We start from the raw sequence: 48131 nt of genomic DNA on the forward strand, positions 1-48131 counted from the left end.
TGTACGCCAGGAAATGACGTGGAGTGTACTACTGCAATGGTTGGTTCTGGTGCAAATATGGTGTTGTTTACAACAGGTTTAGGTACTCCAACAGGAAATCCAATTGCACCGGTTGTAAAAATCTCATCAAACACACAGTTGGCTACTAAAATGTCTGATATTATCGATATCGATACTGGTGGAATTATTACAGGAGAAAAATCAATTAATGAAATGGCTGATGAAATGTTGGAATTTATTATTGATGTTGCAAGTGGAACAATCAAAACAAAAGCAGCGATCTTAAATCAAAACGATTTTATTCCTTGGAAAAGAGGAGTATCACTTTAATATTTTACCATATAAGTGATATAATTTCATTTTAGTTTAAACAATATAGTTAATAAAAAGGCAGTTCTTAAAAGGGCTGCCTTTTTGGTTTCATATCTCTCCGTAACATTTAACGTTGATCTCTAAAATCGAACTTATATAGCTTAGAAGGTATTGATTTAATAGAAAAAGGCAGTTCTTTTTAAGAACTGCCTTTTAGTTAAATGTATTATGAACGTAGAGCTAAATTGAACTTATATCACTTATATGGTGAAAAAAAAAATTAAATGGCAGCTCTCGACGAAGATTTACGAATGTGTAATTCTGGAGCAAGAACGACCTTTTTTTCAATTTTAATAGTATCAGTTTTGTCTACTTGTTCTAAGAAAACACGAGCAGACATTTTACCCATTTCAAGTGGAGATTGGTCTACGGAGGTTATAGATAATTCCATGAATTTCGTAAAAGGTTCGTTACTAAAACCTGCAACACAAAAATCATTTGGAATACTAATTTTTCTTTCTTTTAATTCTTGAATTGCGCCTAATGCGGCAAAATCACTTGACGAAAATATTGCATCTGGTGGCGTTTCTAGCTGTAATAAAGTATCTACGGCGTTTTTTCCTGCCTCAACCATACTTTTTACCGGAATAACATACTCTTCTTTAAATGTGATTCCACTATCTAGTAAAGCTTGTTTGTATCCTAGAAACCTGTTTTTGAATATTTCTAGCGATTGATCTCCAGATAAATGAGCGATATATTTGCAGCCTTCATTGATTAGGTGTTTTGTTGTTAAATATCCGCCTCTGAAGTCATTAATGGTTACTGAGCTTACACCATCAATATGTTTACTTCTATCAAAAAAGATAAGAGGGACATTTTTTTGTAATACATTCTGGAAAGCACCATCATTTTCGCCTGTAACATCTGTAACCGACATTATGATACCGTCTACTTGTGCATCTATAAGGGTATATAGATTTTCATTCTCTCTTTTGGTACTTTCGTGTGTTTGGCAAATAATTACCTGATAACCATGAGGATGTAATTCTTCTTCAATTCCTCTAATTACAGACGCAAAAAAGTTGCTATCTATACGAGGAACAATTACACCTATATTATTACTTCGACCACTTTTTAATGCCAAAGCAAGTTTATTTTGCTTGTAATTCATTGCAGCAGCGGTTTTGATAACCAACTCACGTGTGCTTTCTTTGATCTTCGGATTGTTGTTTAACGCCCTCGAAACAGTAGCAGCGGTGATATTCAATTTCTCAGCAATATCGTAAATGGTTATTTTTTCGCTCATTAATAATGATTTATTAAATTAAATTATAGACAAAAATACATTTTTTTTTATAATGCAACACAAAATGTTATCGATTACCATAATTTATAAATAAAACGTTTTCGATTCAACAATGATAATAAATTATATGTTTTTTTACATTAAGTGTAATTATAATTCCTAATAAAAATTAAATATATAATAAATTTCTAAATAAATTTGGTGTATTGGAACTTATTTTCTACTTTCGTGTAATCGATTACATAATTACATTGTTGTGAATATCAAACAATAAAATACCATCTTACATGATTTCAAATAAAGTTATAGTATTTAAGTCAGTTTCAATTGTTAGTGTAATAGCTTTAATGTTGCTTTCATGCGCGAAAAAAGTTTCGGTTGTTTCTGAATCTGATCCATGGAAACAAAAAGAATTGATAGTTAAAGGTATTTCAAAAACAAACTTCTCAAATAAAATTTATAACATTAACGATTTTGGTGCTGTAGCAGATGGAAAAACGTTAAACACGAACGCATTCGAAAAAGCAATTAAATCCTGTGCTGAAAATGGCGGAGGTCAGGTTTTGGTTCCTAACGGAAAATACTTGACAGGAGCTATCCATTTAGAAAGCAATGTTAATCTGCACTTGGCTGATAATGCCGAAGTTCTTTTTAGTATCAATCCTAAAGATTATCCAATAGTTCATACTTCGTTTGAAGGAACAGAATTGATGAATTATTCTCCTCTTATTTATGCTAAAAACAAAACTAATGTTGCGATAACAGGAAAAGGAATTCTTAATGGTCAGGCTGATCGCACGAATTGGTGGATTTGGTCTGGAGGTAAAGATTATGGATGGAAAAAAGGAGTTCCGTCGCAAAATGATCCTAAAAATCGTGAAGTTTTAGTCGATATGGCCGAAAAAAACATTCCAGTTGCTGAAAGAGTTTTTGGAGATGGACGTTATTTACGACCTAATTTTATTGAATTTTTTGAATGTAATACGGTTCTAATAAAAGATATCACTGTAATTAATGCGCCATTTTGGATTTTACATCCTTTAAAATCTAACAACATAATTATTGATGGAGTTACAGTAAATAGTCATGGCCCGAACAATGACGGTTGTGATCCTGAATATTCTCAAAATATACTCATTAAAAACTGCACTTTTAATACGGGCGACGATTGTATCGCTATTAAATCTGGTCGCGATGCCGATGGTAGAAGAGTAGCAATTCCAAGTAAAAATATTATTGTTCAAAATTGTAAAATGATTGACGGACATGGCGGAGTCGTTATTGGAAGCGAAATATCAGCCGGTGTAAATAATGTTTTTGTTGAAGATTGTGTAATGGATAGTCCAAACCTGGATCGTGCAATTCGTATTAAAACAAATTCGAAAAGAGGCGGAATTATCGAGAATGTTTATGTTAGAAACCTCGAAGTTGGAACTGTTAAGGAATGTGTTTTAAAGTTGAACATGTTTTATAATGTTTATGGATCACAAACTGGAAACTTTATCCCAACAATTAGAAACGTTAGTCTTGAAAATGTGAAAGTAAAAAATGGAGGAAAATATAGTGTTTGGGCAGAAGGCTATAAAGAATCTCCGGTTGAAAATATTACACTTAAAAATGTAACCATACAAAAAGTAGATTCGATCTATTTATTAAAGAATGTAAAGAATATAAAATTTATTAATACCTATATCAATGAGAAAAAAGTAGAATCAATTAAAAACTAAAACAACTATCATTTAACCAAACCACTTAAACCAAACTATGAACATCAAACAACCATTAAAGAAAAAAATACAATACAACGTTGTGTTTTTATTCTTCCTAAACTTTTTGTTGAGCAATACAATGTTTGCTCAGTCAAATGTTATAGAGGGGAAGATCACAGATGCCGCTGGATTATCACTACCAGGTGTAAATATTCAGGAAAAAGGAACTAAAAACGGAACCTCGACAGATTTTGAGGGAAGTTTTAAAATTAATGTATCAAGCAGCAAGGCTGTTTTAGTTATTAGCTATTTAGGTTTTCAAACACAAGAAGTAAGTGTTGCCGGAAAAGCTAAAGTAAATGTTAGTCTTGTAGAACAATCAAACTCACTTAACGAAGTTGTGGTTGTAGGATATGGATCTGTGAAGAAAACAGATCTTACAGGTTCTGTAAGTACAATTAGTGCTGCAACAATTACCGAAAGAAATACAACAAGTGCCTTAGAGGCAATTCAGGGAAGCACACCGGGAGTTCAGATCTCTTCTAGTTCTGGACGTGTTGGTGACGGATTTAAAGTAGTAATTAGAGGTAATAACTCATTATTGGCCGATTCTAGTAATCCAAATGTTTTAGGATCAACTCCATTGTACGTTGTTGATGGTGTACCAATGGATGGAATCGACTTTTTGAACCCGCAGGATATCGCAAGAATGGATGTTCTTAAGGATGCTTCTTCGGCTGCAATTTATGGTTCAAGAGGATCTAATGGGGTTATCATTGTTACGACTAAAAGCGGAATAAATGCAAAATCTGGTATCAATGTATCTTTTGACACTTCTTATGGTACAAAAACAGCTGCAAGATTACCAGAAATGATGTCGGGTGCAGAATGGTGGAAATTTCACCAAGTAGCATATATGAGCGCTACGCCTGCTACACAAACACCGGCGCAATTAGCTGCTTTAGCTGGAAATCAAAGCCCTCTTTTGGTATCAAGAGCAAATGCAGGATATAGTTTTGATTGGTATGATGCGGTATTAAAACCGGGTATGACTCAAAATAACTATTTAAATATTTCTGGACGTGGAGATTCTGGTTTAAGTTATAACTTAGGATTTGGTATACAAAGCGATGAAGGTTTGATTGACAATGACGGAACAGATAAATACTCATTCAAATTAGGTTTAAATCACAAGATAAACGACAAATTTTCTACAGGAGCAAATATTACTATTGCACATGTTGATACTCAATTAGGAAGTGACTTAGCAATGCAAGACGCTTTTAGATTAAGCCCATTAATGTCACCTTATGCAGTTGATGCTGCAGGAAACGAAAAAATTGGAACCTTATTCTTTTTACCTGGAAAATTAACGTATCCTGATGGATCATGGGCAATTAATAAAACCAGTGCTGTAAATCCTTTAATGGAGATTGCTAATTCATCTCAGACCGAAAAAACATGGCAAACAGTTGGTAACGTTTATATGCAATACCAGCCTTTAAAATGGTTAACATTCAAAACAACATTTTCTGCAGGAGTTCAAGATACAAGTACGAACAGTGCTTATACTGCTCAAACAAATAATGGTGTAACATTAAACGGTAAAAACTCAGCATCAATTAAAACGTATAACAATTTTAATTATACATGGGATAACCAAGTTGATTTAAAACATACTTTTAACGAAGTACACGACTTTAGTTTATTATTATTGCAGAGTTCATACTCTAATACAGATGAAAATTCATATATGTATTCTAACAATCAACCTTTTGATGTTGGAACAAATAATATGGGTTCGGGAGTTCAAACAAGTTATAATGTAACATCTGGATATGCAAAAAACACATTAAGTTCTTACGCTGTTCGTTTGAACTATACTTATAAAGACAAATATTTATTGACTGCATCTAATAGATGGGATGGTTCATCTGTATTATCAGCAGATAATAAATGGCAAAATTTTCCATCTGTAGCATTAGGTTGGAAAATTAGCAAAGAATCATTTTTAGCAAACAGTTCTGTCGTTTCAGATTTAAAACTTAGAGCGAGTTTAGGATATACAGGAAATGATAATGTGGCGCCATATACTTCGCAAGCATTATTAAACCAACAAACTTTTTATGCAAACGGAGCAAATGTAGTATCTGGATGGCAGTCTGAAAATTTAGCCAATCAAAACCTGACTTGGGAAAAAACAAGAGAGGTAAATCTAGGTGTTGACTTTGGATTCTTGAGAAATAGAATTACAGGTAGCGTGGATGTTTATGACAGATTATCAGACGATTTGATTTACAAACAACAATTACCATTAGAAACAGGTTGGAAAAATACCTTTGCTAATGTTGGTTCTGTAAGTAATAAAGGAATCGAGGTTTTATTGACGACTAAAAATATAAAATCTAAAAATGTAAATTGGGAAACTACTTTCACTTTTACTAAAAACGTAAACAAGTTAGAGTCTATCTACAATCAGGATAAAGTAAGTGATATTGGAAACAAACTAATTTTAGGTTCAGAAATAAATCCAAACTACAATTATGTTTACGATGGTGTTTGGCAAGAAAGTGAAGCGGCTAAGGCAGCAACTTTTGGTATGGCTCCTGGTCAGGCAAGACCAAAAGATTTAAACGGTGATGGTAAATTTAATGCCGATGACAGACAAGTAATTGGTAATGCAAATCCAGAGTGGCAAGGAAGTTTTTATTCTAAATTAACAGTAGGTCAGTTTGATTTTAATTTCTCAGTAATTACAAGTCAAGGGCAAACCGTTTTAAGTACTTTCCACCAAAATTTCGCTGACGTAAGTGATAGAGGTCGTCAAAAAATTAAAATGGATTATTTTATTCCAACAAACGGAACAGGGATTGCTGCAAACGCAGACAATACTAACCCAAGACCTGGACCTATTGCAACAGGAGCTGGTGCTTATTGGACTTCTTTGTTTGGTTATTATAGAGATGCATCTTATGTTAAAATTAAAAATATCTCTTTAGGATACACTTTCAATTCAGAATTGCTTAAGAAAATTAAAATGAGCAATTTAAGAATTTATGTAAATGTTTTAGACCCATTTGTATTTACAAATTTTGACGGATATGATCCGGAATGGGCAGGTTCAAACTTTGGTTTAAACCGTCCAGCATCTGTAACAACTCAATTGGGACTAAGTGTTAAATTTTAATAAGATATAAAATGAAAAAAATAATATTAATATTAGGAATTATCGCTACTGCTTTTAGTTCATGTAGTGACTATATTGAAGAAGAAAGTCTTTCTAACGTTCCAGCAGATGCAACTTACAAAACAGCATCAGGATTTCAGTTATTAGTAAATTCCAACTATGCAAGATTAAAAGGAATTTATGGCGGTAACCCGTGGTTGTTTGAATCTGGTACAGATATGTATGCCGAAGGAAGAACTCCAGAACCAGCCGGTATAAGTCAGTATACATTGTTAATTCCATCTGCTGCAAATGTTGATGATTTGTATACGTCTTGTTATCAGCAAATACAGTCAGTAAATAATACAGTGTATTATTCGACTGTAACAGAGCAAACTCCAAATTTAAATACACTTGTAGGTGAAGCAAAATATTTAAGAGCCAATGCTTATTTTTTATTAGTTCAGACCTATGGAGGAGTGCCAATTGTTTTAAATAATATTACAGAACCAGTTTTATCATTTAAAAGAAATACTGCCGAAGAAGTATATACACAAATTATTGCAGATCTTGATGCAGCATTAGCGAGCGTTGGTACAACGGCGTATGCAACAGGAGGAAAAGTAAATAAAAGAGCGGTGAACGATTTATTGGCAAAAGTATATTTAACAAGAGGATATGAAACTTTTGGAACTCCATCAGATTTTACAAAAGCAGCTGCTTATGCTGATGCTGCAATCGCTGGACAAGCCTTAAATTTAGCTTTTGACCAATTGTTTAAACCAGGAAATGATCTAAATGCAGAAACTATTTTCTCCGTTCAATACGATAAAGCATCAACAAGTACAGACCCAACTAAATTAGGAAATAACCAGTTTTATTATTTCAGTTCCTATTTAGGAGGAGCAGAAACTGGAGCACCATTAAGAAGCTACAATTTATGTCCAACAGATTATGCCTTAGGTTTATATGAAAAAGGAGATAAAAGATGGGATGCAACTTTTATGACAGAAATTCTTGAAGGTCCTGAAACAACAAATGGAGTAACAAAAACAATCTTGTACTATCCATATTACAGAAGCACAACTCCGGCAACATTAAAAGTAAGACACTTTTATGAGCCAAAATGGTTTACACCAGCAGATAGATTGGCTTGGAACACAGCAAACGCGTCAAGAAAATCTGCAACATTTGTATACCATCCTTGGGGAGAATATTCGGCAGCACACACTTTAATTCAAAACTTGGATTGTTACACAATTCCAGTTAAGAAATTTGATGACCCGGATCCTACAACGCCATCAAGTACAGGGCCTGTAAGTACAAGAGATATCATTGTATCAAGACTTGGAGAAACGTACTTAATAGCAGCAGAAGCTTATTTAAAAGCAGGAAACGCTTCAACTGGTCTAGATCGTTTAAACGAAGTTAGAAGAAGAGCAGGTGTAGCAAATGCAACTGCGGCACAATTTAACATCGATTATATCCTTGACGAAAGAGGAAGAGAACTAGTAGGAGAGTACAAACGTTGGTTCGATTTAAAACGTACAGGAACATTAGTTGCAAGAGCTTCGGCATATAATTACAAAATTAAAGCAGCAAATTTTGTTGGAGTAGATGGAAAACTTAAAATCTTAAGACCAATACCACAATCGGCGCTAGACTTAAATCAAAATAAGGATTTTCCTCAGAATCCTGGTTATTAGTAATTTATTATTTTATTGAGGGTAAGTTTTTTTGAAGAAGTTAAAAAGGAGTTCGATCCCTGAATCGGGCTCCTTTCTTAACTAAAAAAAGAAAGTAATTTTAATGCGAAAAGTAGTATTCATTTTAGTATTTATTACCTGTACCGTTTCGGCGCAGCAAACTTATAGTGTAGATACATCTTACACCGTAAAAAGTACTTACAATAAACTGATTAAAAAATATCCGTTTATAAAAATTGCGAAAGCAAACAAAAGAGAAACAGATACTCAGATTGAGAATATAATCTATTATAAAAATAAAGACAGAGCATTACATTTAGATGCTTATTTTAATAAAAACGAAAAAAGAAATCCAGGAGTTATTATGATTCATGGAGGAGGATGGAGATCAGGAAATAAAAATCAAATGCAGGTTTTGGCACAAGAAGTAACCTCAAAAGGATATTCCTGTTTTGCAATAGAATACAGATTATCTCTTGAAGCAAAATATCCGCAGGGGATTTATGATGTAAAAAATGCGATTAAATTTATAAAAGATAATGCAAAAAGATTCCATGTAGATCCAAACAAAATTGCCGTTTTAGGATGCTCTTCAGGAGGTCAAATGGCAGCTTTGATTGGTACAACAAATGAGGATTTTGGTTTTGAAGATGTAAATTACAAAAGTAAATCTACTTCAAAAGTTCAGGCAATTATCGATGTAGATGGAATTTTGGCATTTAAACATCCGGAATCTGAAGAAGGAGAAATGGCAGCATTTTGGTTAAACGGAACTTATGAACAGAATCCTGAAATTTGGAAAAAGGCATCGGCTCTAAATCACACTGATAAAAATACGCCGCCAACATTGTTTATAAACAGCAGTTTTGATCGGTTTCATGCAGGAAGAGATGATATGATCGCAATTTTAAATCAAAATAAGATTTATAGCGAAGTAAAAACAATTCAGAATTCACCTCATTCTTTTTGGTTTTTTCAGCCTTGGTTTGATGAAACAGTGGTGTACACCACAAAATTTTTAGACAGAATATTTAAATAATTATAGTAAAAATGAAAACAAAAATCACATTAGCGACCTTACTTTTAGTTGGTATTACTGCAGTTAATGCTCAAAAGAAATACGATATAAAAACGGCTAAAACCTATGCCGAAATATCTGCAAAAACAGATGGAAAATGGCAAGGACGTAAATACATTGGCGGTACTGTTTTTAAAAATGTTGACAGATTAAAATTGGCTCCCGAGCATACAGATCATTCATTTGATATACGTTACGAAGGTCCGGGATGGGAAAGCAATAGAATAGGATATCGTTTGTACTTAGATTGGAGAAATGCAATTGATATTTTTGGAAAGAAAACTCCAGAGATGATTTTGCCAAGAGTAGGACAGGATAATTTTGATTCTTATCACGAAATGAGCGATTGGGGAGCTGATATTTTGAAAGCAGGAAAAGCGATTGGAATTGGGTCTATCGATCGTTATTTAAACAATGAAAAATTACACTTTCGTGAAGTTGATTCGACTATTGCAACCGTTGCAAATAAAACTACAGAATCAGTTGTAAAAGTGCAGTATTACGGATGGAAAACAGCATCTGATAAAATTGATTTTACATCAGAGTTAACGATTAAACCAGACGAACTTTATACACAACATAAAATTCAGGCTTCAAAAGAAATTAAAGGAATTTGTACCGGAATTGCAAAACAAAAAAACACTGAGTTTTTAAAGAAAGACAGTAAAAATAAAAAGTGGGCATATATCGCAACTTATGGCGTACAATCGCTAGTTCCGGACAAATTAGGAATGGCAATTTTTTACGAAGTTAAAACTATTGAAAATGCTCCAGAAACTGATTTAGATTATCTTTTAGTATTTAAACCAACTACAAAAGCGACTTCTTTTTACCTTTTAGGCGCTTGGGAACAGGAACCAAATGGAATAAAATCGAAAGAAGAATTTGTGAAGTATTTAGACCAAAAATTAGAAATTTTGAATAAAAAAGGTAAAATGTAATTTTTGTTTAAAAGTATTACCACAGATTTAATGATTTAAAAGATTGGGAGTGAAAATCTGCCAAATCTGCTGGAAAAAACAAGCTAAAAAGATTAAATGTAATATATGTTTAAATCGAATATTATAATGACAAATTTCACCAAACATGCAATCGTTTTGCTATTGATTTTCAGTAGTAAAACAATTGCGCAAACTAGTGAAAATGCTGTTCTTCCTGACAATTTAAAATGGTCAGAAAGAACAGCACTTACTATTTTAAATAAATATCCTAATGCTTGGCAGATCGACGGAACTGAGAAACCAAAATGGGATTATAAAATGGGTTTAGTTTTATCTGCTTTTGAAAAATTGTATCAAAAAACAAATGAAAAAGTATATCTCAATTACATAAAAGGATATGCTGATGAAATGATTGATGCAGATGGTAATATCAAAAAATATGATATAAAAGAATACAATATTGATTGTGCAAATCCTGCGAAACTGTTGTTTAATTTATATGATGTAACAAAAGATAAACGTTATTTAAAAGTATTACAGCAAATAAGAACTCAGTTGGAAAGTCAGCCAAGAACTGCAAGCGGAGGATTTTGGCACAAACAAATTTATCCAAATCAAATGTGGGTTGATGGTTTGTACATGGCTGAACCTTTTTATACAGAATACACCGTTAAATATGAAAACGGAAAAGCTTTAGACGATGTTGCAAAACAATTTGAATTGGTACAAAATCATCATGTAGACAAAAAAACAGGATTAGTTTATCATGCGTGGGATGAAAGCAAAGAAATTGGCTGGGCAAATACTGAAATAGGAACATCGCCAACCATTTGGGGACGTGGAATTGGTTGGTACATGATGGCTTTGGTAGAAACACTAGATTATTATCCTAAAACAAATAAAAATTATAAAACACTGGTAGGATATTTGAATCAAATTGCAAAAAGTGTTGATAAAAATAAAAGTGCTTCAGGATTATGGTATCAAGTTGCTGATAAACCTGAAATGACAGGAAATTATTTAGAGTCTTCATCATCAGGAATGATTATTTATGCTTTGGCAAAAGGGGCAGACAAAGGATATTTAGCTTCAGGTTATAAAAAGATGGCACTAAAATCGTTCGATGCTTATGTAAAAGAGTTTGTAAAGAAAGACGACAAAGGACAAGTGATTATTTCGAATGTTTCATCGAATGTAGGTTTAGGAGGAAAGCCTTTTCGCGATGGTACAAATCAGTATTATATCAACAGTAAAACAAAAGACAATAGTTCGCCAGCTTTAGCTGCATTTTTGTTAAGCGCAATCGAATTGAATAAATAACCGTAAAGCATTTTAAAGATGATAAATAATAGAAAGAAAAATTATGCTGTTTCAATCGTGCTAACTTGCCTGGTTGTATCTTCATTTTGTAAAGTGACGGCTCAGGAATCTTCAAAGAAAGAAATTACAATTTCTAAAGATTTAAAATGGTCAGAACGAATGGCGCTTTCTATTATGAAACGTGATCCAAAAGCTTGGCAAATCGATAATAACGAAAAACCAAAATGGGATTACAAATTAGGTTTGGTAACCATGTCTTTTCAGGAACTTTATAAAAAAACAAAGAATCCTGTTTATGAAAATTATGTAAAAGAGTACGGCGAAACGGTTATCAATAGTTCAGGAGAAATAATGAACTATAAACTGGAAGATTATAATATTGATTATGTAAACGCCGGAAAAATTCTTTTTGATCTTTACAAAACAACAAAAGACACGCGTTATTTAACTGCAATGCAAACTTTAAGAAAGCAGTTAGAAACACATCCAAGAACAAATTCTGGTGGTTTTTGGCATAAAAAAATCTATCCTTATCAAATGTGGCTTGACGGATTGTATATGGGAACACCTTTTTATGCTCGTTACACAGTAGAATTTGAAAAAGGAAAGAATCTGGATGATGTAGCAAAACAATTTGAACAAATACATTTACATACTATCGACAAAAAAACTGGTTTGCTTTTTCATGCTTGGGATGAGAGTAAGCAAATGCCATGGGCAAATAAAGAGACAGGAACTTCGCCAAATTTTTGGTCGCGTTCTATAGGTTGGTACATGATGGCTTTGGTCGATGTTCTGGATTATATGCCAAAAGATCATCCAAAACGTAAAGAATTGATTCAATATTTAAATGAAATTTCCGCTGCAGTTGCCAAATATCAAGATCCGTCAGGATTGTGGTTTCAGGTTACAGATGCGGGAACAAAAGAAGGAAATTATCTTGAAGCATCAGGATCAGAAATGTTTGTTTATGCTTTTGCAAAAGGCGTAAAAAAAGGATATTTACCATCGAGTTATAAAAAGCTTGCTGAAAAAGGTTTTGATGGAATAGTTAACAAATTAATTACCGTTGATGCCGATGGAGAAATTCATATTACACAAGTTTGTGCCAGCGCAGGTTTAGGAGGAAATCCGTATCGCGATGGATCTTACGAATATTACATCAAAGAAAAAATAAAAATTGATAACTCACATGGGTTAGGGCCGTTTATTTTGGCCGCACTTGAATTAGAAAAATAGTAGAATTTAAATATATTTTAAAATGAAAAATAATAGAAGACAAGGATATTTTACATCGATTGCTTTAGTTTGTTTAATGGCTTTCACGAGTTGCAAAGTGACTTCGCAAGAACCTGCAAAAAAAGAAATAGTAATTTCTAAAAATTTAAAATGGTCTGATAAAATGGCGTTAACGTTAATGAAACGTCATCCTGAAGCTTATATGATCGACGATTCTAAAAAGCCAAAATGGGATTATGTGCATGCTTTGGTTTTACATTCGATAGAAGAATTGTATAAAAAAAATCCAGATGCTCGTTACAAAGCTTATATAAGAGGTTATGTAGATGAATTGGTGCAAGCTGACGGAACTATTAAAACCTATGAGTTTGATAAATACAATATCGATTTGGTGGTACCAGGACGTTTACTTTTTGATATTTATGCAACTTCAAAAGAAGATAAATATTTAAAAGCAATGCAATTAGTACGCAAACAATTGGCAGAACAGCCACGTACAGCAAGCGGAGGATTCTGGCACAAACAAATTTATCCAAATCAAATGTGGTTAGATGGTTTGTATATGGGAGAACCATTTTATGCACAATACACACTTACGTTTGAAAACGGAAAAAGCTTTGATGATATCGCAAAACAATTCGAATTAATTCAGTCGCACGCAACAGATCCAAAAACAGGATTATTGTACCATGCTTGGGATGAAAGTAAACAAATGCCATGGGCAAATAAAGAAACAGGAAATTCTCCAAATTTCTGGTCAAGAGCATTAGGTTGGTACGTAATGGCACTTGTTGATGTTTTAGATTATATGCCAAAAGATCATCCAAAACAAAAAGAATTAGTAAAGTATTTAAATAACGCTTGTGCAGCTTTGGCTAAATATCAAGAACCTAAATCTGGTTTATGGTATCAGGTAACGGACAAAGGTGCTGCCGAAGGAAATTATCTTGAAGCATCAGGTTCGTCTATGTTTGCTTATGCTTTTGCAAAAGGAGTTAACAAAGGATATTTACCTGCAAAATATAAAAAATTGGCTAATAAAGCTTTTGATGGTTTAACAACTAAATTAATTACAAAAATAGATGCCGATGGTGGAATTACACTAACACAAGCTTGTCAGGTAGCTGGTTTAGGCGGAACACCTTATCGTGACGGTTCTTACAGTTATTATGTAAATGAAAGAAAAAAAGACAATGATCCTAAAGCAACTGGGCCTTTTATCTTGGCTGCTATAGAATTGAATAGATAATAATCGTAACGAAACCCGACAGGTTTTTATCCCGAGACTTCGGGACTGTCGGGTTTAATAAGTTAATAACCACAAATGAAAATTCTAAAAATCTTCCTTTTTCTCTCAATATTCTCGTTGCAGAAGAATTTTGCTCAAGTCTGGGTACCCGATAATGGAGATGGAACTTATACAAATCCTATAATCCATGCCGATTATTCAGATCCTGATGTTGTGCGTGTAGGAGATGATTTTTATATGACCGCATCGTCATTTAATTGTATTCCGGGATTGCCTATTTTGCATTCGAAAGATCTTGTAAATTGGAAAATTATAAGTTATGCACTTGCAAAACAACCACCATTTGAAACGTACGATAAAGTACAACATGGCAATGGAGTTTGGGCGCCAAGCATTACTTTTCATAATAATGAATTTTACATTTATTATCCTGATCCCGATTTTGGAATTTATATGATAAAAGCCAAAAGTGCGCAAGGAACTTGGTCTGAACCACTTTTAGTAAAAAAAGGAATCGGACTTATAGATCCCAGTCCGTTATGGGATGATGATGGTAAAGTTTATCTAGTTCATGCTTTTGCAGGAAGTCGTGCTCAAATTAAAAGTTTAATAGTGGTTTGCAGCATGAATGCTGAAGGTACAGTTGCCAATAACGACGAAGTAATGGTAATTGACGGACATGAAGGCGAAGAAACCATTGAAGGCCCAAAATTCTACAAAAGAAATAATTACTACTATATTTTTGCACCGGCCGGAGGAGTAGCAACAGGTTGGCAAACGGTATTAAGATCTAAAAATGTTTATGGTCCCTATGAAAAGAAAAAAGTTCTTGAACAGGGAAAAACAACTATAAATGGACCACATCAGGGTGCTTGGGTGCAAACGCAAACGGGCGAAGATTGGTTTATTCATTTTCAGGACAAAGGTGCATATGGTAGAATTGTACATCTTCAGCCTATGAAATGGGAAAAAGACTGGCCAGTTATGGGACAGGATTTTGATAAGAATGGAATTGGTGAACCGGTTACGACATTCAAAAAACCAAATGTAGGAAAGAAATATCCAATTGAAACTCCAGCTGAGTCAGATGAGTTTAATGAGCCAAAATTAGGTTTACAGTGGCAATGGCAAGCAAATTCTCAGATTAACTGGGGATTTCCAACAAGTTTAGGATATTTAAATTTATTCTGTCAAACTACCTTAAAAGACAATCAGAAAATATTTGAAGCACCAAATTTGCTGTTGCAAAAATTCCCTGCCGAAGAATTTACAGCAACAACAAAAATGACTTTTACTACCAGATTAAACGAAGAATCAACTGGACTTTTGGTTATGGGATTAGATTATAGTTATTTGTGTTTTAAAAATAATAACGGAAAATTATATTTGAGTCAAAAGACAGGGAACTTCGATAAAACAATTTTAGAGAATGAAACTAAACCAATTCTAATTACTAAGAATACAATCTATTTGAGAGTTAAAATTAAAAAAGGTGGTGTTTGTAGTTTCTTCTACAGTTTAGATGATAAAAAATATGAATCGATTGGAACTGATTTTATTGCTAAGGAAGGAAAATGGATTGGCGCGAAATTAGGTCTTTTTGCATTAAGTCAAAAAGTAACAAATGATTCGGGCAATGTGGCGGTAGATTGGTTTAGAATTTCGAAATAAAAACGGCTAATTCGAAATTTTCGCTTTGATTTCATAAAAAACGACTTAAATAATTGGTTTGTATTGAAAGAAATAAAAAAATCGGTACTAATTTACATTAGAGTATAAATTAGTGCTTTAAAATTATTTAAATGCTTTTTCTTACAAATAAATTATTTTTTAATCTTTTTTAGTGTTAAAATAAGAATTGAAAAGTATTGAGGTTTCAAAGCTTAAAATATTGTCTTTTAAAAAAAAATAATAACAACGGTAAAATGATTCAATTAAAAAAAATAGTTCTCCTTTTTGCGTTAGGATTAAGTATTACGCTAAATGCGCAAAATACGTATAAAAAGTGGCCGGATATTATTCGCAAAAATGATGCTTCTTGGTTTGGAACAGACGAGGCTAAAAAGATTGCTGAAAACGTTTTGCTTTATCAAAGAGATATTGGCGGATGGCCAAAAAATATCCAAATGCAGCAAGAATTAACGCCGCAACAAAAAAAGGATTTACTGGCACTGAAAAGTGATTTGCATGAAATAACGACAGACAACGGAGCAACATCTCAGGAAATGCTTTTTATGTCGAAAATGTATGCACAAGTAAAAGATGAACGCTACAAAGAATCATTTTTAAAAGGACTTAATTATTTGTTTGAAGCTCAGTATAAAAATGGTGGTTGGCCTCAGTTTTATCCTCTAAAAAAAGGATATTATACACATATCACTTATAATGATGATTCGATGGTGAATATATTGAATATCATGAAACAAGTTGGAGAGCAAACGGATTATTACAGTATAAAACCATCAGCAGAAATTGTTGAAAAAGCCAAGAAATCTTTTGATAAAGGGGTTGATTGTATCCTGAAAACACAATACAAACAAAATGGTGTTTTAACAGCTTGGTGCGCCCAACACGATGAAATTACTTTTGCACCAGCCAATGCAAGAGCTTTTGAATTGGCATCTCTTAGCGGTTATGAATCTACAAAAATTGTATTGCTTTTAATGTCAATTGAAAAGCCTTCAGCAGAAATAGTTACAGCAGTAAAAAGTGCTAAGGCTTGGTTCGAAAAAACTAAAATCACCAATCTGGAGGAGAAACGCGTTTTGAACGATGCCGGAAAAGTTATTGATAAGAAAATGATTGTAACGCAAAATGCAGAACCAATTTGGGCAAGGTTTATGGATCTTGATACGAACGAACCTTTCTTTTGCGATCGTGACGGAATCAAGAGAAAATCTTTGGACGAAATTGGTTCTGAAAGACGTAATGGATATTCTTGGTATACTGAGGCGCCAACCGAGGTCCTGAAAAAGTATGATGCATGGGCAGTTAAAAATGGAACAAAAGTTTCGGCTTTAGAAAAAAAAAATATTAGTTTAATTACCGTTGCGCAAGACGGAACGGGGGATTTTACAAAAATTCAAGATGCTGTTTATGCTTGTCCGGCATTTCCATATGATAAAGTTACGATCTATGTAAAAAACGGAATCTACAATGAAAAAGTTAGAATTCCAGAATGGAATACCAATGTAGTTTTACAAGGTGAAAGTAAAGAAAAAACCATTATTACTTTTGATGATAATTTTTCGAAAATCAGTTTAGGAAGAAATAGTACTTTTTATACTTATACACTTTTGGTGGAAGGCGATGATTTTTTGGCATCAAATTTAACCATTAAAAATGCTTCGGGAGATCGCGGACAAGGTATTGCATTATCTGTAGTGGCAAATCGTGCTAAAATTGCAAATTGTATTCTTTTAGGAAATCAGGATACTTTGTACTTGTCAGGAAAAGATGCAAAACAATATTTTAAAGACTGTTATATTGAAGGTACAACAGATTTTATTTTTGGCGGAGCAACAGCTTTATTCGAAAATTGTGAAATTCACAGTATTAAAAGTTCTTATATAACAGCTGCTTCTACACCACAAAATACTGCTTTTGGATTTGTGTTTAAAGATTGCAAATTAACGGCAGAACCCGCAGCAACAGATGTTTATTTAGGAAGACCTTGGCGCTTTTATGCAAAAACAGTTTACATCAATTGTGATATGGGAAAACAGATTAAACCTGAAGGTTGGGAAAATTGGTCTAAGCCTGAAGCAGAAAAGAATGCTTTTTATGCTGAATACAATTGCAAAGGCGAAGGCTTTCAGCCAACCAAAAGAGTCAAATGGTCGAAACAGCTTACAAAGAAAGAGGCGGAAAAATATACCATCGAAAACATTTTAAAAGATTCGAAGCCAAATTGGTATTCGAGTTCCACAACTGTCAAATAAGCACCAATTAAGTTGACAAGAGAATTAAGTATTCAACATAAAAACTAGATGCTTAAGGACTTAGTAACTTTGAACCTTAATAAAAAAATATATGAATTTCAAGTACTTCATTTTTCTATTCATTTCATGGATTTCTTTTGGTCAGAATAATGAATTTCCAACGGCCAAAGTAGATTCAATCGTCAAGAGAATTCAGCTTCCCGTGATTCCATCTTATCAAATTAATGTTTTGAAATTGGGAGCAAAAGGAGACTCCATTACCAATAACAAAGTGGTATTTGATAAAGCAATGGCATTGTGTAAAAAGAACAATGGCGGAACTATAATTGTTCCTAGAGGAATTTATAAAATTAATGGACCAATTCATTTTGTAAGCAATGTAAATCTTAAAATAGAGAAAGGGGCAAAAATTAAATTTAGTGACAAACCAGAAGATTACTTGCCAATGGTTTTAACGAGTTGGGAAGGAACAATGCTTTATAATTATAGTCCTTTAATCTATGCATACGAATGCTCTAATATTGCAATAACTGGCGAAGGTACAATTGATGGAGAAGGAGGGAAAACGTGGAGAAGTTTTAAAGCAAAGGAAGGAAAAGGAAAAGATTTGAGCCGTGAAATGAATCATAATAATGTTCCTTTAAGCGAGAGAAAATTAGGAGACGGTTATTTTTTACGTCCGCAAATGATACAGTTTTTTAAGTGTAAAAATATTTTAGTTGAAAATGTTCGTATTGAAAATTCGCCATTTTGGTGTTTACATCTTTTAAAATCCGAGAGTATTACTGTTCGAGGAATTAGCTACAAATCATTGAATTATAATAACGACGGTATTGATCCAGAATATGCAAAAGATGTTTTAATCGAAAATGTAACGTTTGATAACGGCGACGATAATGTTGCTATAAAAGCGGGTAGAGATCATGAAGGAAGAGCCAATTTTGCGACCCCAAGTGAAAACATTGTCATTAGAAATTGCAATTTTAAAGGACTGCATGGAGTTGTAATTGGAAGCGAAATGTCGGCAGGAGTTCAAAATGTATTTGTAGAAAATTGCAAAACTGTAGGGTATTTAAAAAGAGGAATTTATCTAAAAACCAATGCAGATAGAGGAGGCTTTATAAAGAATGTTTTTGTTCGAAATATTGAATTAAATGAAGTAGAAGATTGTCTATACATTACGGCCAATTATCACGGAGAAGGAAATGGTTATCAATCGGAAATTTCAAACATTTACTTTTCAAACATTACATGTAATAAAGCAACAGAATCTGGAATTGTAATTCAAGGATTTCCTGATAAAAAAATTAGAAATATATCGCTTAGAAATATTGAAATTAAAGAAGCTAAAAATGCGATTTCAAATGAAAATGCAGAAAACGTTTTAATGACAGATGTTTTTATTGGTAAAAGAGCTAGTGTTCCTACATCTGCAAAATAGTTTTTTTTTTGAGGTTTAGAGGTTCTGAGTTGCAAATGTTCTTATTTGTAAAGGTTCTTATTTGTAAAGGTTCAAAGGTTCAAAGCTTCAGAGATTCAAAGGTTCAGAGGTACTGAAATACTAGTTTCTGCGCATTTTTGTCATTCCGAGGAACGAGGAATCTTCGCAAGAAACTAACATAAAGCATATCAAAATTGGAGTACTATTATTTGAGATTACTCGTTCTTAGGAATAGCAAAGTATGAGTAATCTAAAATCTAAAAAGTTAAAAATCATAAAATAAAAAAAATGAAAAAATATATTTTATTCACATTGCTAATATCGTCAGTTTGTTTTGCTCAAAAGACAACATTATATACTATTGGGGACTCTACAATGGCAAACAAAAAAGATCCTGATCGTAATCCTGAACATGGATGGGCACAAGTACTTCAACCTTTTTTTAAGGATAATATTGTTGTAGAGAATAAGGCAGTAAATGGTAGAAGTACAAAAAGTTTTATCAATGAAAAACGCTGGGATTCTGTTTATAAAAAACTTAAAAAGGGAGATTATGTTTTTATAGAATTTGGACATAATGACGAAAAAATAGAGGATTCGACACGCTATACAAACCCGCATACGGCTTATAGATATAATTTAATTAAGTTTGTACAAGAGAGTAGAGAAAAAGGGGCAATTCCCGTTCTATTGACTTCGATTTCTAGACGTAATTTTAATGAGAAAGGAGTATTACTTCCTACTCATGGAGATTATCCGTTAGAAACAAGATTGGTCGCGCAAGAATATAAAGTACTTTTTATCGATTTGGAATATTTTACTGAATTATTGGAGCAATCTTACGGACCTGAAAAATCAAAACAACTTCACTTGCATTATAAAGCTGGAGAAAATGCTTATTACGATAAGGATAAGGCCGATGATACTCATTTGTCTTTATTAGGGGCAACAAAGATTGCTCAAATCGTAATAGATCAAATTAAAATTTCTGAGAGCCAATCTCTTCAAAAACTAAAAAGTGCAGTTAGGTAAGATTGTTGAATTTCGGTTTCATTAATAATTTCAAAAGAAACATTATTTATCGTTATTAATATACAAATAACCAGTGGTTTGAATTGATTCGTTATTCTTATTGTACCTTAAAATATAAAAATATGTTCCGGCGGGTAGACCTGCGCTTTTTTTAACAGTATCGTGACCGTCTGAATATCCTCAGAACATAACGTCATTTTCATTATATGAAAGTGCATCGTATACCTTAACGCCCCATCTATTATAGATTTCGACTCTATTATCAGGGTATTTATCAATTCCTTTTATATGAAAACTGTCATTTTTGCCATTATTGTTTGGTGAAATTGCATTGTAAATAATTAGATCAGTTGGTGGTGCCGGATTGTCTTTTTCTGCTAAAGCAATAGTGAAAATTCCGTATCCGCTTACCTGTGTAGTGATTATTTTTGTATAATCTGCACCAGTTAGTAAATCTGTAATTTCTCCTTTTTCTTTAATCCATTTTGATGTGGTATCGTCCCATCTCACTATGGCAAGTTGAGAAGTAGCTGAATCCTCAAAAAATAGTTCTGGGGTTGTATTCTTATCAAGAGTAAGACTAATTACTTTTTTTTCAGTTCCTTGGTTTTGAACAATATTCCAGTATTCCTTTTGGTCAATAGAGAGAACTTCTGGATCTTTACTTGTATATGGGTGCAGGGTTCCTGTATTTTAAAAAAAAACTGAGTTGTGTAGATATTTTTATCATCGCCAGCTTTATTATTTATCGATGGTCTGAAATAGATTTCATCGCCAATTGGAAATTCAAATTGTAAATTGCCTAAATTTTCTACCTTTCCATCAACAAAACTCAAATTGCTGGCGTTGGAATGAAAAGCATTCTCATCAAAAATCATTTTTCCATTGTAAGTATCGGCATCAATAATTCCATTTTTAAATGATGCATTTTTACCAATATTAATATTAGAAGCCAAGTGAAAAGGTGCAGTTGATGTAATATTATCAAAAACAATATTTTGAAAATAAGATGTTTCAGATCCTTCAATTATTTGAGTTTGGTTTCCTGAAAAAAAAGTGGTTCCATTTTGAGCCACATTATATCGCACCAAACCTTCGTTTTTAAAATTGGCATTTACATAAAGACTTCCATCCTGTAAAAGATCGCCAGTAGCGGTATTTTGAAAATTAAAGAAAGTCTTAACTGGAGTATTTTGCATAAGATACATATCACCATAATTAACGACTTGTGATGTTAGTTTGCAAATGAAAAAAAAAGCTAGTAAAGTCGATTTTATAATTTTCTGAACCATTTCTCTTTGATTTAAACTGTAAATAATGTTTTGAATCTACATGAGTTTTTTAGATTGTAAAATAAATGGCACATAGTTATATAAAAAGCTATATCAATGATTAAAAGAGAGGATTTTTTTAATCAGGTGTATGATATATTGATGTAAATGTAGTGAAGTTAAAACCCTGTTAATTATGTTTTTGTGTTTTTTTTTAAGGCTTTTATTGTAATTTGTTATCGATGATTTTTTGCTAAATAATTATATAATTTTAAAATATATATTTTTTTAATAGATTTTTAATTTGTTTTCAGTTCAATCCTATAGCTATAGATAGTTATTGGTATATAAAATTATACTTTAATTATAAGCAGGTTTTTCTTTTTAGTACTTCTTTGTGTAACACTGATAAGATTTAGGTGCATTTTTGTTATTCTTTAGATTTAAATTATGAATAAAGGAATTTAGCAAGCTGGAAAGGAGATCTCATTCGGTGATATTTTATAAAATTTAATTCTTTTAAATTTTAGGTATGAAGAGATTATTATTTAAGATGATATGGATGTAAATGAGAAATTATTTGCTTCAATAATAGTTTTTTTTAAAAATAACATGTTGATTTTGTTGCTGTTATGTGTGAAATATGTACATTTGAGTATAATAAATTTTAATTATATATAAATTTTAGATGCTAATTATAAGTTTAGAGCATAGAGATTTTTTTATTTAACTTGTCTTTACGATCTCTTATATAGGTTTCAAATCTGTACGACCAACCGCCGTGATATAATATATTTATTTTTTTTATATCTTATAATCAGGCACTTTTCTTTCTAATTAAATTTACTATAAGCCTTTAAATTTTAATTAATCTGATTTCTAGAATCTGACATTTGCTGCACATGTCTTATTTTACCTGCTTTAATTACTTATTATTTTAACTGTTAAATCGCATCACAGTTTTAGAATGTTCTAAACTGTAAGTTTAAAAGCTTTTTGTGGTTATACAAAAAGGTTTTTACCTAGATCTTATATTTTAAGACTTGTATAGTCTTAAATTATTAAAGAATGATAAAATGAAATGCGTGAATTAAATGAAACGTATTTTCATTTGAAAGTTCTACGATATTACTCAATCATTTAATAACTTATTAAAGATTAAATCGTATGAAGAATAAATTACTCCCTTTTTTCATTGTTTTAGGGGCTTATTCTGCTTATTCTCTGGTTTTAGTAGGGAAAATAGTGCCTACTTCAAATTCTGCTCAACTAGAAGTTTTTGCTGAAAATAAAGGAATTTTGATACCGCAGATTAAATTAAAAAGTAGTACAGATAAGGCTCCAATTGGATCGGAGATTATAAATAGTCTTCTTATTTTTAATAAAGAAACTGTTGCTGATGTTACACCAGGTTACTACTATTGGTATATTAATAAGTGGAGTAGAATTTTGACTGCCGGCGAAGTTTCTAATGGTGATGGAAATGTAACGTTTAACCCTGTTACGAATCAGTTTACTTATATTGATACATCTGGAAATATACAGCCTATTGATATTAATGGTATAGTAAAAGAAAACGAAACAATTACTACTCTTACTAATAACGGTGCGGGATTTTATTCTTATAAAAACGAGGCAGGAACTACTAGTAATATTAATGTTGTCAAGGATGTTATCGATAATTCTTGAACAATTTTTAATAATATTACAGTTAAAACCGAGATTACTAATTTGGTTGAAAGTGAGCAAACTGTAAAGACACAATCTCAAAATTTAGAAACGGGGACAATAACATATAAGCGAAAAGTATCAAAATGCAGTAAGTTTCATAAAACAAAATTATTGGGAAGGGGTTAATTTTGAAGATGAGATGTTAATTAATACTCCTTATTTAATTGGGAAAACCAATTATTATGTGAATCTGTTTAATCAAAAAGATACTCTAAACATAATTAAAACAACTAATGATCTATTGGAAAGAGCTGTTGTAAAGTCAAAAGTATATCACATTATTGAAGAAGCGCTGCTTAATCTTTATTTACAAAAAAGCAGTGGGTTTTTTAATGAAGAAATGGGTATCTATATTCTTAAAAATGAGCAGGAACAAATTTTTACTCCAGATTGGAGAAAAGATGATATTGGTTCAAGAGTTTCGTTTATTTTAAAAAATAAAGTTGATACTGTTGCTGCCCAACTTGACTTAGAAGATCAAAACGGTAAAAAGATATCGTTACTAAATAGTAAATCAAAATATACGATTCTCTATTTTTTTGATCCTGATTGTTCACGATGTGTTGGAGTATCTCCCATTGTAAAAGACTGGCTTATTAATGCAGCACCAAAAAACATTTCATTTTTGGCAGTTTATGTAGATAATAATAGTGCAGAATGGCATAAATATTTAAAGGAGAATAAATTTCCAAATAATTGGGCAAATCTTTGGGGAAACATGGATTTTGCAACAATTAGAACTCAATATTGGATCGAGAGTATTCCTTCTATTTATCTTTTAGATGAAAATAAAAAAGTAATACTAAAAGACGTCAGTTATAAGCAATTAATGTACTATTTAAATAAAACATAATGTTTTATTTATAAAATTATGTTTTGGAGTAAAATAGGTTTATAAAGAAAATTTAATGCGCGATCGCAAAAGTGAAAATATGGTTTATGTATCAAGTCTAACATTTTTAAATGTGTTTTTTTTAAGCATAAACTAATGATATTTAGTTTAAATAAGGTCTTAAGTTATTGTAATAGCTAGTTTCTTTGTTTTATATATTATTAAATAAAGAAAAAAGAGATGTTTGATGAAAATCAAGTTTTATTTAGTGATTTAATAAATACCTTAATTTATAAGTTTAAAAACTTTTACGGGTAAAAATAAATCTATTTTCAGAAGAACTTTGCACTTTCAAATCTAGCTATTTGAAATTTAATGAGTTACAGAAAATTAAACGCATAATAATTAATGTTATGAAAAATAGATTACTCCCCTTGTTCGTTGCTTTAGGATCCTATTCGGCTTATTCTCAGGTTGGTGTTGGAACGGATAAACCAGATTCGTCGGTTCACTTCGGGCATATTTAGATCTGTGATCAAAAGATCAATTATATTGTATTTTAAAACATTAATAGCTTCGTTTACAGATGAAGCTTTGTAGGTATGATACTTAAAAACTTTTAGATGGCGTTGAAGTAAGTTTAGCATATCATCATTATCATCGACAATTAATATGCTCTCTTTTTTTTGATTCATTTTGTATTAAATTTGAGGTAATCGTATTGTGAAAATTGCTCCTTTTGGAAAGTTGTCTTTTACTGTGATTTCTCCGTTATGGTTTTGGATTATTCCTTGTACTACGCTTAGTCCCAAGCCTAAGCCTTTCTTTTTGGATTTAGTGGTAAAAAAGGGCTCAAAAATTTTGGATTTAATGTCGTCTGATACTCCTGTGCCTTGGTCTTCAATTTTTATAATGATATTTTGATAATCATTGTCAATTTTTATTTTTATTAAACTATTATTTGGTGAACTATAAATTGCATTTAGGAGTAAGTTAAAAAGAACCTGTGTAATTTGTACCGAGTCAATTTTTGCGATAATATTTTCATCTCTAAAGAAGACTTCGTTTTTTATTTCTTTTTTTTGAAAATTTTGTTTTAAAAAAGACACAGCGAATGTTACTATTGGCTTAAGCTCTGTTGGTTTTAATTGTTGAGGCATTTCGCGTGAAAAAAACATTAGTTTCTTAATAATCTCGCGTGAGTATATGACTGAATTTATTATAATAGAAATGTCTGAGGTAATTTCGGGATCTGTATTGTTTTGCTTAATAAGTTCTGCAAAGCCCAAAACATTGGCCAGAGGAGTATTTAGTTCGTGTGCTATTCCTGCTGTTATTTCGCCAAGTATAGACAAACGATCCATTCTTTCTAAAGTTTTTCTTAGTGAAGCCTTTTTTTTCAGATTTTGAAATTTTTCGATATAATTTCCTACCTCAATAGCTATCGTATTGAGTAATTTTTGTTCCTCTTCAAGAAAGTCTTCATAAGTGTATTTTGCGTCAGGATAATGTACTGTTATGTAGCCCGAAGAAGTGCCGGAAATTGGTATCTGGCTAACTTGAGTAATAGTTTTATTTAGAATTTGTGATGTTGATAAATTAAAAGTTAAAATATTTATTTCTACTATTGCTTCTTTGTGAAAGCACCAAGCTTTTCTGGTGCATGAAATTATCTTTTTTAGAACTTCTTTTTTTATTGAATTTGTTTCTGATATTATTTGTGAAATCTCATAAAGACAAGTGAGCTCCTTTGTTCTTTCCTTAAGTTTTTTGTCTAATGTGGGAAATTTCATTTTTGTAGGAAATTATTTATAATCGATTTAAATTAGATTCAAAAATAAGTAAATATTTGAGTGAATAAAAAAAAAACATAAATTTATTAACTATTTGAAAACAAACTAAATACCGTTGTTTATTTGACCTTATTCTGATATTTTTTTGACTTATCAAGGCTTGGTTGTAATGAAAAATACCCGATAGATTTTTGTAAGAAAAAGATTTGGATTAAAACTATTTTATAAAATCATTTCTTTTTTGTTTTAGAGTTGTATTCAAAATCCGTTTTATGAATAAGAATCGAAAAAAAAGTCTTATTCTGATATTTTAAAAACCTGATGAGGGAATTCATTTTATGTCCCCGATCTAAATTTGCATTCTGTCTTACCACAAGTTTTTAACCAAAACAAACAATTAATCTCAATCAAATGAATGCTGCAAATTTTTCTTTGGAATTCAGATTAGATATGAATGAAATACGAAAGTTGAATAAAATGTATTTTAAAGATCTGTACAAGAAAAGGGTAATGCTCTTCTTGGCTTTTATGTTATTTGTAGTTGTATTTTTTGATTTCTTTAATCTTAGAAATGACAACGATTTTATTCAATGGATAGTTGGGAGTTTATTTCTTGTAATTCTTTTTTTGCTATTCTATTATTCAATAGTAGATGCAATTTGTAATATGACATTTAGTTTAATAAAGAGATTATTAAAATTCGAAAGATTTGTAAAAAAATACCAATTTAGTTTTACAAATTCCTTTATATGTGTTCGTTCCCCAATAGGAGTATTTACGCATGAATGGAGTTGTATTGAAAAAGCTATTATCACCAAAGATTTTTTGTTTTTGTATGTAAAAGATAAAAATGGGTATATCATTTCGATTTCAAATAATTATAATGATACTAGACAGATGAATGAATTAATTTCATTCGTAAATAAGAATGTAACTCCAATCACAAAAATTTAATCATAATACACTTATTATATAGCTTATTCTATTGGTTTTATGACGTCTTGTGTTACGTTGGAAGAATTAAATCAATTTACCTTTGCTTGGCAATTTTTAGATATTGAGATCTGAATATAGCAAAGAGTTGTATTTGGAAAAAAAACTGAAATAAAATTTTAAATGTCTTTTAAAGAAATTAGAAAAATGAAAAAGGATAAAGTTTTAGTATGCGATAATAAAAAAATCTTTTTAAAAATGTTTAAAAGGAAGTTTGAGAATGAATTCGATTTTACTGACGGTCATTTCTTAAATGAAAACAAAACCGATTCAAATGATTTTGATCGTTTTATATATGTGATTCATGATAAAACTGAATTACTTCAATTTTTAAAGCTGAATAAAAAAGAGAATAATGTTTTAGTTTGTTTATTTGACAAGCAATTATACAATAGTATGTCTTTTTTAGAAGAAATAAATAGTTTAATTTTATTAGACAGTTCCAAAACTAGAACTGAAATTGTAAAAGAACTAAAAAAATATTTTAGTAAACCTGATCCTGCGTTACAGATAACAGAATCAAAATTTTTAACTTCAAATCATCTTCAAACACAGTTTAATGGCTTTTATAAAGCACTATTTTTTATGATGTAGTTTTAAATATTTGTATGGTTAGTTAATTACAGTTAGATTTTTTTTGTTAAAGGATATAAAGTCATACTTATATCCTTTTTTTTATTATAATAATTAGTCAATAAAGAAATGCTTTTCCTTAAAAATAAATATGGCTTGTAAGGCAATAAAAATTCGTTATAAAGAACTTTTTTATTTGCACTAAATGGTCTAAATTGTTTAAAAATATAAAGGAAAAAAAGTAATGAAAAAAGCAATCAAAATTAGCCCAATAAGTGCCGTTTTGCTGATGGTTTTTATGAATTGTAATGCACAGAAAAAAACATTCGTAGAGAAAGTTGTTTTGAAAAATACGACAGAATTACAACTGACAGAAATGGCAATTTCAATAAAAAGAAGTCAGTTTTCATTAAAGGAAAAAATAAATCAATATCCTGTTTTGATTTATAAAGCAGACACAATTCCAGCACAGGTAAATGATCTAAATGGAGACGGAAAATGGGATGAGCTTTTTTTTGTTGCAGATTTTTCTCCTAACGAAAAGAAAACTTTAGAATTAAAGTGGTCTCCAACCGATCCTAAGTATCCAATAAAAACAAGTGTAAGATTTGGAAAAAGAGAAGGGAAAAATCTGCCTGTACATCCAGCAACTGAAGAGGTTTTAATGGCGAATCAAGTACACAAAAAACTGGGATATCAAAAATATCAAACCGATGGGCCAACGTGGGAAAACGATAAAGTAGGTTTTAGACATTACCTGGACGGACGAAATTCTAAAGATGTTTTCGGAAAAAGAATTCCGGCAATTACCCCTGAAGATGTTGGTATTAATAGTAAAGGAGCTGTAGAAGACAATTATCATGTAATGTACGATTGGGGAAGAGATATTTTTCCGGTTGGAAACTCTGTTGGTTTAGGAGGTTATGCTTTGCTAATTAACAATGAAATAAATAGACTTGGAATTATTGCAAGTGACACTGTAAATAACATCGAAAAAACGACTTTTAAAATTGCGGCAGAGGGGCCAGTCAATTCTGTTTTAAATTATAATTATTTTAATTGGAGGGCTTGTGGAAATGAATATCAAGTACAAGAAACTACTTCGATCTGGCCTGGAATGTATGGTTTTAAGAACACCGTTGTAATAAACGGCATAAAAGGGAAAGAAACATTTTTGGTTGCACTTTCTAACTTAAACAACAAAAATCCACTAAAAGTAATTGAATCTGGCGATTGGGTTTGTCTAATTCAGCACGATTATTTAACCTATGAACGTCAATGGATTTTGGGAACTGCGATTTTAGTACCAAAGAATATTTATGAAGGTTATATCGAAGCTCCAAAGACCGGACAATTAACAGATTCTTATTTGGCAAAACTCTCAATAAAAAACAACAAAGAGATTTCTTATTATGCAATAGCAGGTTGGGAATTGAGTGCAGATAAAAACTTTAAAGACTCAGCATATTTTACCAATTATGTTACAGCTTTGGCAAAACAACTATCAGCAAAAATTAAAGTTGAAGTTGTAAAGTAGCTATTTAGATATAAAAATAAAAGAATTTTGAGAGGCAACACGGGTTTATGTGGGTAAATATTCCTCAATAAAACATGATTCTAAGGATGTAGTACTGAGAAAACTTAAGTTTTTTAAATATTTTTAAGAGAAAATCGTATTCTAGCGAAAAAAAGTTTTGATAGCTATAAAAATTACTTTTTCAGATATGTTTAAATTAAGTATTTGATTACTAGTTTGTTGTTTTGTTTTATTCAATTAAAAAAAATGCGAGTAAACTTAATGTAAAGGTGACGGCCAAAAAGCAGGGATAAATTTAACAGCAAATTAGTTGTAACTACCAAGCAAACTTTTATTTTTGCGCCTTAATTTAATACTTATAAGCATGAAAGATCTATTAGGAAAAATCCACGCCGAAATTGACACATTTAAAGCAGAGGCTGAATCATTAACTGAAAAAGGTGTTAAAGCTGCAGGAGCGAGAGCACGTAAATCTACTTTAGAAATTGAAAAACTTTTAAAAGAGTTTAGAAAAGTTTCTATCGAAGAATCAAAAAAATAATACTTTTATTTACAAAAAAAAGACCTCGTTTAATGAATTTTAAACGAGGTTTTTTTATAGATTTCTTTGTTTATTTTTTGTGTAACGAGAAATCAAAATAGTTTACAGAAAACATTTGTCCCTTAGATAGAATTTCGATCAATAAAATTAAACGGAACTTTTACTTGTCCTTTTTCTTTATTCAAAATCATTCTGGCAGCGGTTTCTCCCATCACATTAAAATCTGTAGACATAACTGTGATTCCTAATAATTCTTTAAGAGGGGTATCATTATAAGAGATCACACCAATATCTTTTCCTAAAACATATTCTTCATCACGAATTTGCTTCATTAAATTAACCAAGTCAGACTCTTCAATTGTAATAAACAAATCTCCTTTTTTAAGAATCATATCGTCATAAACCTCACTTAGAATTTCAAAATTAATTTCATGTTCCACACAAAACTTTCTAAATCCGTGCAGAATTCTTCTAGGATAAGGATAAACAGCTTTTTCAGGATAAACCAGAATTAATTTTTTGTATTTTGATATCTTGGCAATTCCTTCTTTTAAAGCATTGTAAATATCGTTTTCAAAATCCTGGTAAATTTTAATGATTTCACCGTCCATTCCCAGTTTGATATTATCCATTAGGACAAGTTTATCTTCGGGAATTTTTTGGATTGCTTTAGCTACTTCATCCGTAAAACTTAAATGTTTTAATTCATCAGTTTTAAAATGAGTTGTAATTACATAGTAATCGTATGCGCCTTCAAATTTGTCAAGTAAATTCAAAAAGAGTGTTTCGTCGCAATGATAAATATGAAGATCGGTATGTGCATTGGCGCCGAGTGTATTAATAAAAGAGCTGTATGTTTTCATTTTGTACGCACTCACCTTATTAATTAAAAATAAAATATTTACTTTCGATTCAAGCTTAGTTCTGGTAATATAATACCCTTTTCCTCTAATAGACGAAATGATTTTTCTTTCCTTTAATATATTGTAAGCTTTCTCTACCGTATCTCGGGACATATAAAATTCCTCGCTAAAGCTGTTAATTGATGGAATTTTTTGATTTATTTTTAAATTTCCATTAGCAATATTCTGTAAGATCGAGTCTACAATTTGTTTGTATTTAGGTACTCTAGAATCTTCGTCTATTTTGATAAGTTTAATCATGATTGTTTTTTGCAAATTATATCTGTTTAAATCTAATAGAGATATAATTCTAAATTACATTAAAAAAGATCGCTTAAAATCATACAAATATTCCAGTCAGGGTGGTATTCTTACAAAAACTTGCGAAATAGATAACGTAGGGTTCTTATTTTGTAAGATTTGTTAATTAGCTCCTAATTGCGGATATAATAATTGCGAAATCGATTGCTAAAATAGAAATTTTAAATTTATATTTCCAATATTATTGTGTTGTTCTTTGTAATAATATTCAGTTTTAACATAATTGCCAAATCCATAAAGGATAGTACAGGACAGTTTTGTTTTTTACATTCTATTATTTTACAAAACCAAACTAACTTACCAAACTAACCAAAAAACAAAAAGAATAAATGGAGTCATTATTAGGAATTATTTTTCATTCTATCGGAGGTTTTTCTTCAGGTAGTTTTTATATGCCTTTTAAAAAAGTTAAAGATTGGGCTTGGGAAAGCTATTGGATTGTTGGAGGTTTTTTCTCATGGTTAATAGTTCCGCCAATTGCTGCTTATTTAACGATTCCAAATTTTATTGAAATAATAGCTACAGCATCTCCAACTATAAAAGCTTTCACGTTTACAATGGGATTGATTTGGGGAGTAGGAGGACTAACATATGGTTTAGGAGTTCGTTATTTAGGAATGTCTTTAGGAAATTCTATTACCCTAGGTTTTTGCTCAGCTTTTGGAGCCTTAGTTCCTTCTGTTTATTACGATTTATATCCAACTGATGGAAAAATTTCATTTAGCGATATGCTCACCAGTTCAGGCGGACGTTTAGTTTTACTGGGTGTAGCCGTTTGTCTTGTTGGTATTGCCATATCTGGAAAAGCAGGAATGCTTAAAGAAAAAGATTTTGCAGTAGGTCATGAAGATAAAGACAAAGATTTTAATCTGGTAAAAGGTTTAATAATAGCGGTAATATCAGGTATTTTAAGTTCGTTTTTTAATTACGGAATCGAAGCTGGAAAACCAATGGCAGAAACGGCTGTAAACTACGGTTGTAATCCATTATTTCAAAACAACGTTACTTATATTGTTTTGATGTGGGGAGGTTTAACCACCAATTTTATCTGGTGTATGTACTTAAATTTTAAAAACAAAACATTCTCAGATTATACCAATAAAAAATCACCAATTGCTAAAAATATACTCTTTTCTGGTATTGCAGGAACCATGTGGTTTTTACAATTTTTCTTTTACGGAATGGGAGAAAGTAAATTAGGAAACGGAGCAAGTTCATGGATTTTGCACATGGCAACGATTATTCTAACAGCAAATTTATGGGGATTTTATTTGAAAGAGTGGTCAGGAGTTTCTAAAAAAACAATAACAACTTTTGGAGTTGGTATTGGATTAATTATGCTTTCGATAGTTTTAGTGGGAATAGGGAATTCATTATAAAATACAGGAAATAAATATTTAATAAGCATGTCGAATACAACAACAATGTCGAATATAAACACAAAAAATATGAATTTTAAGCACGTAAGCTACCTTTGGGATGACGCTAAGGCAGCAGCACTGGCAGGAGATGAAGTAGCGCTTTTCATTTATCGTTCTAACATACTTGGAGCCGATTTAAGACTTACTAATTACGGTGGTGGAAACACTTCGGTAAAAATTACAGACAAAGATCCATTGACAGGAGAAAGCTCTGAAGTAATGTGGATTAAAGGTTCTGGTGGTGACATTGGTACATTGACAAAATCTGGTTGTGCTGCTTTATATTTAGACAGACTTCGCAATCTTGAAAATGTTTACAGAGGTATTGAGTTTGAAGATGAAATGGTAGAATTGTTCAATCATTGTATTTTCGATTTAGCTTCAAAAGCACCTTCTATCGATACGCCTTTGCATGGTTTTTTACCATTTAAACATATAGATCATTTACATCCTGATGCGGCAATTGCAATCGCTGCTGCAAAAGATGGAGCAAAGATTACAGACGAATTATTCGACGGTGAAATTGGTTGGGTAGGATGGCAACGTCCTGGTTTTGACCTTGGGCTTCAATTAAGAAGCTGTTTAGAAGAAGCTGAGAAAAAAGGAAAAAAACTTCGCGGAATCATGTTAGGTTCACACGGATTATTTACATGGGGAGATACAGCTTATGAAAGTTATATCAACACATTGGAAGTAATTGAAAAATGTGCTGAATATTTAGAGAATAATTACGGAAAAAGACGCCCAGTTTTTGGAGGTAAAAAAATAGATAGTCTTCCAGAAGCAGATCGTAAATTAAAAGCTGCAAAAGTAGCACCAATATTAAGAGGCTTCTGTTCATCAGAACGTCAGATGATTGGACATTATACAGACGATGCAAGAGTTTTAGAGTTTATCAATTCTAATGATTTAGAAAAATTAGCTCCATTAGGAACATCTTGCCCGGATCACTTTTTGCGTACAAAAATTAGTCCTTTGGTTTTAACATTAGATCCAAACGAAGATTTATCAGATATTGAGGCCGTTAAGGCAAAATTAGCACCCGCTTTTGAAGCTTACCGTGCTATGTACAAAGAGTATTATAACGCTTGCAAAAAGTCAAATTCGCCTGCAATGCGTGACCCAAATCCAGTAGTGATTTTATATCCGGGAGTTGGTATGTTTACGTTTGCCAAAGATAAAACAATGGCACGTTTAGCGTCTGAATATTACATTAACGCAGTAAATGTGATGAAAGGAGCAGAGGCAGTTTCAGAATATACTTCTTTACCGCATCAAGAGGCTTTTGATATCGAATATTGGTTATTAGAAGAAGCAAAACTACAGCGCATGCCAAAACCAAAATCATTGTCAGGAAGAGTTGCTGTAATTACAGGTTCGGCTGGCGGAATTGGAAAAGCAATTGCTAAAAAGTTTGCTCAGGAAGGGGCTTGTGTCGTAATTAATGATATTAACGAAGAGCGTTTAGAGACTGCTACAGCAGAGTTTATTAAACTATTTGGTAAAGATGCAGTTTCAAGTACATTATTGAATGTAACAGACGAAAAGAGTACCGAAAAAGCATTAGATGAAGCTTGTTTAGCTTTTGGAGGTGCAGATATTATTGTAAATAATGCAGGAATCAGCATTTCAAAATCTATCGCAGAGCATACACTTGATGAGTGGGACAGATTATATGATATTTTGGTTAAAGGACAATTTATTGTTTCAAAAGCCGGAATAGAAGTAATGCGTAAACAAGGATTTGGTGGAGACATCGTAAATATTGTTTCTAAAAATGCTGTGGTTGCAGGACCAAACAATCCTGGATACGGTTCAGCAAAAGCTGCTCAGGCACATTTAACACGTTTAATGGCTGCTGAATTAGGAGCAGATAAAATTCGTGTAAACACAGTAAATCCAGATGCTGTAATCTCAGATTCTAATATTTGGTCTGGAGGTTGGGCAGAAGGTCGTGCAAAAGCATATGGTATTACGGTTGCCGAGTTACCGGCATATTATGCAAAACGCACGTTATTGAATGAAATCATATTGCCAGATGATATTGCAAACGCTTGTTATGCTTTTGTTGGAGGTTTACTAGGTAAATCAACAGGGAACGCATTAAATGTAGACGGTGGAGTATCAATGGGCTTTTATAGATAAAGTTGTTTAGGTTTTTTTAAGTTTGTTTAAAACAAAAGTGGTTTTTTGTGATCTAACGTTCGATATCATTTGAGCGTTAGATTTTTTTTAAATATAATAATGCCCATAAAACCTGTAAAATAGCATAAATATAATAAAGTTAAACAAGGAGTTCATTTATATAATTTATATATTGTAGACTCTATTAAAAGATAAAATAATATGTTAATCGGATCAAACAATATAGCATCTCATAACGAGGAATTAATAAAAAAACATCAGAATAAATTTGCTTTTACAATTTCGGAAATTGAAGGTACAGAAGCAATTATTAAAAAATTAATAGACTTTCAAATTGCAATTCCATCTTGGGCTTTAGGAACAGGAGGAACAAGATTTGGGCGTTTTGCCGGAGGAGGAGAACCACGTTCTATCGAAGAAAAGATTGAAGATGTTGGTTTGCTTCATGCTTTAAATAATGCTTCGGGAGCAATTTCATTACACATTCCGTGGGATATTCCACAAGATTACAAAGCTATCAAAACGCTTGCAGCACAGCACAATTTAAGATTTGATGCCATGAACTCCAATACCTTTCAAGATCAGGCAGGTCAGGAGAATTCGTATAAATTTGGATCGTTGCAAAATGTAAACAAAGCAGTTCGTAAACAAGCAATTGCACATAATATAGAAGTAATTCAGCACGGAATCGAATTAGGATCAGAATCACTAACTATTTGGTTGGCTGATGGATCTTCTTTTCCGGGACAATTAAACTTTAGAAAAGCTTATCAAAATACATTAGAAAGTTTAGAAGAAATCTATGATGCGTTACCTTCAAATTGGAAAATGTTTTTAGAATACAAATGTGCCGAACCTAACTTTTATTCCACTACAGTTGCAGATTGGGGACAATCGTATTCGTACGTTAAAAAACTAGGAGACAAAGCACAAACTTTAGTCGATTTAGGACACCACTTACCAAATGCTAATATAGAACAAATCGTTTCTTTATTATTAATGGAAGAAAAATTAGGAGGTTTTCATTTTAATGATTCAAAATATGGAGATGATGATTTAACTGCCGGAGCATTAAAACCATATCAATTATTCTTAATCTTTAATGAATTAGTTGAAGGAATGGACGCCAGAGGAATGAACCATGCAAAAGATTTAGGTTGGATGATCGATGCTTCACACAACATAAAAGATCCTTTAGAAGACTTATTACAATCTGTAGAAGCTATTATGATTGCTTATGCTCAAGCATTATTGGTCGATAGAAAAGCACTAGAAATTGCACAACAAGAAAATGACGTAGTAAAAGCACAGGAAATCCTTCAAGATGCTTTCCGTACAGATGTTCGTGCATTAGTTGCTGAGGCTCGTTTACGTTCAGGTGCGGCATTAAATCCAGTTGAATTGTATCGTAGTCTTGCCGTTAGAAAAAATCTAATAGGAGAAAGAGGTTTAAAAACGATGGCTACAGGATTATAATTATAAATTATTAATTGTTAATTATAAATTATGGGTTAATGCCAATGTTATTTATATGTTGGTTGTTTTAAAGAAAGACTTAGCAAAAAACATAATTCTGTAATCTATAATTAACAATTGAAAATTAACAATTTACAATTAAAAAAAATGAACGTAGTTGCAATTTTTGACATTGGTAAAACCAACAAAAAAGTATTTTTATTTGATGAAAATTATAAAATAGTTTGGGAAAAATCAGTAAATCTTGAAGAAACCGCTGATGAAGACGGTTTTCCTTGTGAAGATATTGAGTTGTTAAAAAACTGGATATTTGAAGGATTAGCCGAAATTAAAACGCTGAACAACTATGTTCTTAAAGCTATAAATTTTAGTACATACGGAGCTAGTTTTGTTTACATTGACGAAAACGGAAAAATTTTGACTCCTCTATATAATTATCTAAAAGATTATCCGGAGGATTTAATAGATGCATTCTATAAAAAGTATAAAGGCAAAGAAAAATTTGCAGCAAAAACAGCTTCTCCGGTTTTAGGAAGCCTGAATTCAGGTATGCAAATTTACAGGTTGAAAGAAGAAAAACCCCTGTTATTTGAAAACATCAAATACTGTTTGCACTTGCCACAATACCTGAGTTATCTTTTGACAAACGAAGCTTATTCAGACATTACAAGTATTGGGTGTCATACCAATCTTTGGAATTTCAAAAAGATGAAGTACCATAAATGGGTCAAAAACGAAGATATCATAAGTAAAATTCCGCCACTACATTACGGAAAAGATATCATCAAAAAAGACAATGAAGTTGCAATAGGAGCAGGTTTACACGATAGTTCATCTGCAATTATTCCGTACACCATAAATTTTACAGAACCCTTTGTTTTATTATCAACAGGAACATGGAGTATTTCTTTAAATCCATTCAATAATAAACAATTAACGTTTGAAGAATTGCAAAACGACTGTTTGTGTTACATGCAATACACAGAAAAACCCGTAAAAGCAGCTCGCTTATTTTCGGGTAACGAACATGAAGTACAAACCAAAAGATTAGCAGAATATTTTAAAGTTCCAGTCGATTCATATAAAGATATTTATTTTGATAAAAAGATAATATCAAATCTACGAGCTTTAAATTTTCAGATTCTATATCCAAAGAAATATGACTTTGATATTTTAAAAGAATGTCCATTTCAAAAAAGAGACCTATCGACATTTAATAGTTACGAAGTTGCCTATCATCAATTGATGTTGGACTTAGTCGAACAACAAGTTTTTTCGACTAATTTAGTAATTCATAACAGTCCAGTAAAGAAGATTTTTGTCGACGGAGGATTTAGCAAAAATTCAATATTCATGAATTTATTAGCAGAAGCCTTTCCTGACATAGAAGTTTATGCTGCATCAATGGCTCAGGCAAGTGCATTAGGCGCTGCACTAGCGATTCATCATAACTGGAATCCAAAACCAATTCAGAACGATTTAATTGATTTGAAATTTTACAAGCACTAAATAAAATTAAAAATTAAAAATTAAAAAAAAAATAAAAATTTGCTCAATCTGTCAGATCTGCGAGAGAATAATCGCCACAGATTAAACGATTAAAAATATTTTTTATGTAATTTAAAGTTGTGACAGTTTGGTTATCCTTCAATATTGTCATTCCGAGAAACGAGGGATCACAATAGTAACTCGACAAAGCTTGGTGATATGAGACTGTATCATTTAAATCTGCGTGAAAAGAATAATAATACATTAATATGAAAATCGGATTATTTATACCGTGTTATGTCGACCAGTTTTACCCAAAAGTTGGCATTGCAACCTATGAACTTTTACAGAAACTAGGTTGTGAAGTTCATTTTCCAATGGGACAAACCTGTTGCGGACAACCCATGGCAAATAGCGGATATCAATATTTAACCAAGGGTTGCGATGCTAATTTTATAGCCAATTTTGCAGGATTCGATTATATTGTTTGCCCATCCGGAAGTTGTGTTTTACATGTAAAAGAACATTTGCATGACGAGAAACAAGAAGAAGTAGCAGCTGAAATGCGAAAGAAAGTATTTGAACTCACAGAGTTTATTACTGATATTCTAAAAGTAGATTCCATCGACGGAAATTTTCCGTACAGAGTAGGGATGCACGTAAGCTGTCACGGTCAACGCGGATTAAAGCTTTCGCAAATGACAGAACTCAACGCGCCATTCTTCTCTAAACCCGAACAATTATTACATAATATAAAAGGTTTAGATTTAGTTTCCTTATCCAGAAAAGATGAATGTTGTGGTTTTGGAGGAACATTTTGCGTGACCGAAGAAGCTGTTTCAGTAAAAATGGGTCAAGACCGAATAAAAGATCATGAAAACCATCAAGTTGATTATATTACAGGTGGAGATATGTCTTGTTTGATGCATTTAGAAGGAATTCTAAAAAGACAAAAAAGCCCAATAAAAACCATTCATATCGCCGAAATATTAAATTCGTTGGAAAACTAAGTGATTTTAAAATTAAACTTAATTTTCTTTTTACCATTAAGAGATTAAGTAATTTAAGCCAAAGCTTTATGATCTTAATGTCTTAATGGTGAAATAAATAAGAAAAGATGTCTTCAGAAAAAACAATTGAACATAGCGAAGCCGCCGCACGTTTTAACAAAGATGTAGAACGAGTAAACTGGCACGATGAAACACTCTGGTTTGTTCGTGAAAAACGCGATAAATCAGCACATCAAATTCTCGATTGGGAATTGCTTCGTGAAACTGCTTCAAAAATCAAAAATAACGTATTGTCTAACATTCATGATTATTTATTAGAATTTGAAGCCAACGCACAAAAAAACGGGATAATTGTACATTGGGCAGCCGATGCAAAAGGACATAACGAAATTGTGCATTCGATCATGGCAAAACATGATGTAAAGCAAATGGTGAAATCAAAATCAATGCTTACAGAAGAATGCCATTTAAACGATTATTTAGCCGAAAAGGGTATCGAAGTTATCGATTCAGATTTAGGAGAATATATTGTTCAACTTCGTAAAGAGCCACCAAGTCATATTGTTCTACCCGCTATTCACCTTAAAAAAGAAGATGTAAGTGAAACTTTTCATGAGCATTTAGGTACTGAAAAAGGAAATATAGACCCTCAATATTTAACAGAATCCGCACGTTTAAGTTTAAGAGATACCTTCTTAACTCGAAAAGTAGCTTTAACCGGAGTTAACTTCGCGATTGCAGAAACTGGCGAAATTGTGGTTTGTACCAACGAAGGAAATGCAGATATGGGCGCACATTTAGCCGATGTACATATCGCTTGTATGGGATTTGAAAAACTCATTCCTCAGCGCAAACATTTAGGTGTTTTCCTGAGATTATTAGCAAGAAGTGCAACAGGACAGCCAATTACTACTTTTTCGAGTCATTTTAAGAAACCAAGAGACGGAAAAGAAATTCATATCGTTATTGTCGATAACGGAAGAAGTACACAATTAGGAAGAGAAGATTTTAGAAACTCTCTAAAATGTATTCGTTGTGGAGCTTGTATGAACACTTGTCCCGTATACAGACGTAGTGGAGGACATAGTTATCATAATGCCGTTGCAGGGCCAATAGGGTCTATTCTAGCTCCTAATTTAGACATGAGTAAAAATGCCGATTTACCTTTTGCAAGTACACTTTGTGGTTCTTGTACAAATGTTTGTCCAGTAAAAATTGATATACACGACCAATTGTACAAATGGCGTCAGGTTTTGGTAAAAGAGGGACACACGCCAACAGTTAAAACTATTGCAATGAAAACAATGTCGACAGTTTTAGCGAATCCAACAATTTTTAATATTGCAGGAAAATCAGGGCGTTTTGTTATGAAAAATATTCCTGGATTGGTCAATAATAAAATGAACAAATGGTACGATCAACGCGAAATGCCCGACGTTCCAGAGGAATCTTTTAGAGAATGGTACAAGAAAAATTCAAGAGAAGCAAAAGCAAAAGACAATGAGTAGTAAAGAGGATATTTTAAAAAAAATAAAGCAAAATCAACCTGCTCTAATGACCGAATTGCCTGATCTAAATCTTTTAAGTTCAGATAATCCTGATGTGTTTGTAACCTATAAAACGGTTTTAAAAAACATTGGCGGAGATCCTGTAGAAGTGGCTAATTATGATGAAATCATCCATTATATAAAATCAAATTATAATCTGAAGAAACGTATCATAACAACAATTCCAGAGCTTTCTGAGATTGGATCTTTAGATTGGACAAACGATGATCCGCATTCGCTTCAGGATGTAGAGTTAAACATTCTAAAAGCGCATTTTGGTGTTGCCGAAAATAGTGCACTTTGGGTAACAGATGATGTGTTAGGACAACGCGTTTCACCTTTTATCGCGCAATATTTAGCCATTATAGTACACAAAAAAGATATTATAGCGACGATGCATCAGGCGTATGAAAGAATTGGAAATCAGGAATACGGTTTTGGGACTTTTATTGCCGGACCGTCTAAAACAGCTGATATTGAACAATCGTTAGTTTTAGGAGCCCACGGTGCAAGAGGATTAATTGTTTTTTTACTGGATTAATTCATAATTTAAGAATACAGTAATCATATTTTAATACCGAAGATAAAAATATAATTCTATTTAGATTTTAAATAAAACCCCTTAAACAACTTATGTTTAAGGGGTTTTTATTTAGTCACTTTTAGATTTATAGTGCAAAATATATTTTATTCAGTTTGATCGTCTGTAGTTGCTTCAGGAGCATTTTTTTTTACGGATTCAATTCCGTTTTCTCTAGCCGAAACACTTTCGTACATTTCGCTTGAGCCAATGATTTGACCATTTCCAGCCTTTAAATTAAAATAAGGTTTTCCGTTTTTGGCTTCTTTTCTGTCAAAACGACCATCATCTTGTGAATTTGTTTTTACAGATTCGATTCCGTTTGTGCAGGCAGCTTTTGTAGTATACCCTTCACTTGTTAAAATAGTTTGTCCATTACCGGCTTTTAAATTAAATTGGAATTCGCCATTGGTTCTTTTAGTAATTACAAATTTTCCCATGTAGTTTTATTTAAGTTAAATACAATTTATTTTGCTTCAGATAAAAATACAAAACTTCATCCTATAAATCATACAATTATTTTAAATAATAATTGATTTATCATTAAAATAGAAAAATGGGAATTAACTTGTAAAGCGTTATATAGTACAGGAATATTCTTATATTTATATTCTAAAACTATAAAGTCATGAAAAAAGTACTATTGGTGTTGATTGCTGCCTGTTTACTGTCTTGTAATTCAAAAAAGAAAGAAGAAACAACTCAGACTCCTTCAGAAGAAATAATGGATGTTGAGAGTACTGATAGCATTTTAGGAAAAGTAGTTGTGTACGAAGGTTTATTGCCATGTGCAAATTGTGAAGGAATCAAAACAGTATTAAAAATTTATCAGGGCGATGGTACAATCGAAAGCCATAAATTTGAGTTGACAAGTGTTTATAAAGGTAAATCTGAGAAGAAGTTTATAGAGAAAGGTAGTTATAATACAGAAAGAGGACTTGGAAATGACCCCGACGGAACAATTTATGTTTTGAATTTTGAAACACCAAATTCGGCACAAACTTTTTACGGTTACTATTCTGCTAGTCCGGATAAAGTTTTTTTACTCAATAACAAACGAGAAAAAATCAAATCAAAATTAGATTATTCTTTGACATTGAATGAGTAAGAAAAATCTATTTTAATATAAAAAAGAGCTTGAGTCTGTTTAAAAGATTTTAGCTCTTTTGTTTTATAGATTATTTTCAAGTTAAAAGTTATAATGTTTTTTAACCAATAAAAATGACATTTTTTCATATTTAACTAAGGGTTAGGTGGTTGTATTCTGAAAAAATGACAGTTTTTATGCTTTGGTATTTATTTTGTATAGAGTAGATCAGAAAAAGTAATTTAATGTATAACTATTAAAAAGTAGAAATTATGTTAAGTATCAGAAAAAATGAAAACCGTTCACAATCATTTCCAAGATTATTTGACGATTTTTTAAATCGAGAGCTTTTTAACTGGGAAAACAGTAACTTTTCTTCTACAAGCACAACCGTGCCTTCAATAAATATTAAAGAAACAGACAAAAATTTCGAAGTTGAAGTTGCTGCTCCGGGACTTGATAAAAAAGACTTTAATGTTACGCTTGATGATAATTTACTAACAATCTCCTGCACCAAATCAACTTCAAAAGAAGATAAAGGAGAAAACGACACCTACACTCGTCGTGAGTTTAGTTATCAATCGTTCCAAAGAAGTTTTGAATTACCAAAAAATGTTGCAGATGAAAACAATATAAATGCTCACTACGAAAATGGATTATTGCGTTTGAGCATCCCTAAAAAAGAAGAGACAAAACAAAAAGAACCAAAATTAATTGAAATTAAATAATTCTTTTCAATTTAATTTTTAATGGTTGAAATCTGCTCTATTGATTAAAAAAAGAAGCCGTTTCAAATTGTTTTGAAACGGCTTTTTTGTTTTTTTACAGAAACTATTATTTGATAGTTATAGGCAATTCAACAGTTGTTTTATCCCAACCAATAACCAAATTTGTTACAGCACCTTGAGTTGTAAAAGCAATTGACAAAGCTTCAATAACAGTTGATACCGGTTTTACAGGAACTGAAACCCTTACAATATCTTTACTTTCGTCGTATGCATAAGAACCCCAAAGATCAATTTCTTTATTGATAATAATTGTCCATTTATCTTTTTCAGGAATGGCAAATAAACTATAAGTTCCAGCTGCAATATTTTTATCACCAATGGTTACAGGTTTGTAAAATTTGATTTCAGTGTTTTCGTTTGCACCAACACGCCATACTTCTCCAAACTTAATTAATTCTCCAAAAATAGCACGTCCTTTTGCAGAAGGTCTAGCGTAAATAACCTTGATAGAAGGCGAAGGATTATCAGTTTTTTTGAATTTCACAGCTTTATTTGGAAAATAAGCAATGTCAACAGGACTTGCGTCAAGCGGAGCAAATTTTACCACTTCCTGTGCTTGAACTGTAAATGCAGCAAACAAAGTAACTGCTAGTAAACTTAATTTTTTCATAGGATTACAATTTTTAGAATTACTACAAAGTAAGTTAATAGTCCATAAAAATCATATCATTACACTTAGTTTTTTGTTAATGAATTGGTAATGATTATTATGTTTAACTTAAAATGAACAGAAAACTAAATTATTTTAAAGCGACTTCTTAATACCCATTTCAAGTCCTCTTAATTCGGCTAAACCGCGCAAACGACCAATTGCTGAATATCCTGGATTTGTTTTTTTATTCAAATCGTCCAACATTTGATGTCCATGATCCGGACGCATTGGCAATTGGCTATTATTTCTTTTTTCAACTTCAATAATAGCTTTTACAACCTCGTACATATCAACATCGCCTTCTAGATGGTTTGCTTCGTAAAAACTTCCCTCAGCATCCCTTTCAGTACTTCTAAGGTGAATAAAGTTCATTTTATCACCGTGACGTCTTACAATTCCTGGTAAATCATTATCTGCTCTTACACCGTATGAACCCGTACACATCGTAAATCCGTTCGATTTAGAAGGAGCAGCATTCATAAGTTCCATTAAATCTTCCTCCGTACTTACAACCCTCGGCAATCCTAGAATCGGGTAGGGAGGATCGTCCGGATGAATAGCCATCAAAACACCTTTACTCTCTGCAACCGGAATAATCTCTTTTAAAAAGAAAAATAGATTTTCTTTCAAAGCTTTTCTGTCAATATGATTGTAACCGCTTAAAGTAATTAAAAAGTCCTCAACAGAATAAGCTTCTTCGGCTCCGGGAAGTCCGGCCAGAATATTCTGTTGCAATTTTACTTTGTCAGCATCAGTCATAGCCTCAAAGTAATTTGTCGCTTTTTCAATCTGTTCTATCGAATATTCATTTTCCGCTCCCGGTCTTTTTAAAATAAACAATTCAAAAGCAGCAAAAGCATTAATGTCAAAACGTAAAGCCTTTGAACCGTCGGCTGTTGTAAAAGCCAAATCAGTTCGTGACCAGTCTAAAACCGGCATAAAATTGTAACAAATGCATTTAATACCGCACAAAGCTAAATTTCGAATACTTTCCTTATAATTTTCAATGTATTGAAGATAATTTCCCGTTTGTTTCTTAATATCTTCGTGAACTGGAATGCTTTCAACAACTGACCAGGTTAAGCCGGAAGATCCTTTTTTTGGATCGCCATTTTCATGTTCAATTTCAACTTTTCGTTTAATAATTTCTTCAATCTCCCAAACTTTTCCGTTTGGAATATGGTGTAATGCTGTAACAATTCCGGTAGCTCCCGTTTGTTTTATATCTTGTAAAGAAACTGGGTCGTTTGGCCCGAACCATCTTAACGTTTGTTCCATTTTTGATTTATTTTATAGGTAATTATTTAAATACTTGTAGCCGCAAAACCTCCGTCAACTTTTAGGATAGTTCCCGTTACAAATTTAGACATGTCGCTGCATAAAAATAAAAGCGCCCCATCGATATCTTCAGGCGTTCCAAATCTTCCCATTGGCGTATGCTCAATAATTTTTTCTCCCCTTGGTGTTAAATTTCCTTCCGGAGTTAGCAATAAGGCACGGTTTTGTTCTCCAATAAAAAATCCTGGCGAAATAGCGTTTACACGAATACCTTCGCCATATTTCGATGCCAGTTCAACCGCCATCCATTGTGTAAAATTATCAATTGCTGCTTTTGAAGCAGAATATCCAACAACTCGCGTTAAAGGTCTTTGTGCCGATGCTGATGAAATATTAATAATGTTTCCCTCTTTTTGTTTCGCAAAAAGCTCCGAAAATACTTGAGAAGGCAACATCGTTCCAATAATATTTAAATCAACAACTTTTTGCAAATCATCAGTTTTCATATCATAAATCGCCTGATCTGGTTGAATTGTAGCGCCCGGCATATTTCCGCCCGCTGCGTTGATTAAGATATCAAGACGACCATACTTTTCTACAATAAAATCTCTGGCTTTTTCTAACTCTTCTTTGTTTAAAACATTTGCCTGAATCGCAAAAGCCTTTCCGCCGTTGCTTTCGATTATTGATACAGTTTTATTGGCTTTTTCGATCGATTGAGAAACGATTCCGGTAATCACGCCTTGTTTTGCCAAAACGTTTGCAAAATTGCTTCCTAATACGCCTGCACCGCCTGTAATTAATGCAATTTTTCCTTTTAGATTAAATATTGAATCCATTTTAAATTTTATGATTTTTGGCAGTTTTTTTTCCCGTAGAAATATGATTGTGAATGTTCAAAAACACATTTCTACTTGTAAAATAGTATTGTGTTAATTAGTGATTTATTTTCTGATGGTTTTAATGATTTCAAGCATTTTCTTTGTTTCATGCTCGATAACCTCATAATCTTGCTCATCCATGCGTTTTTTGCTAATCAGTTTACTTCCTAATCCAACTGCAGATGCACCGGCAGTAAACCAGCTTTGTATGCTTGCGTGCGTTGTTTCGACTCCGCCTGTAGTCATGAAAACCAATGATGGAAAAATGTCTTTAATACTACTAAGAAAATCAGGACCAAGAATATTACCTGGAAATAGTTTTACGAATTTTATTCCCGTATTTTCGGCGGCAATAATTTCTGTAGGAGTCATACAGCCGGGAGCATATAAAACATTCTTGCTTTTTAAAAATTCCGCAGCTTCAGGAACAAATCCCGGGCTAATAAAAAAGTCAGCTTCGGCGGCGTAGAAATCTTGAGCTTGTTCGATATTTTTTATAGTTCCAATGCCCAGTAACATTTCGGGCATTTCAGTATTTCTAACCGCAACCATTTTCTTGAAGTTTGCTATAGCTTCAGCACCTCTATTGGTATATTCTACAGCTCTGATCCCCGCTTTATATAGCGATCTCAGGACATCGATACTAACAGTTTCACTTGTTGCAAAATATAAAGGAAGAATTCCTTGCTGAGCAATAACATCAATAGTGTTTTGAATCGTTTTCATACTTTAGATTTTTACTTTAATAACAATTTTTTTAAGTATTCCATCGCCAATCATTGCTGCATGAACATCTTCGGGAAACAAAATAGCAAACTGCTTTTCCTGCAATTCAAAAAACATATCAGGTTTATCATGAAAAAATCGAACATCTCTTTCGTCGCTATAATCTCCATTTGGGCTAATGCATTTTTCTCTTGGTTTCCACGCAAAAGTTTCCGGTCCTTTTATAGAAATCTGAATGTCGATATTTTTATCATGACATTCAAAACCTTTAATACTTTCTTCTTTTGTTGCTCCCTCGCCAACAATTACGATTACTTTTAATCCTTCGGCAATTTCAAAAGCACCTTCTTCAAGTTTACTAATATCATTTTGCTGAACATATTCAAATGCTTTTTTGAAGTTAGGATGAAGGCTGAAATATTTTGCAGCGTTTTGTAATGAATCTACAATCATTTTATTTGGTTTTATGTTTTTATTTTATGTTGTTTTTTAGTTCTTAAAAGTCAGTTTTTAAACTTGTAAAATAGATGCTTTTATGATAATTTATAAACGAATAAATTTGTTTATAAATGTTGAAGCATTACTTTTTGTTATAAGTGTTAAAATACTGGTTTTTAATTATTAATAGTCATTATGTCAGTGTTATTTAATGAAAATAATTTTTTCGCTTTTACAACCGCTTTTAAGGCATTGTTTAACCTTTTAAAACATAAACTATAAGTTTATATAACGACATCAAATAATTTGATAAATAACTATTTAATCAGTATTTATAAATAAATTGTTGTCGACGTTTTTTATTATAAATCTATAATATTGCCTTTAAGAGCTAAAAACGTAATAAATTATCGCATTAAATTATGATTTTTTTCAACACATGTGTATATTTGCGTGTACGCACACGGGCTTTTACAAATGTATATAAAAAGTTAGGTAAAACAACTTATATTTAGTAAAAAATATTATAATTTATTATTGTTAATCAAGTCATTTTAACTTAAAAATCATCATTATTATAACGATTAAAAAAATTGCCGAATTAGCAAACGTTTCACCGGGAACAGTTGATCGAATTATCCATAATCGTGGGCAGGTTGCTCAGGAAAATGTAGATAAAGTCAATGCAATAATTGAAGAATACGGTTATAAACGAAATATTTTGGCAAGCAATCTTGCTTTGAACAAAAAGTTTCATTTTGCCGTTTTCTTGCCACAATATGAAAATCTGGAATACTGGAAAAGTCAAGTCGCAGGAATCGAAAAAGCAGCAGTCGAGTTTAGTAAATTCGGAATTGTTTTAGATTATTTCTTTTATGATTTCAATATCAGTTCTTTTAAAGAAGCAGTAAAAAAAGTATTAGAATTTGAGTGTGACGGTTTATTATTTGCACCTATTTTTTACCAAGAGTCAGTTCAGTTTTTAAACGAATACAAAAAAACAAATATTCCGGTTGTAATGATAGATTCCAATATCGATTCAGGAACTGAAAATGCGTATGTTGGGCAAGATGCTTTTCAGAGCGGATATTTAGCAGGACGACTTATTAGTTTTGCAGTAAAAAACGAAAGACAAGTATTGATTTTTAAAATAACCAGAGAAATCGAAAGTACATCTGTGTATTTACAACGCATCAACGGATTTTACTCGTTTTTTAGAGATCATGAAGATCTGCAAAATTTTAAATTTTCAGAAGTTACAATCAAAGATTCAGGAATAGATCAATTGAATTTGGAGATGTTTTCTGGTATTAACAGTGTTTTTGTGCCTAATTCCAGAGCCTATATTGTCGCTCAATTTTTAGAACAAAACAATATAAAAGGTGTTCGAATAATTGGTTATGATTTGCTAAAACAAAATATCGAGTATATGAATAAAGGCGTAATTGATTTTCTAATCAATCAACGACCAGAAGAACAAGGTTATATGGGCGTTAATTACTTATATCGAAAATTAGTTTTAAGAGAAACGGTTGAAAACACACATTATATTCCGTTAGAAATTATTCTGAAAGAGAATTATTTTCCTGCCAGAAAGAGTTAGTATTTGCCTAAAGATTAAATAGATTTTTTTTAGTTCCGAATAAACCCGACAGGTTTTAAAAACCTGTCGGGTTT

The 48131-nt window shown here is 31.9% G+C and carries 39 protein-coding genes and 2 pseudogenes (1 of these 41 cut by a window edge); 29 read left to right on the forward strand and 12 right to left on the reverse strand.

The features are described from left to right. Positions 1 to 330, forward strand: the 3' end of a protein-coding gene (locus tag IW18_RS01755; protein ID WP_041515837.1) for a UxaA family hydrolase. 1293 nt of this gene lie to the left of the window's left edge; 330 of the gene's 1623 nt are visible here — the last part of the coding sequence; the start codon falls outside the window, past its left edge; its stop codon occupies positions 328 to 330. Between the two features lie 262 nt (positions 331 to 592). On the opposite strand, the gene IW18_RS01760 is transcribed toward IW18_RS01755, so the two are convergent. Then, entirely contained in the window at positions 593 to 1621 is a 1029-nt protein-coding gene (locus IW18_RS01760) for a LacI family DNA-binding transcriptional regulator (RefSeq protein ID WP_041515838.1), read from the reverse strand. Positions 1622 to 1908: 287 nt separating this feature from the next. On the opposite strand from IW18_RS01760, the gene IW18_RS01765 reads away from it, so the two are divergent. From IW18_RS01765 to IW18_RS01820, 12 genes are all read left to right on the forward strand, one after another. Beyond that, the gene (locus tag IW18_RS01765) at positions 1909 to 3348 is read left to right on the forward strand and encodes a glycoside hydrolase family 28 protein (protein WP_041515839.1); all 1440 of its coding nucleotides are present in this window, start codon (positions 1909 to 1911) and stop codon (positions 3346 to 3348) included. A gap of 37 nt (positions 3349 to 3385) precedes the next feature. Further along, complete coding sequence (locus IW18_RS01770; protein ID WP_041515840.1) at positions 3386 to 6517, forward strand: SusC/RagA family TonB-linked outer membrane protein; 3132 nt, start codon at positions 3386 to 3388, stop codon at positions 6515 to 6517. An 11-nt stretch (positions 6518 to 6528) separates the two neighbouring features. Further along, positions 6529 to 8202 (forward strand): RagB/SusD family nutrient uptake outer membrane protein, encoded by a 1674-nt coding sequence (locus IW18_RS01775; RefSeq protein ID WP_041515841.1) that lies wholly within the window; start codon positions 6529 to 6531, stop codon positions 8200 to 8202. A gap of 103 nt (positions 8203 to 8305) precedes the next feature. Beyond that, positions 8306 to 9241, forward strand: coding sequence for an alpha/beta hydrolase (locus IW18_RS01780; protein ID WP_041515842.1), 936 nt, complete (start codon positions 8306 to 8308; stop codon positions 9239 to 9241). A gap of 11 nt (positions 9242 to 9252) precedes the next feature. Continuing rightward, positions 9253 to 10221 carry a DUF4861 family protein gene (locus IW18_RS01785; RefSeq protein WP_041515843.1) on the forward strand — a complete coding sequence of 323 codons (969 nt, stop codon included), beginning with the start codon at positions 9253 to 9255 and terminating at the stop codon, positions 10219 to 10221. Between the two features lie 126 nt (positions 10222 to 10347). Beyond that, positions 10348 to 11541: a glycoside hydrolase family 88/105 protein gene (locus IW18_RS01790; RefSeq protein WP_089081962.1), complete on the forward strand. Its 1194-nt coding sequence runs from the start codon at positions 10348 to 10350 to the stop codon at positions 11539 to 11541. 18 nt (positions 11542 to 11559) lie between these two features. Further along, complete coding sequence (locus tag IW18_RS01795) at positions 11560 to 12780, forward strand: glycoside hydrolase family 88/105 protein (RefSeq protein WP_041515845.1); 1221 nt, start codon at positions 11560 to 11562, stop codon at positions 12778 to 12780. 22 nt (positions 12781 to 12802) lie between these two features. Then, entirely contained in the window at positions 12803 to 14029 is a 1227-nt protein-coding gene (locus IW18_RS01800; protein WP_041515846.1) for a glycoside hydrolase family 88/105 protein, read from the forward strand. 75 nt (positions 14030 to 14104) lie between these two features. Next, a complete protein-coding gene (locus tag IW18_RS01805; protein WP_041515847.1) occupies positions 14105 to 15700 on the forward strand; it encodes a glycoside hydrolase family 43 protein in 1596 nt (531 codons plus the stop codon). A gap of 254 nt (positions 15701 to 15954) precedes the next feature. Further along, on the forward strand, positions 15955 to 17970 hold the full coding sequence (gene pelA, locus IW18_RS01810; protein ID WP_041515848.1) for a pectate lyase: 2016 nt from the start codon (positions 15955 to 15957) through the stop codon (positions 17968 to 17970). A gap of 91 nt (positions 17971 to 18061) precedes the next feature. Continuing rightward, positions 18062 to 19411, forward strand: a complete 1350-nt coding sequence (locus tag IW18_RS01815; RefSeq protein ID WP_041515849.1) for a glycoside hydrolase family 28 protein — start codon at positions 18062 to 18064, stop codon at positions 19409 to 19411. Between the two features lie 288 nt (positions 19412 to 19699). Then, positions 19700 to 20443 (forward strand): rhamnogalacturonan acetylesterase, encoded by a 744-nt coding sequence (locus tag IW18_RS01820; RefSeq protein WP_041515850.1) that lies wholly within the window; start codon positions 19700 to 19702, stop codon positions 20441 to 20443. Between the two features lie 42 nt (positions 20444 to 20485). On the opposite strand, the pseudogene IW18_RS22580 reads toward IW18_RS01820, so the two are convergent. Then, a pseudogene (locus IW18_RS22580) lies at positions 20486 to 20953 on the reverse strand (gliding motility-associated C-terminal domain-containing protein). A gap of 74 nt (positions 20954 to 21027) precedes the next feature. Further along, on the reverse strand, positions 21028 to 21735 hold the full coding sequence (locus IW18_RS01830) for a hypothetical protein (RefSeq protein WP_123902575.1): 708 nt from the start codon (positions 21733 to 21735) through the stop codon (positions 21028 to 21030). Between the two features lie 1146 nt (positions 21736 to 22881). On the opposite strand from IW18_RS01830, the gene IW18_RS01835 reads away from it, so the two are divergent. Together IW18_RS01835 and IW18_RS01840 are read left to right on the forward strand one after the other, a co-directional pair. Then, a complete protein-coding gene (locus tag IW18_RS01835) occupies positions 22882 to 23403 on the forward strand; it encodes a hypothetical protein (protein ID WP_052480046.1) in 522 nt (173 codons plus the stop codon). A gap of 106 nt (positions 23404 to 23509) precedes the next feature. After that, entirely contained in the window at positions 23510 to 24298 is a 789-nt protein-coding gene (locus IW18_RS01840) for a thioredoxin-like domain-containing protein (protein WP_255313517.1), read from the forward strand. 545 nt (positions 24299 to 24843) lie between these two features. On the opposite strand, the pseudogene IW18_RS22870 reads toward IW18_RS01840, so the two are convergent. Both IW18_RS22870 and IW18_RS01845 read right to left on the reverse strand, forming a co-directional pair. Then, positions 24844 to 24972, reverse strand: a pseudogene (locus IW18_RS22870) (hypothetical protein); the annotation flags it as partial. Between the two features lie 6 nt (positions 24973 to 24978). Further along, a complete protein-coding gene (locus tag IW18_RS01845) occupies positions 24979 to 26070 on the reverse strand; it encodes a sensor histidine kinase (RefSeq protein WP_041515853.1) in 1092 nt (363 codons plus the stop codon). A 411-nt stretch (positions 26071 to 26481) separates the two neighbouring features. On the opposite strand from IW18_RS01845, the gene IW18_RS01850 reads away from it, so the two are divergent. The 4 genes from IW18_RS01850 (at position 26482) to IW18_RS01865 (ending at position 29714) form a co-directional block, all read left to right on the forward strand. After that, positions 26482 to 27024: a YcxB family protein gene (locus IW18_RS01850; protein ID WP_041515854.1), complete on the forward strand. Its 543-nt coding sequence runs from the start codon at positions 26482 to 26484 to the stop codon at positions 27022 to 27024. 186 nt (positions 27025 to 27210) lie between these two features. Beyond that, positions 27211 to 27657, forward strand: a complete 447-nt coding sequence (locus IW18_RS01855; protein ID WP_123902571.1) for a hypothetical protein — start codon at positions 27211 to 27213, stop codon at positions 27655 to 27657. A gap of 223 nt (positions 27658 to 27880) precedes the next feature. After that, a complete protein-coding gene (locus IW18_RS01860; protein ID WP_041515856.1) occupies positions 27881 to 29173 on the forward strand; it encodes a DUF4861 domain-containing protein in 1293 nt (430 codons plus the stop codon). A 364-nt stretch (positions 29174 to 29537) separates the two neighbouring features. Further along, positions 29538 to 29714, forward strand: coding sequence for a histone H1 (locus tag IW18_RS01865; RefSeq protein WP_041515857.1), 177 nt, complete (start codon positions 29538 to 29540; stop codon positions 29712 to 29714). 122 nt (positions 29715 to 29836) lie between these two features. Here the strand turns inward: IW18_RS01865 and IW18_RS01870 are convergent, their stop codons facing one another. Beyond that, positions 29837 to 30877 carry a GntR family transcriptional regulator gene (locus IW18_RS01870; RefSeq protein ID WP_041515858.1) on the reverse strand — a complete coding sequence of 347 codons (1041 nt, stop codon included), beginning with the start codon at positions 30875 to 30877 and terminating at the stop codon, positions 29837 to 29839. Positions 30878 to 31266: 389 nt separating this feature from the next. Between IW18_RS01870 and rhaT the strand changes: the two genes are divergently transcribed. The 7 genes from rhaT to IW18_RS01905 all read left to right on the forward strand — a co-directional run bounded on the left by rhaT (position 31267) and on the right by IW18_RS01905 (position 40565). Further along, the gene (rhaT, locus tag IW18_RS01875) at positions 31267 to 32316 is read left to right on the forward strand and encodes an L-rhamnose/proton symporter RhaT (protein WP_041515859.1); all 1050 of its coding nucleotides are present in this window, start codon (positions 31267 to 31269) and stop codon (positions 32314 to 32316) included. Positions 32317 to 32361: 45 nt separating this feature from the next. Beyond that, complete coding sequence (locus IW18_RS01880) at positions 32362 to 34503, forward strand: bifunctional aldolase/short-chain dehydrogenase (RefSeq protein ID WP_084607901.1); 2142 nt, start codon at positions 32362 to 32364, stop codon at positions 34501 to 34503. A gap of 201 nt (positions 34504 to 34704) precedes the next feature. Next, on the forward strand, positions 34705 to 35979 hold the full coding sequence (locus IW18_RS01885; RefSeq protein ID WP_041515860.1) for a TIM barrel protein: 1275 nt from the start codon (positions 34705 to 34707) through the stop codon (positions 35977 to 35979). A 147-nt stretch (positions 35980 to 36126) separates the two neighbouring features. Continuing rightward, positions 36127 to 37488 carry an FGGY-family carbohydrate kinase gene (locus IW18_RS01890; RefSeq protein WP_041515861.1) on the forward strand — a complete coding sequence of 454 codons (1362 nt, stop codon included), beginning with the start codon at positions 36127 to 36129 and terminating at the stop codon, positions 37486 to 37488. Positions 37489 to 37736: 248 nt separating this feature from the next. Beyond that, entirely contained in the window at positions 37737 to 38477 is a 741-nt protein-coding gene (locus IW18_RS01895; protein WP_041515862.1) for a (Fe-S)-binding protein, read from the forward strand. 107 nt (positions 38478 to 38584) lie between these two features. Next, positions 38585 to 39985 (forward strand): lactate utilization protein B, encoded by a 1401-nt coding sequence (locus tag IW18_RS01900; RefSeq protein WP_041515863.1) that lies wholly within the window; start codon positions 38585 to 38587, stop codon positions 39983 to 39985. Then, entirely contained in the window at positions 39978 to 40565 is a 588-nt protein-coding gene (locus IW18_RS01905; protein WP_041515864.1) for a LutC/YkgG family protein, read from the forward strand. Before IW18_RS01900 ends, IW18_RS01905 begins: the two co-directional genes overlap by 8 nt. A 146-nt stretch (positions 40566 to 40711) precedes the next feature. Here the strand turns inward: IW18_RS01905 and IW18_RS01910 are convergent, their stop codons facing one another. After that, positions 40712 to 41044: a YegP family protein gene (locus tag IW18_RS01910; protein ID WP_041515865.1), complete on the reverse strand. Its 333-nt coding sequence runs from the start codon at positions 41042 to 41044 to the stop codon at positions 40712 to 40714. Positions 41045 to 41232: 188 nt separating this feature from the next. Between IW18_RS01910 and IW18_RS01915 the strand changes: the two genes are divergently transcribed. Continuing rightward, positions 41233 to 41712, forward strand: a complete 480-nt coding sequence (locus IW18_RS01915; protein WP_041515866.1) for a copper resistance protein NlpE — start codon at positions 41233 to 41235, stop codon at positions 41710 to 41712. 251 nt (positions 41713 to 41963) lie between these two features. After that, positions 41964 to 42419, forward strand: coding sequence for an Hsp20/alpha crystallin family protein (locus IW18_RS01920; RefSeq protein ID WP_041515867.1), 456 nt, complete (start codon positions 41964 to 41966; stop codon positions 42417 to 42419). 106 nt (positions 42420 to 42525) lie between these two features. On the opposite strand, the gene IW18_RS01925 is transcribed toward IW18_RS01920, so the two are convergent. The 5 genes from IW18_RS01925 to IW18_RS01945 form a co-directional block, all read right to left on the reverse strand. Next, positions 42526 to 43089 (reverse strand): DUF2911 domain-containing protein, encoded by a 564-nt coding sequence (locus tag IW18_RS01925; protein ID WP_041515868.1) that lies wholly within the window; start codon positions 43087 to 43089, stop codon positions 42526 to 42528. Between the two features lie 135 nt (positions 43090 to 43224). Next, the gene (uxuA, locus tag IW18_RS01930; protein WP_041515869.1) at positions 43225 to 44409 is read right to left on the reverse strand and encodes a mannonate dehydratase; all 1185 of its coding nucleotides are present in this window, start codon (positions 44407 to 44409) and stop codon (positions 43225 to 43227) included. Positions 44410 to 44435: 26 nt separating this feature from the next. Then, the gene (locus IW18_RS01935) at positions 44436 to 45248 is read right to left on the reverse strand and encodes an SDR family oxidoreductase (protein ID WP_041515870.1); all 813 of its coding nucleotides are present in this window, start codon (positions 45246 to 45248) and stop codon (positions 44436 to 44438) included. Between the two features lie 105 nt (positions 45249 to 45353). Next, positions 45354 to 46016: a bifunctional 4-hydroxy-2-oxoglutarate aldolase/2-dehydro-3-deoxy-phosphogluconate aldolase gene (locus IW18_RS01940; RefSeq protein ID WP_041515871.1), complete on the reverse strand. Its 663-nt coding sequence runs from the start codon at positions 46014 to 46016 to the stop codon at positions 45354 to 45356. Between the two features lie 3 nt (positions 46017 to 46019). Beyond that, the gene (locus tag IW18_RS01945) at positions 46020 to 46469 is read right to left on the reverse strand and encodes a YhcH/YjgK/YiaL family protein (RefSeq protein ID WP_041515872.1); all 450 of its coding nucleotides are present in this window, start codon (positions 46467 to 46469) and stop codon (positions 46020 to 46022) included. A 577-nt stretch (positions 46470 to 47046) separates the two neighbouring features. Here IW18_RS01945 and IW18_RS01950 point away from each other — a divergent pair. Next, positions 47047 to 48057 carry a LacI family DNA-binding transcriptional regulator gene (locus IW18_RS01950; protein ID WP_084607899.1) on the forward strand — a complete coding sequence of 337 codons (1011 nt, stop codon included), beginning with the start codon at positions 47047 to 47049 and terminating at the stop codon, positions 48055 to 48057. Positions 48058 to 48131 lie beyond the last annotated feature (74 nt).

The organism is Flavobacterium hibernum (genome assembly GCF_000832125.1).
Lineage (GTDB): Bacteria > Bacteroidota > Bacteroidia > Flavobacteriales > Flavobacteriaceae > Flavobacterium > Flavobacterium hibernum.

Excerpts from the sequence above, each read along its gene's own strand:
- IW18_RS01760 (WP_041515838.1), bottom strand. The coding sequence starts at position 1,621 with ATGAGCGAAAAAATAACCATTTACGATATTGCTGAGAAATTGAATATC.
- IW18_RS01765 (WP_041515839.1), top strand. The coding sequence starts at position 1,909 with ATGATTTCAAATAAAGTTATAGTATTTAAGTCAGTTTCAATTGTTAGT.
- IW18_RS01770 (WP_041515840.1), top strand. The coding sequence starts at position 3,386 with ATGAACATCAAACAACCATTAAAGAAAAAAATACAATACAACGTTGTG.
- IW18_RS01775 (WP_041515841.1), top strand. The coding sequence starts at position 6,529 with ATGAAAAAAATAATATTAATATTAGGAATTATCGCTACTGCTTTTAGT.
- IW18_RS01780 (WP_041515842.1), top strand. The coding sequence starts at position 8,306 with ATGCGAAAAGTAGTATTCATTTTAGTATTTATTACCTGTACCGTTTCG.
- IW18_RS01785 (WP_041515843.1), top strand. The coding sequence starts at position 9,253 with ATGAAAACAAAAATCACATTAGCGACCTTACTTTTAGTTGGTATTACT.
- IW18_RS01790 (WP_089081962.1), top strand. The coding sequence starts at position 10,348 with ATGACAAATTTCACCAAACATGCAATCGTTTTGCTATTGATTTTCAGT.
- IW18_RS01795 (WP_041515845.1), top strand. The coding sequence starts at position 11,560 with ATGATAAATAATAGAAAGAAAAATTATGCTGTTTCAATCGTGCTAACT.
- IW18_RS01800 (WP_041515846.1), top strand. The coding sequence starts at position 12,803 with ATGAAAAATAATAGAAGACAAGGATATTTTACATCGATTGCTTTAGTT.
- IW18_RS01805 (WP_041515847.1), top strand. The coding sequence starts at position 14,105 with ATGAAAATTCTAAAAATCTTCCTTTTTCTCTCAATATTCTCGTTGCAG.
- pelA (WP_041515848.1), top strand. The coding sequence starts at position 15,955 with ATGATTCAATTAAAAAAAATAGTTCTCCTTTTTGCGTTAGGATTAAGT.
- IW18_RS01815 (WP_041515849.1), top strand. The coding sequence starts at position 18,062 with ATGAATTTCAAGTACTTCATTTTTCTATTCATTTCATGGATTTCTTTT.
- IW18_RS01820 (WP_041515850.1), top strand. The coding sequence starts at position 19,700 with ATGAAAAAATATATTTTATTCACATTGCTAATATCGTCAGTTTGTTTT.
- IW18_RS01830 (WP_123902575.1), bottom strand. The coding sequence starts at position 21,735 with ATGGTTCAGAAAATTATAAAATCGACTTTACTAGCTTTTTTTTTCATT.
- IW18_RS01835 (WP_052480046.1), top strand. The coding sequence starts at position 22,882 with ATGAAGAATAAATTACTCCCTTTTTTCATTGTTTTAGGGGCTTATTCT.
- IW18_RS01845 (WP_041515853.1), bottom strand. The coding sequence starts at position 26,070 with ATGAAATTTCCCACATTAGACAAAAAACTTAAGGAAAGAACAAAGGAG.
- IW18_RS01850 (WP_041515854.1), top strand. The coding sequence starts at position 26,482 with ATGAATGCTGCAAATTTTTCTTTGGAATTCAGATTAGATATGAATGAA.
- IW18_RS01855 (WP_123902571.1), top strand. The coding sequence starts at position 27,211 with ATGAAAAAGGATAAAGTTTTAGTATGCGATAATAAAAAAATCTTTTTA.
- IW18_RS01860 (WP_041515856.1), top strand. The coding sequence starts at position 27,881 with ATGAAAAAAGCAATCAAAATTAGCCCAATAAGTGCCGTTTTGCTGATG.
- IW18_RS01865 (WP_041515857.1), top strand. The coding sequence starts at position 29,538 with ATGAAAGATCTATTAGGAAAAATCCACGCCGAAATTGACACATTTAAA.
- IW18_RS01870 (WP_041515858.1), bottom strand. The coding sequence starts at position 30,877 with ATGATTAAACTTATCAAAATAGACGAAGATTCTAGAGTACCTAAATAC.
- rhaT (WP_041515859.1), top strand. The coding sequence starts at position 31,267 with ATGGAGTCATTATTAGGAATTATTTTTCATTCTATCGGAGGTTTTTCT.
- IW18_RS01880 (WP_084607901.1), top strand. The coding sequence starts at position 32,362 with ATGTCGAATATAAACACAAAAAATATGAATTTTAAGCACGTAAGCTAC.
- IW18_RS01885 (WP_041515860.1), top strand. The coding sequence starts at position 34,705 with ATGTTAATCGGATCAAACAATATAGCATCTCATAACGAGGAATTAATA.
- IW18_RS01890 (WP_041515861.1), top strand. The coding sequence starts at position 36,127 with ATGAACGTAGTTGCAATTTTTGACATTGGTAAAACCAACAAAAAAGTA.
- IW18_RS01895 (WP_041515862.1), top strand. The coding sequence starts at position 37,737 with ATGAAAATCGGATTATTTATACCGTGTTATGTCGACCAGTTTTACCCA.
- IW18_RS01900 (WP_041515863.1), top strand. The coding sequence starts at position 38,585 with ATGTCTTCAGAAAAAACAATTGAACATAGCGAAGCCGCCGCACGTTTT.
- IW18_RS01905 (WP_041515864.1), top strand. The coding sequence starts at position 39,978 with ATGAGTAGTAAAGAGGATATTTTAAAAAAAATAAAGCAAAATCAACCT.
- IW18_RS01910 (WP_041515865.1), bottom strand. The coding sequence starts at position 41,044 with ATGGGAAAATTTGTAATTACTAAAAGAACCAATGGCGAATTCCAATTT.
- IW18_RS01915 (WP_041515866.1), top strand. The coding sequence starts at position 41,233 with ATGAAAAAAGTACTATTGGTGTTGATTGCTGCCTGTTTACTGTCTTGT.
- IW18_RS01920 (WP_041515867.1), top strand. The coding sequence starts at position 41,964 with ATGTTAAGTATCAGAAAAAATGAAAACCGTTCACAATCATTTCCAAGA.
- IW18_RS01925 (WP_041515868.1), bottom strand. The coding sequence starts at position 43,089 with ATGAAAAAATTAAGTTTACTAGCAGTTACTTTGTTTGCTGCATTTACA.
- uxuA (WP_041515869.1), bottom strand. The coding sequence starts at position 44,409 with ATGGAACAAACGTTAAGATGGTTCGGGCCAAACGACCCAGTTTCTTTA.
- IW18_RS01935 (WP_041515870.1), bottom strand. The coding sequence starts at position 45,248 with ATGGATTCAATATTTAATCTAAAAGGAAAAATTGCATTAATTACAGGC.
- IW18_RS01940 (WP_041515871.1), bottom strand. The coding sequence starts at position 46,016 with ATGAAAACGATTCAAAACACTATTGATGTTATTGCTCAGCAAGGAATT.
- IW18_RS01945 (WP_041515872.1), bottom strand. The coding sequence starts at position 46,469 with ATGATTGTAGATTCATTACAAAACGCTGCAAAATATTTCAGCCTTCAT.